This is a genomic window from Pseudomonas sp. FSL L8-0168, assembly GCF_037976155.1.
GTDB lineage: Bacteria > Pseudomonadota > Gammaproteobacteria > Pseudomonadales > Pseudomonadaceae > Aquipseudomonas > Aquipseudomonas paracarnis.
On the sequence record NZ_CP150262.1, the window covers coordinates 1,379,816 to 1,435,509 of the forward strand.

Annotated in this window: 58 protein-coding genes (2 of these 58 running past the window's edge); 35 read left to right on the forward strand and 23 right to left on the reverse strand. The window is 59.4% G+C overall.

Going from position 1 to position 55,694, the window contains the following annotated elements; translation table 11 throughout:
• The 8 genes from MHH62_RS05695 to MHH62_RS05730 form a co-directional block, all read left to right on the forward strand.
• Window positions 1-689 carry the 3' portion of a FecR domain-containing protein gene (locus MHH62_RS05695; RefSeq protein ID WP_014718050.1) on the forward strand. It extends 280 nt beyond the left edge of the window, so the window shows 689 of its 969 coding nt (coding positions 281-969); its start codon lies beyond the left edge, outside the window; it ends in the stop codon at window positions 687-689.
• Window positions 690-789: 100 nt separating this feature from the next.
• A complete protein-coding gene (locus MHH62_RS05700) occupies window positions 790-3,153 on the forward strand; it encodes a TonB-dependent receptor (protein WP_019817275.1) in 2,364 nt (787 codons plus the stop codon).
• Window positions 3,154-3,173: 20 nt separating this feature from the next.
• Window positions 3,174-4,313: an ABC transporter substrate-binding protein gene (locus MHH62_RS05705; RefSeq protein ID WP_014718048.1), complete on the forward strand. Its 1,140-nt coding sequence runs from the start codon at window positions 3,174-3,176 to the stop codon at window positions 4,311-4,313.
• Complete coding sequence (locus MHH62_RS05710) at window positions 4,310-5,344, forward strand: iron ABC transporter permease (protein ID WP_003190501.1); 1,035 nt, start codon at window positions 4,310-4,312, stop codon at window positions 5,342-5,344. The genes MHH62_RS05705 and MHH62_RS05710 overlap by 4 nt, the downstream gene beginning before the upstream one ends.
• Window positions 5,338-6,093 (forward strand): ABC transporter ATP-binding protein, encoded by a 756-nt coding sequence (locus MHH62_RS05715; protein ID WP_014718047.1) that lies wholly within the window; start codon window positions 5,338-5,340, stop codon window positions 6,091-6,093. Before MHH62_RS05710 ends, MHH62_RS05715 begins: the two co-directional genes overlap by 7 nt.
• 771 nt (window positions 6,094-6,864) lie before the next feature.
• On the forward strand, window positions 6,865-7,323 hold the full coding sequence (locus MHH62_RS05720) for a (2Fe-2S)-binding protein (RefSeq protein ID WP_014718046.1): 459 nt from the start codon (window positions 6,865-6,867) through the stop codon (window positions 7,321-7,323).
• Complete coding sequence (locus tag MHH62_RS05725) at window positions 7,323-9,560, forward strand: molybdopterin cofactor-binding domain-containing protein (RefSeq protein ID WP_032903499.1); 2,238 nt, start codon at window positions 7,323-7,325, stop codon at window positions 9,558-9,560. Before MHH62_RS05720 ends, MHH62_RS05725 begins: the two co-directional genes overlap by 1 nt.
• A gap of 16 nt (window positions 9,561-9,576) precedes the next feature.
• The gene (locus MHH62_RS05730) at window positions 9,577-10,917 is read left to right on the forward strand and encodes a cytochrome c (protein ID WP_032905029.1); all 1,341 of its coding nucleotides are present in this window, start codon (window positions 9,577-9,579) and stop codon (window positions 10,915-10,917) included.
• 282 nt (window positions 10,918-11,199) lie between these two features.
• Here MHH62_RS05730 and MHH62_RS05735 read toward each other — a convergent pair whose 3' ends face one another.
• A complete protein-coding gene (locus tag MHH62_RS05735) occupies window positions 11,200-11,349 on the reverse strand; it encodes a hypothetical protein (RefSeq protein ID WP_019821498.1) in 150 nt (49 codons plus the stop codon).
• A 134-nt stretch (window positions 11,350-11,483) separates the two neighbouring features.
• Window positions 11,484-11,927, reverse strand: coding sequence for a YetF domain-containing protein (locus MHH62_RS05740; RefSeq protein ID WP_014718042.1), 444 nt, complete (start codon window positions 11,925-11,927; stop codon window positions 11,484-11,486).
• 235 nt (window positions 11,928-12,162) lie between these two features.
• On the opposite strand from MHH62_RS05740, the gene MHH62_RS05745 reads away from it, so the two are divergent.
• Window positions 12,163-12,381 carry a hypothetical protein gene (locus MHH62_RS05745; RefSeq protein WP_014718041.1) on the forward strand — a complete coding sequence of 73 codons (219 nt, stop codon included), beginning with the start codon at window positions 12,163-12,165 and terminating at the stop codon, window positions 12,379-12,381.
• A 3-nt stretch (window positions 12,382-12,384) separates the two neighbouring features.
• On the opposite strand, the gene MHH62_RS05750 is transcribed toward MHH62_RS05745, so the two are convergent.
• The gene (locus tag MHH62_RS05750; RefSeq protein WP_073454006.1) at window positions 12,385-13,224 is read right to left on the reverse strand and encodes a DNA/RNA non-specific endonuclease; all 840 of its coding nucleotides are present in this window, start codon (window positions 13,222-13,224) and stop codon (window positions 12,385-12,387) included.
• A 250-nt stretch (window positions 13,225-13,474) separates the two neighbouring features.
• Here MHH62_RS05750 and MHH62_RS05755 point away from each other — a divergent pair, with 250 nt between their 5' ends.
• Complete coding sequence (locus tag MHH62_RS05755) at window positions 13,475-13,930, forward strand: GNAT family N-acetyltransferase (RefSeq protein WP_003190483.1); 456 nt, start codon at window positions 13,475-13,477, stop codon at window positions 13,928-13,930.
• A gap of 90 nt (window positions 13,931-14,020) precedes the next feature.
• Window positions 14,021-14,170, forward strand: coding sequence for a hypothetical protein (locus tag MHH62_RS05760; RefSeq protein WP_019821496.1), 150 nt, complete (start codon window positions 14,021-14,023; stop codon window positions 14,168-14,170).
• Between the two features lie 27 nt (window positions 14,171-14,197).
• Here MHH62_RS05760 and MHH62_RS05765 read toward each other — a convergent pair whose 3' ends face one another.
• Window positions 14,198-15,721 (reverse strand): sensor domain-containing diguanylate cyclase, encoded by a 1,524-nt coding sequence (locus tag MHH62_RS05765; protein WP_014718038.1) that lies wholly within the window; start codon window positions 15,719-15,721, stop codon window positions 14,198-14,200.
• Window positions 15,722-16,139: 418 nt separating this feature from the next.
• On the opposite strand from MHH62_RS05765, the gene MHH62_RS05770 reads away from it, so the two are divergent.
• The 4 genes from MHH62_RS05770 (at window position 16,140) to MHH62_RS05785 (ending at window position 17,863) form a co-directional block, all read left to right on the forward strand.
• Window positions 16,140-16,316 carry a general stress protein gene (locus tag MHH62_RS05770; protein WP_014718037.1) on the forward strand — a complete coding sequence of 59 codons (177 nt, stop codon included), beginning with the start codon at window positions 16,140-16,142 and terminating at the stop codon, window positions 16,314-16,316.
• 328 nt (window positions 16,317-16,644) lie between these two features.
• A complete protein-coding gene (locus MHH62_RS05775) occupies window positions 16,645-16,995 on the forward strand; it encodes a general stress protein (RefSeq protein WP_014718036.1) in 351 nt (116 codons plus the stop codon).
• A gap of 53 nt (window positions 16,996-17,048) precedes the next feature.
• The gene (locus MHH62_RS05780; RefSeq protein ID WP_014718035.1) at window positions 17,049-17,600 is read left to right on the forward strand and encodes an ATP-dependent Clp protease proteolytic subunit; all 552 of its coding nucleotides are present in this window, start codon (window positions 17,049-17,051) and stop codon (window positions 17,598-17,600) included.
• Window positions 17,601-17,629: 29 nt separating this feature from the next.
• Complete coding sequence (locus MHH62_RS05785) at window positions 17,630-17,863, forward strand: DUF2934 domain-containing protein (RefSeq protein ID WP_032903496.1); 234 nt, start codon at window positions 17,630-17,632, stop codon at window positions 17,861-17,863.
• 476 nt (window positions 17,864-18,339) lie between these two features.
• Here MHH62_RS05785 and MHH62_RS05790 read toward each other — a convergent pair whose 3' ends face one another.
• Window positions 18,340-18,609, reverse strand: a complete 270-nt coding sequence (locus MHH62_RS05790; RefSeq protein WP_003190473.1) for a DUF6555 family protein — start codon at window positions 18,607-18,609, stop codon at window positions 18,340-18,342.
• A gap of 474 nt (window positions 18,610-19,083) precedes the next feature.
• Window positions 19,084-19,398: a hypothetical protein gene (locus MHH62_RS05795; protein ID WP_020303217.1), complete on the reverse strand. Its 315-nt coding sequence runs from the start codon at window positions 19,396-19,398 to the stop codon at window positions 19,084-19,086.
• 409 nt (window positions 19,399-19,807) lie between these two features.
• Here MHH62_RS05795 and cyoA point away from each other — a divergent pair, with 409 nt between their 5' ends.
• Genes cyoA through cyoE form a run of 5 tightly spaced genes read left to right on the forward strand, consistent with a single transcriptional unit; the run spans window position 19,808 to window position 24,507 of the window.
• A complete protein-coding gene (gene cyoA / locus MHH62_RS05800) occupies window positions 19,808-20,719 on the forward strand; it encodes a ubiquinol oxidase subunit II (RefSeq protein ID WP_229999504.1) in 912 nt (303 codons plus the stop codon).
• 2 nt (window positions 20,720-20,721) lie between these two features.
• Complete coding sequence (cyoB, locus tag MHH62_RS05805) at window positions 20,722-22,695, forward strand: cytochrome o ubiquinol oxidase subunit I (protein WP_014718030.1); 1,974 nt, start codon at window positions 20,722-20,724, stop codon at window positions 22,693-22,695.
• Window positions 22,696-22,698: 3 nt separating this feature from the next.
• On the forward strand, window positions 22,699-23,313 hold the full coding sequence (locus MHH62_RS05810; protein WP_038449753.1) for a cytochrome o ubiquinol oxidase subunit III: 615 nt from the start codon (window positions 22,699-22,701) through the stop codon (window positions 23,311-23,313).
• Between the two features lies 1 nt (window position 23,314).
• Window positions 23,315-23,653 (forward strand): cytochrome o ubiquinol oxidase subunit IV, encoded by a 339-nt coding sequence (gene cyoD, locus MHH62_RS05815; protein ID WP_014718029.1) that lies wholly within the window; start codon window positions 23,315-23,317, stop codon window positions 23,651-23,653.
• Window positions 23,611-24,507 (forward strand): heme o synthase, encoded by an 897-nt coding sequence (gene cyoE / locus MHH62_RS05820; protein WP_339232647.1) that lies wholly within the window; start codon window positions 23,611-23,613, stop codon window positions 24,505-24,507. Before cyoD ends, cyoE begins: the two co-directional genes overlap by 43 nt.
• 165 nt (window positions 24,508-24,672) lie before the next feature.
• Here the strand turns inward: cyoE and MHH62_RS05825 are convergent, their stop codons facing one another.
• The 4 genes from MHH62_RS05825 to MHH62_RS05840 all read right to left on the reverse strand — a co-directional run bounded on the left by MHH62_RS05825 (window position 24,673) and on the right by MHH62_RS05840 (window position 28,212).
• Complete coding sequence (locus MHH62_RS05825) at window positions 24,673-26,250, reverse strand: histidine kinase famiy protein (RefSeq protein WP_198833484.1); 1,578 nt, start codon at window positions 26,248-26,250, stop codon at window positions 24,673-24,675.
• Window positions 26,251-26,358: 108 nt separating this feature from the next.
• Window positions 26,359-26,868: a DUF892 family protein gene (locus MHH62_RS05830; RefSeq protein ID WP_133634799.1), complete on the reverse strand. Its 510-nt coding sequence runs from the start codon at window positions 26,866-26,868 to the stop codon at window positions 26,359-26,361.
• A gap of 63 nt (window positions 26,869-26,931) precedes the next feature.
• On the reverse strand, window positions 26,932-27,816 hold the full coding sequence (locus MHH62_RS05835) for a manganese catalase family protein (protein WP_014718025.1): 885 nt from the start codon (window positions 27,814-27,816) through the stop codon (window positions 26,932-26,934).
• Window positions 27,817-27,981: 165 nt separating this feature from the next.
• Entirely contained in the window at window positions 27,982-28,212 is a 231-nt protein-coding gene (locus MHH62_RS05840) for a hypothetical protein (RefSeq protein ID WP_014718024.1), read from the reverse strand.
• A 321-nt stretch (window positions 28,213-28,533) separates the two neighbouring features.
• Between MHH62_RS05840 and MHH62_RS05845 the strand changes: the two genes are divergently transcribed.
• The 3 genes from MHH62_RS05845 to MHH62_RS05855 all read left to right on the forward strand — a co-directional run bounded on the left by MHH62_RS05845 (window position 28,534) and on the right by MHH62_RS05855 (window position 29,503).
• Window positions 28,534-28,716: a general stress protein gene (locus MHH62_RS05845; protein ID WP_003190457.1), complete on the forward strand. Its 183-nt coding sequence runs from the start codon at window positions 28,534-28,536 to the stop codon at window positions 28,714-28,716.
• Window positions 28,717-28,964: 248 nt separating this feature from the next.
• Entirely contained in the window at window positions 28,965-29,219 is a 255-nt protein-coding gene (locus tag MHH62_RS05850; protein WP_003190434.1) for a hypothetical protein, read from the forward strand.
• Between the two features lie 5 nt (window positions 29,220-29,224).
• A complete protein-coding gene (locus MHH62_RS05855) occupies window positions 29,225-29,503 on the forward strand; it encodes a hypothetical protein (RefSeq protein WP_020303212.1) in 279 nt (92 codons plus the stop codon).
• Window positions 29,504-29,522: 19 nt separating this feature from the next.
• Here MHH62_RS05855 and MHH62_RS05860 read toward each other — a convergent pair whose 3' ends face one another.
• Window positions 29,523-30,023 (reverse strand): CinA family protein, encoded by a 501-nt coding sequence (locus MHH62_RS05860; RefSeq protein ID WP_019821476.1) that lies wholly within the window; start codon window positions 30,021-30,023, stop codon window positions 29,523-29,525.
• 122 nt (window positions 30,024-30,145) lie between these two features.
• On the opposite strand from MHH62_RS05860, the gene MHH62_RS05865 reads away from it, so the two are divergent.
• Entirely contained in the window at window positions 30,146-30,544 is a 399-nt protein-coding gene (locus MHH62_RS05865; RefSeq protein ID WP_014718020.1) for a low affinity iron permease family protein, read from the forward strand.
• A 32-nt stretch (window positions 30,545-30,576) separates the two neighbouring features.
• Here the strand turns inward: MHH62_RS05865 and MHH62_RS05870 are convergent, their stop codons facing one another.
• Window positions 30,577-31,638 (reverse strand): M28 family peptidase, encoded by a 1,062-nt coding sequence (locus MHH62_RS05870; RefSeq protein WP_020303210.1) that lies wholly within the window; start codon window positions 31,636-31,638, stop codon window positions 30,577-30,579.
• Window positions 31,639-31,830: 192 nt separating this feature from the next.
• Here MHH62_RS05870 and MHH62_RS05875 point away from each other — a divergent pair, with 192 nt between their 5' ends.
• From MHH62_RS05875 to MHH62_RS05895, 5 genes are all read left to right on the forward strand, one after another.
• The gene (locus tag MHH62_RS05875; RefSeq protein ID WP_014718018.1) at window positions 31,831-32,595 is read left to right on the forward strand and encodes an OBAP family protein; all 765 of its coding nucleotides are present in this window, start codon (window positions 31,831-31,833) and stop codon (window positions 32,593-32,595) included.
• An 81-nt stretch (window positions 32,596-32,676) separates the two neighbouring features.
• Window positions 32,677-33,966, forward strand: a complete 1,290-nt coding sequence (locus tag MHH62_RS05880) for an SDR family oxidoreductase (RefSeq protein ID WP_032903514.1) — start codon at window positions 32,677-32,679, stop codon at window positions 33,964-33,966.
• Window positions 33,967-34,139: 173 nt separating this feature from the next.
• A complete protein-coding gene (locus MHH62_RS05885; protein ID WP_020303208.1) occupies window positions 34,140-34,421 on the forward strand; it encodes a hypothetical protein in 282 nt (93 codons plus the stop codon).
• Window positions 34,422-34,523: 102 nt separating this feature from the next.
• The gene (locus tag MHH62_RS05890; protein ID WP_003190423.1) at window positions 34,524-34,781 is read left to right on the forward strand and encodes a DUF6555 family protein; all 258 of its coding nucleotides are present in this window, start codon (window positions 34,524-34,526) and stop codon (window positions 34,779-34,781) included.
• On the forward strand, window positions 34,778-35,017 hold the full coding sequence (locus MHH62_RS05895; RefSeq protein WP_019821471.1) for a hypothetical protein: 240 nt from the start codon (window positions 34,778-34,780) through the stop codon (window positions 35,015-35,017). Before MHH62_RS05890 ends, MHH62_RS05895 begins: the two co-directional genes overlap by 4 nt.
• Window positions 35,018-35,275: 258 nt before the next feature.
• Here the strand turns inward: MHH62_RS05895 and MHH62_RS05900 are convergent, their stop codons facing one another.
• Complete coding sequence (locus tag MHH62_RS05900) at window positions 35,276-36,133, reverse strand: SDR family oxidoreductase (RefSeq protein WP_339232655.1); 858 nt, start codon at window positions 36,131-36,133, stop codon at window positions 35,276-35,278.
• 308 nt (window positions 36,134-36,441) lie between these two features.
• Between MHH62_RS05900 and MHH62_RS05905 the strand changes: the two genes are divergently transcribed.
• Window positions 36,442-40,587, forward strand: a complete 4,146-nt coding sequence (locus MHH62_RS05905; protein WP_339232658.1) for a CheR family methyltransferase — start codon at window positions 36,442-36,444, stop codon at window positions 40,585-40,587.
• 15 nt (window positions 40,588-40,602) lie between these two features.
• Here MHH62_RS05905 and MHH62_RS05910 read toward each other — a convergent pair whose 3' ends face one another.
• The 8 genes from MHH62_RS05910 to MHH62_RS05945 form a co-directional block, all read right to left on the reverse strand.
• A complete protein-coding gene (locus MHH62_RS05910; protein WP_019821467.1) occupies window positions 40,603-41,118 on the reverse strand; it encodes a hypothetical protein in 516 nt (171 codons plus the stop codon).
• Between the two features lie 14 nt (window positions 41,119-41,132).
• Complete coding sequence (locus MHH62_RS05915; protein WP_003190416.1) at window positions 41,133-41,354, reverse strand: PLD nuclease N-terminal domain-containing protein; 222 nt, start codon at window positions 41,352-41,354, stop codon at window positions 41,133-41,135.
• A 313-nt stretch (window positions 41,355-41,667) separates the two neighbouring features.
• Window positions 41,668-42,054, reverse strand: coding sequence for a nuclear transport factor 2 family protein (locus MHH62_RS05920; protein WP_014718012.1), 387 nt, complete (start codon window positions 42,052-42,054; stop codon window positions 41,668-41,670).
• Window positions 42,055-42,146: 92 nt separating this feature from the next.
• Window positions 42,147-42,890: an SDR family oxidoreductase gene (locus MHH62_RS05925; RefSeq protein WP_032892370.1), complete on the reverse strand. Its 744-nt coding sequence runs from the start codon at window positions 42,888-42,890 to the stop codon at window positions 42,147-42,149.
• Between the two features lie 44 nt (window positions 42,891-42,934).
• Complete coding sequence (locus MHH62_RS05930) at window positions 42,935-44,062, reverse strand: alkene reductase (RefSeq protein ID WP_339232660.1); 1,128 nt, start codon at window positions 44,060-44,062, stop codon at window positions 42,935-42,937.
• Between the two features lie 56 nt (window positions 44,063-44,118).
• Window positions 44,119-44,700, reverse strand: coding sequence for a TetR/AcrR family transcriptional regulator (locus MHH62_RS05935; RefSeq protein ID WP_020303201.1), 582 nt, complete (start codon window positions 44,698-44,700; stop codon window positions 44,119-44,121).
• 104 nt (window positions 44,701-44,804) lie between these two features.
• A complete protein-coding gene (locus MHH62_RS05940) occupies window positions 44,805-46,061 on the reverse strand; it encodes a cation:dicarboxylase symporter family transporter (RefSeq protein ID WP_339232662.1) in 1,257 nt (418 codons plus the stop codon).
• A 112-nt stretch (window positions 46,062-46,173) separates the two neighbouring features.
• A complete protein-coding gene (locus tag MHH62_RS05945; RefSeq protein ID WP_014718007.1) occupies window positions 46,174-46,599 on the reverse strand; it encodes a VOC family protein in 426 nt (141 codons plus the stop codon).
• 155 nt (window positions 46,600-46,754) lie between these two features.
• Between MHH62_RS05945 and MHH62_RS05950 the strand changes: the two genes are divergently transcribed.
• A complete protein-coding gene (locus MHH62_RS05950; RefSeq protein WP_014718006.1) occupies window positions 46,755-47,633 on the forward strand; it encodes a LysR family transcriptional regulator in 879 nt (292 codons plus the stop codon).
• Window positions 47,634-47,838: 205 nt separating this feature from the next.
• Window positions 47,839-49,113, forward strand: coding sequence for a glycoside hydrolase family 68 protein (locus MHH62_RS05955; protein ID WP_339232664.1), 1,275 nt, complete (start codon window positions 47,839-47,841; stop codon window positions 49,111-49,113).
• Between the two features lie 207 nt (window positions 49,114-49,320).
• Here the strand turns inward: MHH62_RS05955 and MHH62_RS05960 are convergent, their stop codons facing one another.
• Together MHH62_RS05960 and MHH62_RS05965 are read right to left on the reverse strand one after the other, a co-directional pair.
• Window positions 49,321-51,030: a polyurethanase gene (locus tag MHH62_RS05960; RefSeq protein WP_339232666.1), complete on the reverse strand. Its 1,710-nt coding sequence runs from the start codon at window positions 51,028-51,030 to the stop codon at window positions 49,321-49,323.
• 118 nt (window positions 51,031-51,148) lie between these two features.
• Window positions 51,149-52,396 carry an MFS transporter gene (locus tag MHH62_RS05965; protein WP_032903484.1) on the reverse strand — a complete coding sequence of 416 codons (1,248 nt, stop codon included), beginning with the start codon at window positions 52,394-52,396 and terminating at the stop codon, window positions 51,149-51,151.
• A 102-nt stretch (window positions 52,397-52,498) separates the two neighbouring features.
• Between MHH62_RS05965 and MHH62_RS05970 the strand changes: the two genes are divergently transcribed.
• The 3 genes from MHH62_RS05970 to MHH62_RS05980 all read left to right on the forward strand — a co-directional run.
• The gene (locus MHH62_RS05970; RefSeq protein WP_339232670.1) at window positions 52,499-53,467 is read left to right on the forward strand and encodes an AraC family transcriptional regulator; all 969 of its coding nucleotides are present in this window, start codon (window positions 52,499-52,501) and stop codon (window positions 53,465-53,467) included.
• Window positions 53,468-54,377: 910 nt separating this feature from the next.
• The gene (locus tag MHH62_RS05975; RefSeq protein ID WP_339232673.1) at window positions 54,378-54,677 is read left to right on the forward strand and encodes a hypothetical protein; all 300 of its coding nucleotides are present in this window, start codon (window positions 54,378-54,380) and stop codon (window positions 54,675-54,677) included.
• A gap of 431 nt (window positions 54,678-55,108) precedes the next feature.
• Window positions 55,109-55,694: the 5' portion of a hypothetical protein gene (locus MHH62_RS05980; RefSeq protein WP_014718000.1), read on the forward strand. The gene runs 23 nt beyond the window's last position; the window shows 586 of its 609 coding nt (coding positions 1-586); it begins with the start codon at window positions 55,109-55,111; its stop codon lies beyond the right edge, outside the window.

A 55,694-nucleotide genomic window follows, 5' to 3' on the forward strand; every position in this document is an offset into this window, starting at 1 on the left:
CGGTAATGCCGGTGGGCTGGGGCAGCTGGAAACTGGCGCAGTCCCAGCAATGGAGCGCCGACTACCGCACCCGCATCGGCGAACGTCGCGAACTGACCCTGGCCGACGGCTCGCGCCTGACCCTCAACACCGAGACCGCCATCGACGTGCGGTTCGACACCCAGCAACGCCTGGTGAGCCTGCGCGAAGGTGAAATACTGGTGCAGACCGCACAGGATGCATCCCGCCCGTTCCTGGTCAGCACCCGCCAGGGCCATATGCACGCCCTGGGCACGCGTTTTACCGTACGCGAACGGGGCGCACGCACGCATCTGGCGGTGCTTGAGGGCGCGGTCAAAGTGAAGCTGGCCGACAATAGCCAGAGCGCGCCACTGATCGTCAGCGCCGGGCAACGCACGGATTTTTCCGCGCAACAGTTCGGCGCGCTCACCCCCGCCGACCGCAATATCAGCGCCTGGACCCAAGGCATGCTGATGGCCGACAACATGCGCCTGGCAGACTTTGTCGCGGAACTGACCCGCTATCGGCGTGGCTTCGTGCGCTACGACCCGGCCATTGCAAACCTGCGTATTTCCGGGGCCTTCCCCATCGCCGATACCCAGCGCACCTTGAACATGCTGGTGCAGACCTACCCGGTGCGCGCCAGCGGCCATTTGAACGGTTATTGGGTCAGCCTGTCGCCGGCTTGAGGCGGCGCCAAAATAAAACGCGCCGCGGGTGATACTTTTTTCGCGCTCGGCTGGCAAACACTCATACCCCTTTTCCCTTTCGTCCATAGGGCTGCCCTCCATGCTTGTGATTCGCAGCGCGCTGCTCAGCCTGGCCCTGGCCGGTGCCGCCCTGGCGGACGTGCCGGCGCAATGGGACAGCGTGACGGTGCGCACCTACCACATCGACCCCGGCCCGCTCGGCGCCACGTTGTCGAGCTTTGCCGTGGACGCCGGTATTGCCCTGTCATTTCTCCCGGCACTCACCGAGGGCCTGACCAGCCCAGGCTTATCCGGCCGTTACTCGCCCCAGGAAGCGGTCACGCGGCTGTTGGCCGGCAGTGGCCTGGACATGGTGCAGCGCAGCGACGGCAGCTACACCCTGGTGCCGGGTCAAGTCACGCTTTCGGACATCACCGTCAGCGCCCCCGAGCCACGCGCCAGCGACCTGCCGCCGCTGTATGCCGGCGGCCAGGCAGCCACCGGCGCGCGCCTGGGCATGCTGGGCAATACCGACGTGATAGATGCGCCGTTCAGTGTCAGCGCCTACACCGCCGCGCTGATCCAGGACCAGCAGGCAACCACGGTCGGCAATGTGCTGGAGCGTGATTCCTCGGTGCGCTCCACCGGGCAGACGGGCGGGATTGTCGACTCGTTCTTCATCCGCGGTTTCCCGGTGGGTGAAGGCAACCTGGGAGAACTGGCGTTCGACGGCGTGTACGGCGTGGCCTCCAACTACCGGGTGTTTACCGACTACGCCGAGCGCATCGAAGTGGTCAAAGGCCCCGGTGCGCTGCTGTACGGCATGTCACCCAACAGCGCGGTAGGCGGCGTGATCAACGTGGTGCCCAAGCGCTCCCTGGATGAAGACCTGACCCGCTACACCGCCAGCTACACCCAGGACGCGCAGGTCGGCAGCCACCTCGATATCAGCCGGCGCTTTGGCGACGAGCGCCGCTTCGGCGTACGCCTCAACGGTAGCCTGCAGAACGGTGACACGGTGATCGACCAGCAGTCGCGCGATATAGGCATTGGCGCGCTGTCCCTGGACTACCAGGGCGAACGCCTGCGCACCAGCCTTGATCTGATTTCCCAGCAGGAGAAACTCGACGCCGCCTCGCGCCCCTTCCTGATTGCTGCCGGCGTCGACGTCCCCTCCGCCGCCAACGGCCGCACCAACGTCAGCCAGGACTGGGGCTGGTCGCGCACGCGAGATAAATCCGCGCTGCTGAACGGTGAATACGACCTCACCGACGCGCTCACACTGTTTGCCCATGCCGGTGGCGGCAAATCGGCAGTAGCGCGGATGTCCGACCAGACGCCGACCCTCATCAACGCTGCCGGCGACACGTCTTCGATCCCCGGTTATTACCGTTTCGATGTGCAGCGCTACACGGTCGACGCCGGTGCGCGGCTGCGCTTCGAAACCGGACCGATCAGCCACAGCGCCACCGTGCAGGCCAGCCGTTATCGCGACGAGCTGTCGCGGGGGATTATTTCCGGGGCCCCGGTGCTGTCCAATCTCTACCATCCGGTGGACCGGCCCAAGCCTGCGATCGCCAAGCCCGCCACGCCGAAAGTATCAGCCAGCGAACTGTCTGGCGTAGCCATCGCCGATACGTTGTCGGTGCTCGACCAACGCGTGCAAGTCACCGTCGGCCTGCGCCAGCAGCGTATCCAGTCCAGCAACTACAACAGCGCCGGCGTGGCCACCAGCACCTACGACGACAGCAAGGTCACGCCGCTGTTCGGCGCAGTGCTCAAGCCCTGGGAGCATGTGGCGTTCTACTACAACTACCTTGAAGGGTTGAGCAAGGGTGACGTGGCGCCTTCCAACGCCGCCAACGCCGGCGAGGTGTTTGCGCCTTACGTGTCCAAACAGCATGAGATCGGGGTCAAGGTCGACTACGGCACCTTCATGGCGACCCTGGCGCTGTTCCAGATCCACAAGCCCAGCGGCGAACTGGCCGCCGGGCGCTTCTCGGTACAGGGCGAACAGCGCAACCGTGGCCTGGAGTTCAATGTGTTGGGCGAAGTCGCCCACGGCACGCGCCTGCTCGGTGGCGTGACCCTGCTGGATGCCCAACTGACCAAAACCGCGATTGCCGCCAACACCGGCAACACACCGGTGGGCGTGCCCGACGTGCAAGCCAACCTGTGGGCCGAATGGGACACCTCATGGGTCGAGGGCCTGACGCTCACCACAGGCGCCATCTACACCGGCAGCCAGTACGTCAACCAGGCCAACACCCAACAGCTCGATGCGTGGACCCGCTTCGACATCGGCGCACGCTACAGCACGCGTATCGCCGAGCACCCGACCACCCTGCGCGCCACGGTGCAGAACCTGTTCGACCGCGAGTATTGGTCAGGCGTCGCCTCCTACGGTGCGTTTTCCCAAGGCTCGCCGCGCACCCTCCTCCTCTCGGCCACGGTCGATTTCTGACACCTGCAAGGGCTTGATTCATGATCTGCATTGTTCGACGTTGCCACCTTCTAGCGGCGCTGCTGTTCACCGGGTTGTTGGGGGCTAGCCTGCCGAGCATGGCGGCGCTGACCACCGTCACCGATCTGCTTGGGCGCCAGGTCAAGGTCAAGCTGCCGGTGCAGCGGGTGATTCTTGGCGAGGGCCGCCAGCTGTACCTGGTGGCGGCGCTGGACACGCAAAACCCGATTGAACGGATCGTTGGCTGGCGCAAGGACCTGATCCAGTCCGACCCGGACACCTACAACGCCTACCTGCGCGCGTTTCCCGCCATCGCCAAGATCCCCACCTTCGGCGGCTTTGAAGACGGCACCTTTGATATCGAGCAGGCCATCTCCCAACGCCCCGACGTAATCATCCTCAATATCGAGGCGCAGCATGCCACCGAGGATGCGCGCTATATCGAGAAGCTCGATGCCTTGGGCATCCCGGTGGTGTACGTGGATTTTCGCAACCAACCGATGACCAACACCGAGCCGACCATGCGCCTGTTCGGCCAGTTGTTCGGCAAAGAGCAACGGGCCGAGGATTTCATTGCGTTTCGCAACCAGCAGATCCGCCGCGTGACCGACGTGATTGCGGCGCAGCAACCGGCGCGCCCGTCAGTGTTTATCGAGCGTATCGGTGGCTACACCGACGACTGCTGCCTGAGTTTTGGCAATGAAAACTTCGGCCTGTTCGTGCAGATGGCCGGCGGCGACAACATCGCCAAAGGCATTATTCCCACCACCTTTGGCCAGTTGAACCCCGAACAGGTGATCGTGGCCAACCCCGACCAGGTCGTTGTCACCAGCGCCAATTGGGAGGCGTTTGCCCCCGGCGGGCATTGGGTTGGCGTGGGGCCGGGCGCCGACATGGCCCAGGCCCGAGCCAAGCTGGCGTGGTACACCCAGCGCCCCGCCTATGCCGGTATCAAGGCCCAGGGCCCGCAAGCCTTCCACGCCATCTGGCATCAGTTCTACAACAGCCCGTATCAGTTCGTGGCGATCCAGCAACTGGCCAAGTGGTTTCATCCCGACCTGTTTGCCGACCTGGACCCGGACGCTGCGTTTCGAGAACTGCACGAACGCTTCCTGCCCGTCCCTTATGAGTCGGGTTACTTCGTGAGCCTCAAGCCATGAGCGCCCCGACCTACCGCAACCTGGTGATACGCAAACGCCTGATCCTCCTTGCCCTGGCATTGCTGTTGTTGTGCAGCGTGCTGCTCGACCTGGCCCTGGGCCCGGCCAGCTACAGCCTCAGCGAAGTGCTCGGCGCCCTGTTCTCGCCCGACAGTGCCGCGCCGCAAGTGCGTGTGGTGATGTGGGACATCCGCCTGCCCGTCGCCCTGATGGCGGTCGCCGTTGGCGCGGCGTTGTCCCTGGCCGGGGCGCAGATGCAGACCATCCTCAACAACCCGCTGGCCAGCCCCTTTACCCTGGGCATTTCTGCCGCCGCCAGTTTCGGTGCGGCCATGGGCCTGGCGTTTGGAGTGGCGTTGTTTCCGCTGGCGGCGCAGTACATGGTGCCGGTCAACGCGTTCATCATGGCGATGCTCTCGGCGCTGCTGATCCACTTCCTGAGCCTGCGCCGTGGGGTGACGGCCGAAACCATTGTGCTGCTGGGCATTGCCCTGGTCTTTACCTTCAACGCGCTGCTGGCCCTGGTACAGTTTTTCGCCACCGAACAAGCCGTGGCAGCCGTGGTGTTCTGGACCATGGGCAGCCTGACCAAAGCCACCTGGCCCAAGCTGGGGGTGATCTGCCTGATCATCCTGGTCACCCTGCCGATTTTCGCCAAGCGCGCCTGGGCCCTCACCGCACTGCGCATGGGTGACGACAAGGCCGCCAGCTTCGGCATCAACGTGCGCAGCCTGCGCTTTCAAACGTTGATCATGGTCAGCCTGCTCGCCTCGTTCCCGGTCGCCTTTGTCGGCACCATCGGCTTTATCGGCCTGGTGGGCCCGCACATCGCACGCATGTTGATTGGCGAGGACCAGCGCTTCTTCCTGCCCGCCTCGCTGCTCACCGGCGCGTTGATTCTGTCAGCCAGCTCGGTGGTCAGCAAAACCCTGATTCCGGGGGCGATTTTCCCAATAGGCGTGGTTACGTCACTGATCGGCGTGCCGTTCTTTATATCCCTGATCCTGGGCGGCAAGAAAAACTCATGGTAAGTCTCCAGTTGAAAGACCTCGGCGCCCGCTACGGCCAGCGCACCATCATCCGCGAAGTGAACACCGCAGCCTTTGTCGGCGGCCAGGTGGTGGCGGTGGTCGGGCCCAACGCTGCCGGTAAATCCACCCTGTTCAAGCGCATGGCCGGGCTGATCGACGGGCCAGGCGAGGTGCTGCTGCAGGGCTCGCAAAAAGGTGCACAAGCCATCAGCTACATGCCCCAAGGACTGAACGCCAGCGCCCGGTTGACGGTGTACGAATCGGTACTGCTGGCGCGTAAACAACTGACGCCGGGGTGGGTGGTACAAGACGACGAGTTGAACTTGGTCGACGAAATGCTCAGCGCCCTGGGCATCACCGGCCTGGCCTTTCGCAACCTCGGTGAACTCAGCGGCGGCCAACAACAGCTGGTGTCCATCGCCCAGACGCTGGTGCGCGAACCCGACGTACTGCTGATGGACGAACCCACCAGCGCCCTCGATATGCATCGCCAGGTACAAGTACTGGATTTCATGCGCACCCTGGCGCGCAAACGCGAGGTGATTGTGTTCATCGCACTGCATGACCTGAACCAGGCACTGCGCTTTGCCGACCAGGTGCTGGTCATCGCCGACGGCACAGCCCAGGGCAGCGGGCCGAGCCACGCGGTGATCAACGAAGCGATGCTGCGCGAGGTTTACCAGGTGCAGGCACGCATCGAGCGCTGCAGCCGCGGGCAGGCGCATATTTTGATTGATGGGGTTGTGTGAAAGCAGAGATATTTACTCAATTGTGTAGCGATCAACGGTAACCACGATGCGAAGCGAGCCGCTGTTGATCTTGATCTGCTTTTGATCTTAGGCGCCCCGTTAAACCACGCTGGCCGAACGCAGGCTTGAATTCGTGGGTAACCCGGCAGGACGCCGGGTTAGCCGCCCCGCGCCATGGATGGCGCGTGGCGGCGGCCCACGAATTCAAGCCTGCGTTCGGGCACACCGAGCCCAAGCGAGGTGCCGAGTGGTGGGGCAAGAGCCCTTTGGTTACTTTGGGCTGGGCCGGCATTCCGGCTCTTTTCCAAAGTGACCCGCCGTCAGGGCGGAACCCTAAGTGGCCGTTACCGCAGCAATGGATATGTACCCAATCCAACTGTGTTGCCTGCCAGGCCGCCTTCGCGCGCAAGCCCGCTCCCACAGTAGGATCGCGGGGTGTCAGGTAGAGAAGCATCGCCTGTCAGGCCGTCATCGCAGGCAAGCCAGCTCCCACAGAAGATCACGGCACATCAGCCAAAATCTCGGATCAGCCACTGCTTCTATCGCTCAATCCTCGCGAATACTTGCCTGATCCTCCGACTTATCGCCTGCCGGGATAGATACCCCTTGCGCCGTGGTCTAGAGTCCAACCATGCGCGCGTGGCCAAGATGAAACAGGTTCTCAACCCCGCCGCCATAACCCGTCGCCCATGAGCGACACCAGGGTATGCCACCGAGCACGTCCCTGATAAGAAAAAGCACCACCAACCGATGATCAGCAGGTGAGCCCGCATGGAATTACGTATCAACCAAAAGGCCTATCAGGTCGATGCCGAAGCCGACACCCCGTTGTTGTGGGTGATCCGCGATAACCTGGGCATGACCGGCACCAAATACGGCTGCGGCCTGGCCCAGTGCGGCGCCTGTTCGGTGCTGGTGGACGGCAATGTGGTGCGCGCCTGCGTGACGCCCGTGGCCGGCGTGGTCGGTCGCGAGATCACCACCATCGAGGCCGTCGAGGCCGATGACGTGGGCAAGCGTGTGGTGGCGGCCTGGGTCGAACATCAAGTAGCGCAATGCGGTTACTGCCAGTCCGGGCAGGTGATGGCGGCCACGGCGCTGCTCAAGCACACCCCCGCGCCGACCAAGGCGCAGATCGACGCGGCGATGGTCAACCTCTGCCGTTGCGGCACCTACAACGCCATCCATGCCGCCATGGATGCCTTGGCCGCCGGGAAGGAGACCGCCTGATGAACACCAACGAGATCATTCCCGGCGTGACCCTGGGCGAACCGATCAACCTGTCCCGTCGCCGCTTCCTGGCCAGCACCGCGGTGGGCGCGTTGGTGATCGGTTTCGGCTTGCCACTGGGCACCTCCCGCGTGCAAGCCGCGACCGGCGCCGCCGCTGAACGCGGCACTCAAGTACCCGCCTTCCTGGAAATTCGCCCCGACGGCAGCGTGCGCCTGCTCAGCCCCTTCATGGAAGGCGGCCAAGGCACTCACACCGCCATGGCGCAGATCGTCGGTGAAGAATTGGATGCCGACCCGGCCACGTTCATTGTCGAAGCGGCCCCGCCCGGCGAAGCCTATGTGGTGATGGAAAATGGCCTGCGCATCACCGGCGGCAGTATGTCGGTGCGCATGAGCTACCCGACCATGCGCCGCCTCGGCGCCCTCGCCCGCGCGATGCTGATGCAAGCCGGCGCCGAGCAACTGCGCGTACCACTCAGCGAGCTGACCACCCAGCCCGGTCGCGTGGTGCACGCCGCTTCCGGCCGCTCCCTGGGCTACGGCGAACTGGCAGGTGCCGCCCTGGATATGCCGGTGCCCGACCCGGCCAGCATCACCCTGCGCGACCCGAGCCAGTTCCGCTGGATCGGCAAGCCGGTCAAGCGCCTGGATGCCTATGACAAATCCACCGGCAAGGCGCAGTACACCATCGACCTGAAAATCGACGGCATGCTCCACGCTGCCGTCCAGCATGCGCCACGCCTGGGCATGACCGTGGGCAGCCTGCGCAACCAGGCGCAGGTGCAAGCCATGAAAGGCGTGCATTCGGTTCACACCCTGCCCGGCGCCGTGGCCGTGGTAGCCGAGCGTTGGTGGCATGCCAAGCGGGCCGTCGAAGCCATCCAGGTCGAATGGCTTGAAGCCGCCGCCGACTCCACCGTGCGGGCGATGCCGGCGGATTTTTCCAGCGACAAGTACCGCGACTTCCTCGCCGCCCAGCAAGGCCCGGCCCGCGATGACGAAAACGAAGGCGATGTGGCCGGCGCACTGGCCAGCGCCAAAACCCGCGTCGAAGCCACCTACCACAACCAGTACCTCAACCATGCCCAGCTGGAACCGCCTTCAGCCCTGGCACGCTTTAACCCCGACGGCACGCTGGAGGTGTGGCTGCCTAACCAGGCGCCGGATATGTTCCGTGCCGACATCGCCAAGCGCACCGGCCTGAGCACTGAGCAAATCACCCTGCACTCACCGCTGCTGGGCGGCTTTTTCGGCCGGCATTTCCTGTATGACTCGGCAAACCCTTACCCGCAAGCCATTGCGTTGGCCAAGGCGGTGGGCCGGCCGATCAAGCTGATCTGGAGCCGTGAAGAAGAATTCGTGCGCGATGTATTGCGCCCCGTCGCAGTGGTCAAGTTCCGCGCCGCACTGGATGACAAAGGCCTGCCCGTAGCCATCGAAGCGGTCAGCGCCACCGAAGGCCCCACCGAAGCCATCGCCGGCAAACAGGGCGACGCTATCGACCCTACTGCCCTGGAAGGCTTGTCGGGCAAGAGCTATGCGATCCCCAACAAACGCATTGCGCAGATCTACGTCAAAGGTCCGGCTATGCTCGGTTACTGGCGCTCGGTGGGTAACTCGCTCAATGACTTTTTCTACGAAGCCTTCCTGGACGAACTGGCCGACAAAGGCGGCCATGATCCCTATGAACTGCGCCTGCACCTGCTGCGCGACAACCCGCGCCTGACCACCCTGCTGCAAGCGGCCGCCGAGCTGTCTGGCGGTTGGAAGCGTGGGCCCTACACCGCCGAAGACGGCACCCGCCGTGCACGCGGCGTGGCCATGGCCTCGCCGTTTGGCTCCCATGCAGCGGTGGTGGCCGAGGTGTCGATCGAGAACGGCCAGGTCAAGGTTCATCACATCTGGGAAGCGATTGACCCGGGCAGCATCGTCAACCCGGCGATTGTAGAGGCGCAGGTCAACGGTGCCGTGGCCTTGGGCCTGTCGCAAACCTTGTTGGAGGAAGCGGTGTACGTGGATGGCAAGCCACGGGCGCGCAACTACGACCTTTATCCGGTGCTGCCGCCTTCCCGTATGGCGCAGGTCCACGTGAAGATCGTGGAGAGCGGAGAAAAAATGGGCGGTATCGGCGAACCGCCGTTGCCGGCTGTGGCCCCGGCCGTGGCGAATGCCGTGGCGCAGCTGACCGGCCAACGCATCCGCAGTCTGCCTTTGAGCCGTTACACCTTCAGCTAACCGACAGGGAATGCCCATGAATAACCGCCGATTCGCAAGAACCGCAGGGTGGCTGGTGCTGCCCTGCGTGGTCGCCGCCGGCCTGCTGGCCTGGTATGTCACCCGCGAGCCTGCCTCGCCTTTTGAACAGCAACAGGCCACGAGCTTCGACCCCGCGTTGGTCAGTCGCGGCGAATACGTCGCGCGAGTGAGTGACTGCGTGGCCTGCCACAGCCTGCCAGGCAAGACGCCCTTCGCCGGGGGCCTGGAAATGGCCACGCCGCTGGGGGCGATCCACGCCACGAACGTCACCCCCGACCGCGAGCATGGCATCGGTGCCTATAGCCTGGCCGACTTCGACCGCGCCGTACGCCACGGCGTAGCACCGGGCGGGCGACGGCTCTACCCGGCCATGCCCTACCCGTCTTATGTGAAGCTCAGCGACGATGACATCCAGGCGCTGTACGCATTTTTCATGAAAGGCGTGCAACCGGCCAACCAGCCTAATATCCCCAGCGACATTCCCTGGCCGCTCAACCTGCGTTGGCCCATCGCCCTGTGGAACGGTGTGTTTGCACCGACCGCGACCTATGCCGCCAAGCCCGGCCAGGACGCACTGTGGAACCGGGGCGCCTATATCGTCCAAGGTCCCGGCCACTGCGGCAGTTGCCACACGCCTCGGGGGCTGGCGTTCAACGAAAAGGCCCTGGACGAATCCGGCGCGCCGTTCCTGGCCGGTGCTCTGCTCGACGGCTGGTACGCCCCCAGCTTGCGCCAGGACCACAACACCGGCCTGGGGCGCTGGAGTGAGGAACAGATCGTGCAGTTCCTCAAGACCGGTCGCAACCAGCATGCCGTGGTCTACGGGTCGATGACCGAGGCCTTCAACAACTCCACGCAGTTCATGCAGGACGATGACCTGGCCGCGATCGCTCGCTACCTCAAGTCACTGCCCGGCGACCCGCAGCGTGACGGCAGCCCTTGGCAATATCAGCCGGTAACGGCGCGCTCGGATGTCCCCGGTGCCCACACGTACGCCACCCGCTGCGCCTCCTGCCATGGGCTCGACGGCAAAGGCCAGCCCGACTGGATGCCGCCCCTGGCCGGCGCCACCTCGGCCCTAGCCACGGAAAACGCCTCCGCGATCAACATCACCCTCAACGGCTCACAACGCGTGGTCACCGCCGGGATGCCAGACGCCTACCGCATGCCCGCGTTTCGTGAGCAATTGTCCGACCAGGAAATCGCCGACGTGCTGAGCTACGTGCGCGGTACCTGGGGCAACCACGGCGGCGCGGTCGATGCAAAGGCCGTGGGCAAGTTGCGTGGGCATACCGACCCGGCGAGCAGTAGCCCTATCATCCTGCATATGCGCTGATCGGTCGCGATCAACTGTGGGAGCTGGCTTGCCTGCGATGCAAACACCTCGGTTCCTCAGGTAAACCGAGTCGATCCATTCGCAGGCCAGCCAGCTCCCACGCTGGCCATGCATTGCCCACAAAATCAGCGCCTGGCACAGGTCCCCTGTGGGAGCGGGCTTGCCCGCGAAGGCGGACTGTCAGTCACTGCATCGTTAACTGAACCACCGCTATCGCAGGCAAGCCAGCTCCCACATTCGGCAATGAGCATCAATGATATAAGCGGCGGCTGGCAGGCCTCTCTATTTGCTCTCGTCCGCCTTGCCTTCCTGCATCTGCACCGACGACTGGGTGCCACTGTTGTTGTCTTTAGTGGCGTTGTCGGCGTTGTCAAAACAGCCGTGCAGCAGGAACGCGCTGCACAGGCCCACGCACATATAAAGCTTCTTCATAATCGTTCACCTGTTGGCAAGTGTGTGTTATCGGCGTGACGAAAGCAGAATTCGTCCGCCCATGATCTATCTGTCTGGAACAGAAGCGCTGGCGTTCAAAAAATAGCCCCTTGGCTGACGAATGGGGCCGCGTGTTATTCAAACGGGATCACCGAAATCTTGCCGTTGCGCTCAAGAATCGCGAAGCGGATCTGCTTGAGTTCGACAAGCCCTTGGGTAGACCGGGCCGCCTCAAGAATGTCGCCCTCGTCCAGGCGCGCATGCTTGAGCCTTTTATGCAGCACCTGGCCTTGCTCGACCAGCACCGTCGGCCCGCCATCGAGCACCCGTGCGAACCAGGCTGAACGCTGCTTGGCCAGCGAGAAGCCAATGTCGATGGCAATGAGGGTGGCGATGACCAGCACGGCGTTGGTCATCGAGAAATCTTCGCCCAGCAACGCCTGTTGGGTGGCTTCGCCGATGACCATCAACAACACCAGGTCAAAGGTGGTGAGCTCCGCCAGCGTGCGCCTGCCGGCAACTTTGAACAGCACCAGCAGCACCAGGTAAATCGCCACAGCCCGCAGTACAGAGTCCATGGTTGCCCCCTCGGATCATTGAATGGGAAACGACCGATTCATACGGATTAGGTGACCACCGCGCCGCGGTGGTTCATTCTTTCGACACGTCTCGACCACCATCTAAAAAGATGATGGTTTCAGCGCAACTGAATCGTTGAAATGATCGAAATTTCGGCAGTAACGCAGTTGATACCGGGGCGTTGGCAGCGGGTCACAGCTCTATATCGATCACGCTGAAGAAGGAACCCCTGTCATGAACGACTCACAACGCGCCTGGGAACTGGCTATGGTGCTGATTGCCAATGGCCGGATCCCCTTCGACCCCGCCAACCCGAGTGGGTCGGTGAAAATCCTTTCCAAGCATCTGCAAGCGCTCGAAGAAGCACTGCGTGAACAGGCCACACACGTCGCCACGCATGAGCGCCTGGGCAAGAACAACAGCCGCAGGCCCTCGTTGGTGTGTGCCGACTAGGCGTCAGGCTTTGGTTCGGTTACAGCCGATCCGACTCGGCAACTGGCCCTGCCTGGCCTTCAGCGTGGCTTGCAGCGCTTGCGGCAAGGTGCTCCAGAACGTCAGCCCGGAGCGCTCTTCGATGTGATCCACGGTGACCTGGTAATCACAGAAGTCTGCGCCCTTGGGGGTTTCCTGGTTCATCACGAATGAGGCGTACAGGCCCGTTTCCGGCGAACTGCCGACCACGATGATTTTCCAATAGCCACTGGGGATGGTGTGCACTTTGTTCGTGCCCGGCAACGAGCCGACAAAATGTTCATACAACGGGCCGGTAGCCACATACACCTGATCGACGCCTGGTTCCTTGCTGAGGTTGCGCTCCTGGTCTTCCAGGCGCGCCCAGGGCCCCTGGTTGAGCTCGGCCTTTTGCGGGGTGATGTTCGACAAGTAGTTGAGCGTTTGCCAATCGGCCACCCCGGCCATCGAAGCCAGGTTGGCCTGATGCCCACGGTCGATTTTGAGCGCGACGTTGGCGCCGTTGTAATCCACCGGGTCCAGGGTTTCCCCGGCTGGAATATCCGGGTCGGTGCGCCAGTCACGGGAGCGCCCGCTGGCGGCAGTGGTCTTAGTGATCTTGTAGGAGACCCAGTTGGCAAACTTGGTCGAGCCGTTGTTGTTCAACGTGTAGGCCTGGCGGTTCAACGTCACTGGGCTGCCGCCGGTGGGGCAGCCAACCGCGCAGTTATCGAACGGCAAGGCTGGCGCAGGGAGGACGGCGGATTGGCGTGTGGGCGTGGTACAGGCGGCCATCAACGGGATCAACGAAAACGCCAGGTACTTGAACGATGTGCTTCCTTGCATGGTGTTACTCCTTGGGATGTATCTGTTAAAAGACTGAATGGCCTCGGCCGATGCGCTTCCTGCGCAAGTCGAGATAACCATTGGAACACATAAACATTTCTAAACAACGACCGCAACCAGGCCAACAAACGTAACCCCTTCGCACCCTGTAACTGTGCTATAGCGGGCGATAGCATCGCCTCATCAATGCACAAGGGACTGTCATCAAGCACGTGGGGGCAAATGTTCAAACAGAGGATGCTCCACGACCATGGCTGAATACCTTCTTCCTCCCGCTGCCCCACACTGGCTGATCCGCCAAGCCACCCCCGACGATGTGCATGCCTTGGTCGCACTGGATGCCTACGCAACCGAGCATGCCAGCCGTCGTGTGTTTATCTATGACGCCGTGGTTCGCCAGCAATGCTTGGTAGCCGCCGACGCTAACGTGTGCGCCGGCTACCTGGTGCTCACCCACGACTTTTTCAACCATGGGTTTATTGCGCTGGTGGTGGTTTCACCGCTGTACCAGCGCCAAGGCGTCGCCCTTCGTCTGCTGTCAGCGGCCGAAGCAGCCTGCAAGACGCCCAAGCTGTTCGCATCGACCAATGCCTCCAACGGCGCGTCCCAGGCCCTGCTGACGAAAGCCGGCTTTATTCCCAGCGGGCAGATCGAGAATCTGGACGATAACGACCCTGAACGTGTGTACGTCAGGTTCATTCGCTGAGCTCCATAAGGTGCCTTCTGCGCGGGCGGGAACCTTTTCTCGAATGCACAATCTGTGGTTCACCCTTTTGAACCGATTGAGACCCTGCGCATGCTTGTGAAAAAAGCCGTCCTCTGCCTGGCACTGCTAAGTGCCGGCTTCATCGCAGGCTATGCGGCCAAACCCACCCCGCAGTTGCAAGTCACCGCTGGCCAACTGATGGAGTGCGGCGAACTCATGATCCCGACGCTTGGGATGTGAGCCGCGCATACCCAGGTAAAAGCCGTTTCAGCCGCTCGACGTCACGTGCGCAGGATGCACGTTGAACCCATTGCGCCCCGCCGCCTTCGCACCGTAAAGCGCTGCATCGGCCGCCTCGACCAAACCCAACACCGGCTCCAGCCGTGAGCCCATGCCCGTCGCAACGCCGATACTCACGCTCACGCGCCCGAAGGGGCTGCCTGGGTGTGTGATGTTCTCCTGCTGTAGGCGCGAAAGAATGCGTTGCGCGACCACCGCAGCGCCTGTGCTGTCAGTCGCGGGCAGAATGATCGCCATTTCTTCTCCGCCATAGCGCGCCACCAGGTCCGACGGGCGCCGCACGCACGTTTCCAATAACGTGCTGACTGCCTGCAAGCACGCATCTCCCGCGACGTGACCAAAGGCATCGTTAAAGCGTTTGAAATGGTCGATATCGAGCATCAGCAATGCCAGCGACGTACCTTCGCGCTGCGCCCGACGCGCTTCCACGGCCAGCGTTTCGTCAAAACAGCGGCGGTTGGCCAGGCCGGTCAGCGCGTCCTTTTTCGCTAATAGCGCCAACTGCCGATTGGAGTCGAGCAACTGTTGCTGGGCGACACGCAACGCCTCTTCCGCCGCCGTACGCCTGCGGATATCCAGGATCAGAAACCAGCCGATCAGTCCCGTCAGCCCCAGCAGCCCCGCCACCACGACCGCTGACAGTGCCGCCTCGATGCGCCACGCCGCGAGGGCTTCGTGCTTGCCCAACGCGACCGTGGTGATCAGCGGCAGGGTTTCGCTTTTGCGAAAGGCATAGAGTCGCTCTACCCCGTCCAGGCTGGAGGTATAGGCCGCAGTGCCCACAGGCTGGTCGACGAGGTACTTGGAATAAATAGGCGAGGTGGAAAAGTTGCGGCCCATGTCCTGCTCGCGGAAGGGGTAACGCACCAGCAACGTGCCGTCGGCGTAGGACAGGCCGATGGCGCCCTCCTGGCCTACATCGAGCTTGCCGAATACCCGCAGAAAGTTTTCCACCCCCAGGGTCACAGCGACCACGCCAGCGAAGTTGCCGGCCGCGTCGTTGAAACGGCGGCTGATGGTCACCACCCATTCATGGTTGGCGCGGCTTTGAATCGGCGGGCCAATAAAAGGTTCAGCGCTCGGATCGTCGCGATGGTGGATGAAATAGGCCCGATCACTGCTATTGGCGCCCTCCGGAATCGCACGATTGGAAGACAGCAGCCACCGGCCCTGATGATCATAAATGGTGATGCCGCTGAGCTGCGGCATCAGCGGCTGCTGTCGGTTGATCAGCGTACTGATGCGCTGGATTTGCACCGGGCCACTGCCTTCGGTTTCCAGGCGCTCCACCAACCCCAGCAACAGCAACGAGCTTTGCCGCACGATGCCTTCGGTATAGGTGTTAAGGGCCTGGGTCAGGTTCAAGCCATGCACGTCCACTTCCGCCAGCGCACGGTCGCGGGAAGACAGGACTTTCCAAATCGTCAGCGAAGTCAGGGAACAGCCGATCACCAACAGCAACAGCATCACAAGACGGGTATCACGCTTCACGTCAGCACCTTAAGGAAGTCCGGTTTCCATCCAGCCATCATTCGAACGTCGGTACTCACAGGGGCAACCGGTTCCAGAGTGCCAGCATACAAGCAGTCTGTGCGAGCTGCAGCTACAGAGTGTGCGGCTGAGCGCCGGCCAGAGGAGCCAGCGCCTTTAATGACCACTATCAAAACAGGGTATTGAATGCTAAACCAACCGTTAAGGTCGCTATTAATTCAATATCAATCGACGCAGAAAAACTTATACGAAGCGGCACTTTCTGAGCCCACTTGTACAAGTTTCATCTGCCACTCTACCGTTCATCGCCCTTTTTAAAAAATTTCAAAACATCTGCGCACTTTCCCTTATCAGAAAAGATGTCCGTTGCATAAACGGGCAACTAGCGAAACGACATTTCAAAACTGGGAGTATTGTTATGACGACGAGCAATAAAAACCCTGGAAACTTTGCCAACGATCGCGAAAAAGCATCAGAGGCGGGAAAGAAAGGTGGACAGGCCTCTGGCGGCAATTTCGCCAACGACCGCGAGAAAGCCGCGGAAGCCGGGCGTAAAGGCGGCCAGAACAGTCATGGTGGGGGGCGTAAGTCCTGACCACACGGGCAGTACCGCTGTTCCGTTTGTTAACAAAGGGCATTGATCATGCGTGCGTCCATTGATAATCAGCGCGGCGAGCCAGCTCGCAGGCCGATTGTAGAAGTGCAAACTAAAGCAAGGACTGGCCTGCGTTCTAATACGTCTGCGTGTTACGAACATCAGCAACTTGTTGAACAAGCCGAAGCCACGATAAGTGCATCTAAAACGCCACCCTTGTGTGAAAGGCACTTATAACTGTGCAGCTTGATGCACGCGACCAAGTGCACGTTTCCAGCACAATCGAAGTGAACGTTACATTACCGACATAACGACGAGGTAACTGAACATGACTACTCAAGACAAGCAAGGCCAAATGAGCGTCAGCGAAGCCGGGAAAAAAGGCGGCGAAGCCACTTCTGCGTCCCATGACAAAGAGTTCTACCAGGAGATCGGCAGCAAAGGTGGCCAAAACAGTGGCGGGAACTTCAAGAATGATCCCGAGCGCGCCGCTGAAGCCGGCAGCAAAGGCGGCCAGAACAGCGGGGGCAATTTCAAGAATGACCCCGAACGCGCCGCCGAGGCGGGCAGCAAAGGCGGCCAGAACAGTGGCGGCAATTTTGCCAACGACCGTGAAAAAGCTTCCGAAGCCGGGCGTAAAGGTGGCGAACACAGCCACGGCGGCGGACGCAAAAGCTGATGTGCTTGATGCAGGGGAGCCGTGCTCCCCTGCTTTCATTGATGAGGGACACCATGCCTTTACACATTATCAACTTCACCGCACCGGTCACCGCTTCTACGTGCAGCCAACTGATTGAAAAAGCCTCGTTGGCCGTACAACAAGATGCCCAGGGCCTGGTACTGAATATCGCCACCATGGGTGGTGAATGCAGCTACGGCTTTACGATGTACAACTTTTTATTGTCCCTGCCGATTCCGGTGCATACCCATAACCTCGGCACCGTGGAATCCATGGGCAATATCATCTTTCTGGCTGGTGAGCGCAGGACCGCCTGCAAGCACAGCAAATTCCTGTTCCACCCCTTCCACTGGCATGTGCAAGGCGCGGTTGACCATTCGCGCATGTCCGAATACGCGATGAGCCTCGATTACGACTTGCAGTTGTACGCACGCATCGTGGCCGAGCGCACCGCCGATGCTGTCGAAAAACTGGAGACCGAAAAGTACCTGATCGCCGCGCCACGCATTCTCGACCCGCAACAAGCGCTGACCGCCGGCTTGATCCATGGGATCGAACTTCCCGTGGTCAAGGCGGACTTCGTGAGCAGCTTCATTCACTCCTAGCACCTTTTATTCAATAGGGGAGCCTCACAATGGACGAAGAAACGATCCGACTCACCGCGTACCGCATTTGGGAACAGCAAGGGAAGCCTGACGGTCAGGATTTCGTGCACTGGTTACAAGCCAGGGAGGAGCTGACAACCCCGCCGACTGACGGCCTGGCAGGCTCGATAGCAAGTAGCGTCACCCCGCCCAACCCGGACCGATCAAAGCGCCAGGCGACCGCCGCCGGGCAAAAAACCCGCAGCAGAAAACCCAACTGCTGAACCCACAGAGCAGAGAGTGAGGACGCGCCTGTCGATAAACCTGCCAGGGTTCTAAAACATCGACAGCCGTCCAAGCGCCATCCCCTCCCCGCCGCCTCTCGATACTGGCATTAAAACATCAACTAATCGCTCGTTTGAATTCTTCCTCTTTAGCAGTTGAAAACGCCCACTTCTTAATCGAGAGTGGCCGTTCATTCAGGGAGGAATCGATGTGACCCATCTACAAGCGAACCGAAGTTGCCTGCAATGTAAACAACCCTACGAATCGACGCTGGATGACCCCGACTTTCTAGTGTCGTCGGCCTCTGACATGCTCTGCCCGGCCTGCAAGCAACACTATGCAGCCGACCTGATGAAAGAGGCACTTCAACGCAGCGTGCAAAAGTTGTGCATGTTGCAGGAGCGACGCAAAAAACAGTAAACACGCGCCTCGCCCCTACCGCCACCCGCATGGACACCGTCCATTAAAAATACATTCATTCGGGTGGCGGCGGCACATAAGGCTTTGCAATAAACGGGATACTCCCAGACGGGCGCCATCTTACATTCTCAAGACCGTAGCGCTCGGCCAGCGGTTTACTGATGCGTTTGATCTTTTCATTACGCGACCTGGGAATAATGCCAATGCCTGCATCGCAACAGGCCCAATGCCACGCCTCTGCGTTATTCATCACCTCCGCTCTTATAATGAAAGACTTAGGCTCGTGGTGGTATTCGTATTCGATGACATATAAAGAATTTTTCATAACCTCTCCTTCTGATTTTTTTGTTATTTGCTCAGAACGAAGGTTCAGAAATTTTAATGTTTTAATGACGACGATCACGCACTTGCTGTTGCACTACCGTTCGTCGGCCTCGCATTAAAAAAATAAAACTGCTTATGCTTCTTTTGTTTCTTAATACTGAGTCTGTTCACTCCAGGCTCTTGGTAAAAACTCCTGTCTTGCCCGCACTCTGTGCGGGCTTTTTTATTTTGCCGCACGCTACACCCTATGGCGAGGGAGCTTGCTCCCGTGACGGCCGGGCAGCCGACGCTTGTCCAACCGACGCACCGAGGTCCAAGCTTGCCTGTCGGACCAAAATCCTCGTCGGCTGTCAGGCTGCCTTCGCGAGCAAGCCCGCTCCCACATTTGGATCGTTTGGGATCAGGAAGATAGGCGCCGGCTGTCAGGCCGTCATCGCAGGCAAGCCAGCTCCCACATTCAAGATCGCGGAGCCACTCAATCGTCGTCGTGCACGTGAGCGTCAGCACAGGGCAGTCGGCCGGACTCACCTCCGGCAATCCGTTCCGCCTGATCAATACCGCGTTTGAGCGCGTCATTCACCGTCCATTCGGCACCCGGCAACTGCTTGATGCGTTCAACCACGCATTGCCCCGTCGCGGTATAAACGCAGAGCAGCACTTCAATATCAGCGTCCTCCCGCTCTCGGGCCCTGACTTCGATATGGCAGCCGTTTTCGACTTCCCGGGTGAAGCATTTTTCTTTCAGTGCTTTTGAGACCCAGGCTTTATAGGTGTTGCCACGTATAAACATAGCGCTTCTCCAAAACCGTTAGTGGGGTTGGCCATCAACTAACGACTGAAATCCCTAACCAGAATTCAGACTTTCTTCAAGGCCAGCTCCATCATGCACCGATAAAAACCTTTTACCGTTTCGCCTGTTAAACCGTTCGTCAGGCGAGGAAACAAATTGTTAAACCAACCCACCGGGCTCTATTCAAAATGTTCGGGAGCGCGGCGAAATGCGCCCTGCAGAGCGGCAGCAAAAGCCAATAAAACCGAGCAGTAGAAGCACTTTTCCTACTGACGGCACCTTATTGCCGAGTGTTTAACACCTGACGGCTCCTGAGGTTAACAAGCGCTTCGCTTAGTTAACGCTTGAGCACTGATTCGGCACAGCAAAACGCAAGTTTCCAATACAGGAGCAAGGCATGAAACGAGCGATGGGTTATTGCCTGGTCACTATCACCAGCCTCTTCTTACTCACCAGTTGCAACCTGGTGGTATTCAACCCCAAGGGGCAAGTAGCAACCGATGAGCGCGACCTGATTATTCTCGCTACGGGCCTGATGCTGCTGGTGGTCGTTCCGGTGATTGTGATGATGTTTGTCTTCGCCTACCGCTACCGCGCCACCAATAAAAAAGCGCGTTACTCCCCCCGCTGGGCCAGTTCGCACAAAATCGAAGCGGTGGTATGGGGCGTTCCCCTGCTGATCATCATCGTCCTGGGGTGGGTGACGTGGGAGACCACCCACGCACTCGACCCCTATCGCCCGCTGGAGTCAGACACCCCGCCGATCAATGTGCAGGTGGTGGCCACCGACTGGAAATGGCTGTTTATCTACCCTGACCTGGGCATCGCCAGCGTCAACGAACTGGCCCTGCCGGTACACACGCCGGTGAGTTTCACCGTCACCTCCGACGCGGCCATGACCTCGTTCTTTATTCCCGCACTCGGCGGGCAGATCTACGCCATGGCCGGCATGCAGACCAAGTTGCACCTGATCGCCAACGAAACCGGTGAGTTCAGAGGGATTGCCGCCAACTACAACGGCCCCGGTTTTTCCGACATGCATTTCACCACGCTGTCCCTGAGCACTGCCGACTTTCAAACCTGGGTGACAAAGGTCAAGGGCGCGGCCACCTCTCTGGACCACAGCACTTACGCGCAATTGGCCAAGCCGACCCTCAAGCACCCGGTGACCTATTACTCGGCGGTACAGGAGCGCTTGTTCCTGGACATCGTCGATAAATACGAAGGCATGAACAAGGCCAATAAACCCCGGCGCTCGCCATTGAGCGACGCTGCACAACGCACCGATCAACACCCAAGTCTGCTGGCTGAGGAGCGGTAACCATGTTCGGAAAACTGTCGTGGGACGCGATCCCAACCACTGAACCCATTGTGATGTACACCCTGGCCATCGTCGGCCTGATCGGGGTGGCGTTGGTGGGCTCGATTACCTGGAAACGCAAGTGGGGCTATTTGTGGCGCGAATGGTTCACCTCGGTGGACCACAAGAAGATCGGTTGCATGTACATCATCGTCGCCCTGGTGATGCTGCTGCGTGGGTTTTCTGATGCGATCATGATGCGCACCCAACAAGCCATGGCCGCCAGCGGCGGGCCGGGTTACCTGCCGCCGGAACATTACGACCAGATCTTCACCGCCCACGGCGTGATCATGATCTTCTTCATGGCCATGCCCTTCGTGGTCGGCTTGATGAACATCGTCGTGCCGTTGCAGATCGGCGCTCGGGATGTGGCCTATCCGTTTCTCAACGCCCTGAGTTTCTGGCTGTTCGTGGTGGGTGCGGCGCTGGTGAACATTTCGCTGGGGGTCGGTGAGTTCGCGCGCACCGGCTGGGTCGCGTATCCGCCGTTATCCGAGCTGGGCTACAGCCCCGGCGTCGGCGTGGATTACTACATCTGGTCATTGCAGATATCCGGCATCGGCACGCTGCTCACGGGGGTGAATTTCTTCGTCACCATCCTGAAGATGCGCACCGAAGGCATGACGCTGTTCAAGATGCCGGTGTTCACCTGGAATGCGCTGTGCACGTCGGTGCTGATCCTGGCGGCATTCCCGATCCTCACCGCCACCCTGTTGATGCTGACCCTGGACCGTTACCTGGGTATGCATTTTTTCACCAACGAGGCCGGCGGCAACCCGATGATGTACGTGAACCTCATCTGGGCCTGGGGGCATCCGGAGGTGTACATCCTGATCCTGCCCGCGTTCGGGGTGTTTTCCGAGATTGCCGCCACCTTCAGCAGCAAGCGGCTGTTCGGCTACGTGTCGCTGGTATGGGCGACCATCGCGATCACCGTGTTGTCGTTCATCGTGTGGCTGCATCACTTTTTCACCATGGGCGCGGGGGGCAACGTCAACGCGTTCTTCGGCATCATGACGATGATCATCGCGGTGCCGACCGGGGTGAAAATCTTCACCTGGTTGTTCACCATGTACCGCGGCCGCGTGCGCTTCGAAACGCCCATGCTGTGGACCCTGGGCTTTATCGTGACCTTCAGCATCGGCGGCATGACCGGGGTGCTGCTGGCGGTGCCGGGGGCCGATTTCCTGCTGCACAACAGCCTGTTCCTGATCGCGCACTTTCACAACGTGATCATCGGCGGCGCGGTGTTCGGCTATATGGCCGGCCTGACGTATTGGTTCCCCAAAGCGTTCGGTTTCCGCTTGAACGACAAGCTGGGGCGCATCGCTTTCTGGTGCTGGCTGGTGGGCTTTTACTTCGCGTTCATGCCCTCCTACGTGCTGGGTTTCATGGGCATGACGCGCCGACTCAATCATTTCGACAACCCCGAATGGCGGCCCTGGCTGCTGCTGGAGTTGGTGGGGGTGGCAATCATCCTCTGCGGCGTGGCGGCGCAAGCCTTGCAATTGTTTGTCAGCATCCGCAACCGTCATCAATACCGCGACCTCACCGGCGACCCGTGGGACGGGCGCACCCTGGAATGGGCCACCGCGTCCCCGCCGCCGCTGTACAACTTCGCCGAGCAGCCCAAGGTCAATGACCTGGACGCGTACTGGGGCATGAAGGAGCGCGGCGTCAGCACCCTCAGCCACACCGACTATCGCAGCATCCACATGCCGCGCAATACCGCGTCGGGCCTGGTGATCAGCCTGTTTGCGCTGGTCTGCAGCTTTGCGTTGGTGTGGCACATCTGGTGGATGGCGGCGTTCGGCCTGGTGGCCTCGGTGGTGGCGTTCGTGGTGCGCAGCTACGACGAAGACACCGATTACTTCGTGCCCGCGCAGGAAGTCGCGCGCATCGAAACGGCACGTCTCAAAGACCTGGCAGAGGCTTGACCCATGTCCAATATCGTTATGGAAAAAGACATCGCCCACACCCACGAACAAGGGCATGAAGACGCCGGTTCCCTGAGCCTGTTCGGGTTCTGGATCTACCTGATGACCGACTGCATCCTGTTCGCGACCTTGTTCGCCGGCTACGCCGTGTTGCGCGACAGCGTGGCGGGCGGGCCGTCGAGCATGGATATTTTCGAACTGCCCTATGTGCTCGCCGAAACCATGCTGCTGCTGTTGAGCAGTATCACCTACGGCTACGCCATGCTCGCCATGAACCACGGCAAGCAACGCGATGTGCTGCGCTGGCTGGGGCTCACGTTCGTGTTGGGCGCGGGCTTCATCGCCATGGAGATCAACGAATTCCACCACTTGATCGCAGAAGGCTACGGGCCGGACCGCAGCGGCTTCCTGACGGCCTTCTTCACCCTCGTCGGCACCCACGGCGCGCACGTGTTCACCGGGTTGATCTGGATGGCGGTGCTGATGGTCCAGGTCAAGCAACGCGGCCTGACCAGCACCAACGCCACCCGGCTCAGTTGCCTGAGCCTGTTCTGGCACTTTTTGGACGTGGTGTGGATCTGCGTCTTTACCGTGGTCTATCTGTTGGGGGTGGTGTGACATGTACAAGCAAAGCTCGCTTCACAGCAGTGCCGGTACCAGCCATGGCAGCAGTCGCTCCTATCTGGTCGGGTTCCTGGTGTCAGTACTGCTCACCCTGATTCCGTTCGGCCTGGTGATGTTCCCGTCACTGCCGCGCACCGTCACCGCCTGGTTGGTAGTGGCGCTGGGCGCGATACAAATCGTGGTCCACCTCAAGTTCTTCCTGCATCTGGACACGGCCGAAGAACAACGCTGGAACCTGATTGCGCTGATTTTCTCGGCGATCATCATTCTTCTGTTGGTGGGGCTTTCGCTATGGATCATGGACAGTATTCATCACAACATGCTGGCGCACTGAAACACTGGCGGGGGCTGTTCAATACCGCCATCGAGCTCACCAAGCCGGGCATTATTGTCGGTAACCTGGCCTCGGTGCTGGGCGGTTACCTGCTTGCCGCCAGCGGGCATGTGGCCTCGGTGACGCACGGGCTGGCCACCCTGCTCGGCACCGCCCTGGTGATCGGGTGCGGTTGTGTCATCAACAACTGCATTGACCGCGACATCGACCGGCGCATGGTGCGCACCTGTCATCGGCCATTGGCATTGCGCACCATCAGGGTGTCCACTGCCGCAGGCTATGGGATCGTCCTGGGCGCCTGCGGTTTTGGCTTGCTGTGGGCCGGCAGCAATGCGCTGGCGTGTGGGCTGGCAATGGTCGGGCTGGTGATCTATGCGGGGGTCTACACCTACTGGCTCAAGCGGCGTTCCTACTGGGCCACCTTGATCGGCAGCGTCTCCGGGGCGATGCCGCCGGTGATCGGCTATTGCGCGGTCACCGGGCGGTTTGACCTCACGGCCATGCTGCTGATCGCGGTGTTCTGTTGTTGGCAGATGCCGCATTCACACGCCATCACCGTGATGCGCCGCGAGGATTTCCGCGCCGCAGGCTTGCCGCTGTTGAGCCTGGCCCAAGCCCATCGGCAGATCCAGGCGTACATGCTGGCCTTTCTCGCCAGCGCCCTGATGCTGGGCGCGGTGGCGCAGATGGCGGCGTTGTATTTTGTGGTGATGCTCGGGCTTGGGGGGTATTGGCTCAACCTGGCGGCCAGCAGTACACGGCTGACTGATCCGACCGGCTGGGCGCGCAGGATATTCGGGTTTTCAATTGTGCTGGTGCTGGCCCTTAACCTGGCGTTGGCGGTGCTGAGGTAGCTCTGCGGGCGGGCACCCGTGGAATGCAATGCTCAAAGCAACGAAGATCAACTGTGGGAGCTGGCTTGCCTGCGAAAGCGGTCGTGTTGTAACAGATGCAGTGACGGACACACCGCCTTCGCGGGCAAGCCAGCTCCCACATTTTGAGCGCATTGGCCTGCTCGATCAGGCATCGAGCACCGCCCGGATTTTGCGCGGCAAATCAGCAGGCTGATACGGCTTGGGAATCAACTCGAACTCATGCACCTCTATCTCCGCGCGGGCCAACGCGTCTTTCGCATAGCCGGTAGTCAGCAAGATCCTGATGTGCGGATACAAGCGCGACACCTCCCGCGCCAACGCCGCGCCATTCATCGCGCCGGGCATGATCAAGTCACTGAACACCAAGTCATACGTCGCCTGTTTGAGCATGCCCAATGCCTCGGCGGCATTGAGGGCGATGTCCGTGTGGTAACCGTAGTCAGACAGGATCACCTGCGCCAACTCGGCCACCTCGGGCCGGTCCTCTACAATCAGGATGCGTTCGTTACCTTGCGGTGAGATGGCTGTGGGTGTCTGCTCGACCCACAGCTGGCTGTCATCTGCAGGAAAGTACAAGCGAATCGTCGTACCGATGCCCGGGTCTGAATGAATCCGCGCCGTGCCGCCCGATTGCTTGACGAAGCCATACACCATCGACAACCCCAGGCCTGAGCCCTGGCCTTCTTCCTTGGTGGTGAAGAACGGCTGCATGACTTTGTCCTGAATACCTGCGTCGATGCCGTTGCCGTTATCCGAGACCGAAATGCTCACGTAACAGCCCTCGGTCAACCCATCACGCTCGGCACCGACATCGCCCGGTACCTGGACGTTGCAGGTCTGGACGGTTACCGCTGGGTCCGCACGCCCGCGCAAAGCATCCTGGGCATTCGATAACAGGTGCTGCACTGCCAGCTCCGCCTGGACAGGGTCGATGCGGCAGTTCCACAAATCGTCGGCAAGTTCTACATGCAACTCGACGCCCTGCAGCGCACGTGCCATGAATTCGGGGCGGCTGAGCAAGCTGTTCAAGTTGATCACCCGACTGTCGAGCCGTTGCTTGCGCGAAAACGCCAGCAACTGCTGGGTCAGGGTCTGAGCTTTTTCCGCCGCTGCCCTGGCACGGCTGGCACTGTTGACGATGCGCTGCGGATCGCTACCGGGGCGCTTGGCGCTCTGCTGGATCAAGTCCAGATAACCCATCATCACTTGCAGCAGGTTATTGAAGTCATGGGCAATGCCACCGGTCAGTTGCCCCAGCGCTTCCAGGTCTTGCGCGCGACGCACGCGCTGTTCTGCGTCGTGGCGCCGGCTCACGTCCAGCTGCGATGCGAAAAAATACACCAGTTGCCCACGTTCGTTGAACAACGGCGAAATGAACAGCTCGTTCCAGAAGGTCGAGCCATCCTTGCGGTAATTGAGCACCTCGACACAGGCCTCATGGTGCTGCTCAACCGCGCGCTGCACTTGGTGCAGCGCGTTTTTGTCGGTTTGAGGCCCCTGCAGGAACCTGCAATTACGTCCGATCACTTCGTCCAGTTCAAAGCCTGTCAGGGTCAGGAACGCCTGGTTGGCAAAGATGATCGGGTTATCAGGCCCCGCGGGGTCGGTCACGATCATTGCACTGTGGCTGGCTTGCATGGCCGCAAAGAACAGGTCTTTGCGGCTGGCAGACAGCATTGCCAATTCCATACCGTCGACCACAGGCTTCTTCTTTGTCGCCAAGGTTCACCTCCAGATACGTGGTACGTGTTCCATGGACCGTGAAAACGCTGCGCAGTGCCATCTTGTGCCGAGCGGACGCGGCGCCCCCCAAGGGCACCGCACGTGTCTTTAACGCTTGGCTTGTGTGTCAGGCGCCTCAGAGCGTTGCAAAAACGCTTGCGTAAGCTCTGGCAAGTGCGCGAGCAACCACTGAGCCATGGCGACTTCCTGGGGTAGAATCTTTTCGCACGCCGCTTGTGTCTCGGCATCACCCGCTGCCTTCGCGGCCGCGATGAGCACCGTGTAGCTGGCCACTTCCATATTTTCAAACACGTAGCCGGCCATCGCGCCCTTGATCACCTCGTCACTCATCAGCGAGCCACCGACCGCCTGACCGAAAGCCATCAGCTTGCCGCCCACGTCTTTAAGGGTCGAGGCACTGCCTCCCAAACGCGTCAGGCATTCGTCAATCAGTTGCTGCTGCCCAAGGGTTTCCTCAATGTGCTCGTCGATTCGCGCCTTTAGTTGGGGGTAATTCTCCAGGCGCTCGGACTGTGCCTTGAGCATTTTCTCGGCCTGTTGCTCCATCGCATGGGCATCACGTAGCCAGTCGAGCAGGTTTTCCTGTGGGGTTGCCATGTCGTTGTCCTCGTCAAGAAAGTCGAAAGCACCGCACGCCCTTCAGCGTGCGGCTGTTCTCAATCAAAGGTCGGGCTTGGGCTTGAGGCCCGCCCCCAGGTCAGCGCCGGTGGTGGGGTCGCTGGTGGGGTCCGAGAGCGTGCGGATTTTCATCGCGCTCAGCACCGCTTCATCGTCGGCGTCCAACTGCACGCTGGCGGTGCCGTCACCGCCATCGACCGCCGGTTGTGGGTTTTCCACAAACTCCCAACCGTCACCCTGGTTCCAGGGCCCGCGCAGGTTCTCCGCGCCTTGGGACATGTTGAAGTACACCTGGGTGAACTCCGGTTTGCCCGGCAACTTGCCCTGGGGAAAATTCGGCTGGATCGCATGCAGCGCTTTTTCGAAGGATATCTGGTGAGCGATTTCCCGCGTCATCAAAAACCCCAGCGCATCTTTTACACCCGGGTCATCGGTGACGTTCATCAACCGCTCATAGACAATTTTGGCCCGGGCTTCGGCGGCGATATTCGAGCGCATGTCTGCGGTGGGTTCACCAATAGTGTCGATGTAGGCGGCGGTCCACGGCACGCCGGCAGAGTTGGTCAAAGGCGAACCCGCCCCGTACAGCAGGCTGGTGATATGCGAGTCATTGCCGGCGCCATTGAGGGCACGATACAACTCGCCCTCCTCTTCCACGCCTTCGGCCATTCGCCCCTTGGCGCCCTTGTTGAGCATGACAATGATGGAGCCGACGATCTCCAGATGGCTGAGTTCTTCGGTGGCGATGTCCATCAGCAAATCTTTGCGCCCCGGGTCGTCTTCCGCCAAGGCTTGGGTGAAGTAACGGGACGCGGCGGCCAACTCACCTTGAGCGCCGCCAAACTGTTCGAGCAAAAGGTTAGCCAGGCCCGGGTTGGGCTCGGCGACACGCACGGTGTATTGAAGTCGCTTGTTATGTAGAAACATGAACAAATCTCCTCAGGCTTACGGAAAAAGGCGCCCTGCTGGAATGCGCGCCTACCTTGCATGGGAAGTGGCCTGCGCGTGGAAAATTTCAAAATAAACCGGCGCCTCACGACCAGCGGTAATGCGCTGCAGGCCAAGCGAAACGGCACTTGTAGCGCAGTTCTCTCAATTGGCGCCGTGGTTTTCCGACTCGGGCACGGCGTCGATGCCGGGCGTACCGCTGGCGGGTTTGATGGTGGCGTCAGCGGGTGTTGCGGCGCTGTCGGGATGGTCCCAATCGGTAGTCGCGTTGGGGTCTTCGTCGCGCCCGGCAGTGCCGATGACGCAACCGTCTTCATTGGGTGCGTCTGGATGCTCGAGCGGCCGGTACTGTGGGTTGGATGGGTTGTGTTTCATGGCTGAAAAGCTCCCGTTCACAGGTTAGGAACCTCGTTGGAACCACACCCTTTTTTAGAGTGCGACGAAAAAGACGAATGGCAGGACCGCTAACTAAACCAGCCGTTTCGATCTGATTAATATCAAAGCGCTGGCCGGCAATAAAAGTTATACGAAGCGGCGCATCAACCGCATCTTTGTATAACTTTTTTCAACCAAATTACCGTTCGTCGCCGGTTAGAAAAATCGGTAAAACATTTTTCAAAAAGCCAATATCGGAATAAGTGTCCGTTGCGAAACGGCCAACTAACGAAACGCAAACTTAGCGACTGGAGAACTATCATGACTACAGGTAATAAAAACCCGGGCAACTTTGCCAATGATCGCGAAAAAGCCTCCGAAGCCGGTAAAAAAGGCGGCCAGGCGTCGGGCGGCAACTTCGCCAACGACCGTGAAAAAGCCTCGGAAGCCGGCCGTAAAGGTGGGCAGCACAGCCATGGCGGCGGTCGGAAGTCGGGTTCTTGAGTAACGGTGGGAGGGGCAGCCTGGCTGCCCCTTCAAACCCAATAGTTTGAACAGGCTACACCTTATAATCCCCCCTCATCCTGCCCGCTTGATTTAACAACGAGCGAACCTTCAGCCCAAGTTTCAAGTAGAGGCTTTCGACGCAAAGTTGTGGACGACCCTTCTTACAAAGCTATCACCTTGCCAGTATTTACGCCCCGTCATTATGAGCTAGCCTTACCGCGCTGAGTCCTTTATGCGGTGAACTCATGGATACGTTAACGAAAGCCGAAATCGAAACGGCCCTGTCCGCTCGCCTTCCCAAGTGCGCGGTCAAGTGCGCGCTCAACCCGGACGGCAGCCTTTCAGTCACTGTAACGGCGCACGGTATGGACCAATTCACCATCGCCAACATCAACCGCGCCCACTACCACGGTGTTTCGGGGATCAACCGGCTTGTGCGGGAAATACGTGAAGAAATGGTCATCGCCAGACAGTCTTTCTGGCTGTCATCGGTGGGGTAACAGATATGCCAGACGCTACTGACGCAACGCTGCAACCGGTCAACATTCAATACCTGCATGACACGCTGTTCGGTGTGAACACGCTCGCCAGCGAATGCATGGGGCAACTTGTGCGCACTGCGCCCGGCGTGCAGTTGCGGCTTGCACCGCCATGGCCAAAGCTATTGCCGAAGGCCCACTGGATTAGCTTTGAATGGAATGGTCAGGCCTATCGTGGCGTGGTGCAGGAGGCTGAATCCTTGACCAACGGCGACTTGCTGATGGACATCGAACCGCAGCCGTAAACGCGCGCACTTGGCAGCATTAGGCGCGTTCACCGGCCATCGCCCGTTGGTGAAAATGCGGCAGCCATTTCAATGCATGAAGAGACGCGGCCAACTGCACCTGCTCACGAGAACCCATAAAGCGTTCCTTGCGACTGAACACACTCAGTGCCCCGCCGTTTCGATAGGCCCAGGCAAAACAGACAGTGCCTGGGGGAATGCCATCAATTCCATCCGGCCCCAGCAGGCCAGTGGTGGCGACCGCCACATCAGCGGGGCTGTCGCGCAGCGCGCCTTGGGCCATTTCCTGGGCGACCTCACAGCTGGTGAGATTGAAGGTATCGATGGTATAGCGACGCACGTTCAACAGCCGCTGTTTCGCTTCTGGCGAATACACCACGTACCCGCTTTCGATCCACGAACCGCTGCCGTCGACCTGCGAAAGCAAGGTGATGATCTTGCCTGCGGTACACGACTCCGCCGTCGTGATGACCAACTGATGGTGCTTGAGGTATTCAACGATAGAAGCAGCGACCGACATGCTGAGTGCTCCTGTGCAAGAGGGATTTGCTCATTGATTTTTGTCAAAAAAAACGATTTGTAAAAAAGAATTTCGAAATTCTGCTGGGGTCTACAGAGGAACATCCCCCAGGAGACAGCACCATGAAGTTCGCGAAATTCTGCCAAAAACTCTCCAACCAGGCGGGCAGCTCAAAAACCTTTCTGACAGCCGTCAGCTTGATTGCTGTTTGGGCGCTCACCGGGCCTTACTTTCATTACAACGACACCTGGCAGTTAATCATCAACACCTCCACTACCATCATCACCTTCCTGATGGTGTTCCTGATCCAGAATACCCAGAACCGTGACAACGATATTCTTCATCTGAAACTGGACGAGCTGATTCGTGCCACCAAAGAAGCTCACAATGCGGCGTTAAGCCTGGATAAGCTTGGGTCGCGTGAGTTGCAAAAATTGCGCGAGCAATACAGCAAGCTGGGGCAACCCAATGCGGCCGATGAAATCAGGCAGGAGACAGATTCTCCAAGCGGCCCAATCTGAGCCCCACCGGTCAGCGTACCTTGCACCGTCTATCAGGCTGCAAGGTACTCGGCCAATGTCGCGGCACAGGCCTGCACCGCCCCATCCAGAATCAATTCATAACCATGGGTATTTTCCGTTGGAATGGCCAGGCAGCCGGCGCGGGCGCAGGTCCCGTTACTCATGACCGCACTGGCATCCGAAGCGAAATCCACCAACAGCGCATATTGGGGGCTGTAGCCGCAGCGCTCTGCGGCAGCCGCCAGGTCGTTGACCACCGCCCGGGTGTAATAGCCTTTCTGGTCCCCCGTATTGATGATCGGGTCGACGGCCAGGCGCGTGCCGTATTCCTGCATGACCGGCCCCACCTCCACCGCGATGGTGGTGTCGCCGGGTAGCGTCGACGCGGCATACATTGCCCCGGCATTGCACTCCTCTTCGAGCGTGGTGAATACCAGATAGACATCCCTGGCCAACGCCTCCCGGCGCGAAGCCAGCAGCTGGGCTGTATGCAGAACGGCAGCAATCGGGGCGCGGTCATCCAGAAAATGCGCGGCAATGGCATCGCCCACTTGGAAGGGCTCACGCCAATGACGGCTCAGCACCACACGGCTTCCGGGCCGAATGCCGTACCCGCACAATGCCTGGGCAGTGCATCGCGTGATCACATGAACGTCGTTCCAGTGCACATCGCCCGAGAGCACATCAGCCCCTTGTGCCGTATTACTGGTGGCGTGCATCGAGCCAAAGGACAGCACGCCAGGAAGGATGCGTGCGTCCCCCAGGATATCCACCGGGCACACGCCAAAGTTGACCGGGTTGGCCCCACCCAGCGCCGTCACCCGCAACGTGCCATCCGCCTCGACGCGTTTAACCACCATGGCGATTTCATCCATATGTGCCATGACTTTAACCGCACCGGCAGGCTCGGCATCGTTGTGCTTGCCCTTGATCAAACCCACCACATTACCCGCCCGATCGACCCAGGCCTCATCGCACAACGGCGTCAGGCTTTCCAGGCAAATGGCGCGCACCTCGTCTTCCTGACCGCCCGGCCCGCGTGCCCGGAGCAATTGGGTAAGCAGCGTCGACGCTCGATTTTCAGTCTTGTGCATGGGATGAACACCTCACTGGCAGGTAAGCAATTGCGCTGTCAGCGCCTCTATAAAAAACGACCTGATGAATGAGTGAGTGTTCAACTCAAAGCATTTTGAACGCCCCGTACGCGCGTCTTTCCAACGAGAACAGGATCAGCCCTGAAGCAGATCATCGAATGTGACCACACCGGCAACAGGAGGCAGCCGACCATGACTGACACCCCAACCCATCGAGTGACAAAATCCCTATCCGCCGCAGTTGCGCTGTCCCTGCTCAGCGCCTGCGCTGGCAACAACTCACCTTCGAATGTCGAGGCACCTGGGAAGCCGACAACGCCTTCGACCCGAACGCTGGAAGCCGGCGCCGCCCTGCTGCAATCACGCCCACCGATTGATGCCCTGAACGCCTACCTGGACGGTTTTCACTTCTACAACGGCCATCCCGATGTGCAAATGGAAGCCCATCACTACTGCGCAATCCTCAACGAGGAGGTCATCCAGTGTGTGATCTACGACGGCAACCGCAAGGATGCCAAGTTGATGGGCGTGGAGTACATCATCAGCGAGGCGCAGTTCAACACGCTGCCCGCGCCTGAAAAGGCGTTGTGGCATAGCCATGTGCATGAAGTGAAGTCAGGGCAACTGGTCGCGCCGGGCATTCCTGAGGCGGCGGAACATGCGCTGATGGAGAAGCTGGTGCACACCTACGGCAAGACCTGGCACACCTGGCATACCGATCTGGATAAACGCCTGCCGTTAGGCGTGCCTCAGTTGATGATGGGGTTTACCGCAGACGGCCAGGCTGACCCGCGTATGGTCGCCGAACGAGATAAACGACTGGGCATCGACAGTGCCGACAAGAAAAAGACGCGTGCCGATATCCCCGCGCCGCCCATCGCGCCCGGCGCGGACGCGTGGCGCCAGGGCACGGTTATCCAGATCGCCGACCCGACCCTGAAGGCCCATCAACATTGACACCGCCATTCAGTCATTTGGATTGAACGATCATTTGCGGGCCCTTCTCTACCCCAAGACCAGCCAAAGGAGGATGTCATGATGATTGATACCGCAACCGGAATGAGGCCTGGCGAGCGATACGCCGTGGAAAACCTGGAGCGCACACCGAACTTCAGCGGGTTTTTCCTGGACGGAAAGTACTACCTGGGCCCTGAACTGATGACAGCAGTCGGATGGCTTGAGGGCCAGACGTTTATCTATGATGAGCTCGACGCCACAGGCGAACCGGTATTTCCCGACCGCGTCGCTGGCACCCTCGAGAACCTGACCCTGGTACTGACTGACGGTACCCGCTTGCAACTGCACCCGGTGCCCGTCCACGTGCCCGAGGATTCGCCTGGCGTCATGCAGGCCAAGGGGAAACTGCACGGCAAGACCGTGGTGATCACCGGCGCCTCCAGTGGCATTGGTCGCGCGGCTGCTCACGCCTTTGCCGAGCAAAGTACCCGCTTGGTATTGGCGGCCCGAGATGAAAAGGCCTTGGGAGAGGTCGTCGAGGAATGCGCTGCGCGTGGCGCCGAGGCCATCGCCGTTAAAACCGATGTAACCCAGGGCGACCAGATGCGCGCCCTTGCCGAACAAGCGGCGGCCTTCGGCAATGGCCGCATCGATATCTGGATCAACAATGCCGGAGTAGGCGCCGTCGGCAGTTTCGAGGACACGCCCCTGGAAGCCCACGAACAGGTGCTGCAAACCGACCTGCTCGGGTACCTGCGCGGCGCCCACGTGGCGTGGCCCTATTTCAAAGCCCAGCACCGCGGCACTCTGATCAACACCTTGTCGCTGGGCAGTTGGGTAGCCCAGCCCTATGCCGTCGCCTACTCCGCCAGTAAATACGGCCTGCGCGGCCTGACTGAGGCACTGCGCGGCGAGCTGACTGACTACCCGGATATTCATGTGTGCGACATCTATCCCGCCGTGATGGACACACCGGGCTTTCGCGATGGCGGCAATTTTACCGGCCACGAGTTGACGCCACCGCCACCGGTCTACGACCCACATAAAGTCGCGCAAGCGATGGTGGCCTGTGCGCTGCAACCGAGGGACAGCACCACGGTAGGCAGCGCTGCCACCGTGGCCCGCGTCGCGCATTTTTTGCTGCCCGGCTTTGCCCGGTTATCCGGTTGGCTCACCCGCCTCGGCCTGGAGCGCAGCCAGCGCGCCGCGACCTCTACGGGCAACCTCTACACCCCGGCAAGCGGCGAACGTCGTGTCGAAGGCGGCTGGCGGCAAACCCGCCGTACGCCCTATGGGATGGTTGCAATAGGCGCAGCGCTGCTAGTGGGCGGCGTTGTCGTTGCGCGCAAATATTCGGCTCGTCACAAATGAAAACGGGGCAAACCCCGAATAGCAGCCAGTCAAGCACAACTCCTCTGTGGGAGCGGGCTTGCTCGCGAAGGCGTCGGTCCATTAAACATTGATGTGACTGATCCACCGCTTTCGCGAGCAAGCCCGCTCCCACATTTGATCTTCGTTGTTCCCTTTACATGAGGTAACCCAGCATGTCTTACGACTACCAAGGTATTGCCAGTGTCATCACTGCCTCGCGCCATCTTGGAACACCCTCAGATGAACGCCTTAACGAATCAAAAAACATTCAAATGACCAGTAGCGGTAAACCGACCATCGCGCGCCTGGACTTTGACACGCCAATGGATTGGCCTGGCAATCCCAACTTTATCACCGTCAATTTGCCCGACGGATCCTCCGTCAGCGGTGTCATCGCCGAACTGCAACGCCCGGCCGATGGGCCTGGATGGGTCACCTTTACGGTAGATGATTAGGCTTCATCCATGCCCTGCGCCCAGTCATCGAATTGTCGGACAACTTATTTGAATTATTTTTGACGTCAAATATCTGTAGTTCATGAGTATCAAGGAGGCCTCATGAAACACAACGACCTATTCACTATCGAGTACCAGCTGCATGGCGAGCCCAAGTCCTTCATCGTGCGCGCGCCGCGCATGGACAATGCCGAGGCTTGGCATTGGGCCAGTTGTGACGCTGGTGTGGCGGTGATCCCCAAATTCGGGCAACACACGTTCAAGCGTGTGTCCAAACCGATGGCGGAGAAATACGGCATTACCCAGGTGCGCTGGAGTGGCGCGGCACAGATTCAATGGGCGGAGGGCCTCAGAGGATGAACAGTCAGACTCTTGGTTACACAACTACAAACAGGCGGGACGACGAGGTCACGCGAAACGCCGAGATGTTCTTCGAAGCGGATCGATTGGACGCGTTGGCGTACGAGATTATTGAGTCCTACAGCGGCGATGCGCAGACGTGGGCACGGTTTACCGAGGCGAAGAAACGTGCGGATGCGCAGCGCACAGTGGCCTATCGGGAGTGGATGCGAATTCATCGTTCCAAGCGCAAATAACGTCAGCCTGCGATAGCGGCCTGACAACCCATCAGGATGTCAGGCCGAGTGTATATCCCCTCGCGTTCACGCCCCTGACTCAGGGTCTGTCGAAGGCCCTCCGGGAGCAACACCGCCTTGCTCCTTTGCCTGTTGTCCGCCTGCCGGTGCCTGCGATTTATCGTTTCGCTTAGCCGCCGGCGGGCGCACCTTGCGCTCAGAAGGATTCGGTTCGTGGTGCTTCGAGGCTTCGCTCATACCGCCCTCCTCAATCACTGATCAAAGTATCGGCTTGCCACCCGTCACGCCGTAGCGTTCGCCGGAGATGTAGCTGCCTTCATCCGACGCCAGCAGCACATAGATCGGCGCCACTTCCACTGGCTGGCCTGGGCGTCCCAATGGGGTGTTGCCGCCAAAGTGTTTCACCATGTCCGGCGTCATCGTCGAGACGATCAACGGCGTCCAGATAGGCCCGGGTGCCACGCTGTTGACGCGAATCCCCCGCTCGCCGAGCATCTGCGCCAGGCCGGCGGTGAAGTTGGCAATCGCGCCCTTGGTGGCCGCATAGGGCAACAGGCTGGGGTTGGGCATATCGGAGTTGACCGAGCTGGTGTTGATGATCGAACTGCCCTCGGCCATATGCGGCAGCGCGGCCTTGCAGATGCGAAACATCGCGGTGATGTTGACGTTGAAGGTTTTCACCCAGTCCTCGTCGGGGATGTCTTCCAGCGATTGATAGGTCATCTGGAACGCTGCGTTGTTGACCAGCACATCGATGCGGCCGAACTTCTCCACGGTGTCGTTGACGATGGCCGTGCACTGCGCCGCATCGCCCAGGTCGCCGGGCAGTAACAGGCATTGACGACCCGCCGCCTCGACCCAGCGTGCGGTCTCCTTGGCGTCTTCATGTTCATCCAGATACGACACCGCCACGTCCGCGCCTTCACGTGCGAAGGCAATGGCCACGGCCCGTCCGATGCCGCTGTCGGCCCCGGTGACCAAGGCGATTTTATTGGCGAGCCGGCCCGAGCCTTGGTATGACTGCTCACCGCAATCGGGCATCGGGTCCATCTTGCGCTGCTCACCGGGTACGGGCTGTTGCTGGGCGTTGAAGGGTGGTTTTGGGTAGCTGTTCATCAGAACGTCTCCTGGGTGGGTTTCTCTTTGCGAGGGTTCGCCAGGAAGCGAAGTTCAGACGGATTTTCAGAAAATCGGATAACCGTGCAACCGCGATGGCCACTCGTCAGTTTGATTAAACCTTCCGCAGGTTGCGCGCCTCAACCGGCAGTAAGTGGTCCGTCGAATGACCGGGTGGCTTCAAGGCTTTTTTTGTTGGCAGCAGGTTTTCAGCTATATTTCACTGTCGGTTCAGCCCTCGCCCACGTTGTTCAAGTTCTTCCCCCTACACCCGTCTTCCTGTGCGCCGTTATCCAAGGTTGGTATTTATGAAGTCTGCCCCCCCGCGGTCCCCCAACGTTCCGCAACGCAAAGATCTGACCCCCAGTAACTTGAATTTCCCGGTGGTGGGTATCGGTGCCTCGGCGGGCGGGCTGCAAGCCGTGAAAGCGTTCTTCGAGCACATGCCCAAAGACTGCGGCATGGCCTTCGTGGTGGTCCTGCATCTTTCGCCCGACCATCAAAGCGTGGCAGACAAGATCATCCAGGAAACGACCCGCATACCGGTGTCGCAGGTCAATGACGCCACGCCCATCGAAAAGAATCACGTGTACGTCATCTCCCCGGCGCAGCTCTTGAAGATGAACGATGGTTACCTGGCGGTCTCGCCTGCCGTGCGCGAAGGTGGATCGCACATTGCCATCGACCTGTTTTTTCGCGACCTGGCAGACACCCATAAAGAACGCGCGTTTTGCCTGATCCTGTCTGGTACCGGCTCAGACGGTGCGGTGGGGCTGTCGCGGATCAAAGAACAAGGCGGTATCACCCTGGTACAGGCGCCGGAAGACGCCGAGTACGATGGCATGCCGCTGGCGGCCATCGAAACCCAGATGGTCGATCTGGTGCTGCCGGTGGTGGAAATGCCGCAAAAGCTGCTGGAACTGTGGCGCAATGCCCAGTCGATTGTGCTGCCCACCGCCAACGATCCTGAGATCAAGACCATCCCACCCAGCTCCGAACGCGATGCCGCCGTGGCCGAGCAGCTGTTGCTGGATATTCTGATCCAGTTGCGCGCCAGTACCGGGCATGACTTCAAGCATTACAAACGCGCCACGGTGTTACGTCGTATCGAGCGGCGCTTGCAGGTCACCGCTCAACCCGACCTGGCCACCTATTACAACTTCCTCCAGGCCAACCCGGACGAAACCAAGGCGTTGCTGGGCGACATGCTGATTGGCGTGACCAACTTCTTTCGCGACCGCGAGGCCTTCGAAGCGCTTGAGCGAGACGTAATCCCCAACCTGGTGAAGTCACTGGAAGACAGCGTGCCGCACCGTGAGGAAGTGCGTATCTGGTCGGCAGGATGCTCCACCGGCGAAGAGGCCTACAGCCTGGCGATGCTGGTGGCCGAGCAACTGGCGCTGGACGCCAGCGGTGCAAAGATGCAGGTGTTTGCCACTGATATTGATGAGCGGGCCATTACCCATGGCCGCAACGGCGTGTACCCCGAAGCGATCATCACCGACGTACCGCCTCAACGGTTGCGCCAGTACTTTGCCAAGGAGAAGAACCAGCACTACCGGGTGCGCAAGGAAATTCGCGAAAAGGTACTGTTCGCCAAACACAGCCTGTTGGCCGACCCACCGTTCTCGCAGATCGACCTGATCGTGTGCCGCAACCTGTTGATCTACCTGGATCGCGAAGTGCAACGTGACATCCTGCAAATGTTCCACTTCGCGTTGCGTCCCGGTGGCTACCTGTTCCTCGGCTCCTCGGAGTCGGCCGACGGCTGCCTGGACCTGTTTGTACCGGTGGACAAGCGCAACCGCATTTTCAGAGTGCGTGCCGGCTCGTCCGCCGTGCGTCGCGCCCCGACCATGCCGCGAGGCGGCTACCTGCGCCCGAGCGCCACGACGCTGGCGATTGAAACCAAGGCGCCCAGCAAGGTCTCGTTCGCGGACATCCATCTGCGCGCTCTGGAAAAAGCCGCGCCGCCCAGCGTTATCGTGAATATGCAGGCCGATATCCTGCACATGAGCGAAGGCGCAGGTCGATTCCTGCGCTACGTGGCCGGCGAGGTGACGCACAACCTGCTGACGTTGGTGCATCCCGATTTACGCCTCGATATCCGCACCACCTTGTTTCAGGTCCAGCAATCGAATAGCCCGGTGTCTTCGCGCAAGATCCGCATCCAACGCGAGCAAGGCCCCTTCCTGGTGGACATCAGCGCCCGCCCCTACCGAGATGAAGCGACCGAAAACGACTACGTGCTGGTGATCTTCCAGGAAACCGCCGTCGACCCGTTGCTGCCCGACATCGACACCGTCACCCAGGCCGAAAACGCGATCATGAGCAACCTGGAGCGCGAGCTGCAACGCACCAAGTTGCACCTGCAGGACACCATCGAACAGGCGGAAGTCTCCAGCGAGGAACTCAAGGCCTCCAACGAAGAAATGCAGGCCGTCAACGAAGAACTGCGCTCGGCCACCGAGGAGTTGGAAACCAGCAAAGAAGAACTGCAGTCGATCAACGAAGAATTGCTGACCGTCAATTTTGAGCTCAAGACCAAGGTGGAAGAGACGGATAAGGTCAACGATTACCTGACCAACCTGATCGCGTCCACCGATATCGCCACGGTCTTCGTCGACCGCAACATGCGCATCCGTTGGTTCACGCCACGGGCCACGGATATTTTCAGCATGCTGCCGGTAGACACCGGGCGCTCGTTGCTGGACATCACCCACCGCCTCAATTACCCGCAAATGACCGAAGACGCCACCACCGTGTTTGAGTCCCTGAGCATGATCGAGCGGGAGATCAGCAGCAACGACGACCGCTGGTACATTGCGCGGTTACTGCCTTACCGCTCCAGCGAAGACCACATTGATGGCACCGTGCTGACTTTCATTGATATCACCAAGCGGCGCCAGGCCGAAGAGGAACTGCGCCTGGGTGAGGAGCGCATGCGCCTGGTTGCCGAGAGCACCCATGACTTTGCCATCATCATCCTCGATGACCATGGCGCCATCACCGACTGGAACACCGGTGCCGAACTGATCTTCGGCTACACCAAGGACGAGGTGCTGGGCGCTTACTACGACCTGATTTTCTCCCCGGAAGACCGCTCCGCTGGCGTGCCGGAGAGCGAACTGCGCACCGCCCGGGAACATGGGCGTGGCGAAGATGAACGCTGGCATGTGCGCAAGGACGGCAGCCGCTTCTATTGCAGCGGCGAGGTCACCCAGCTCAAGAGCAATAGTTTGCGCGGCTACGTCAAGATTGCCCGCGACCTTACCGGCCACAAACGCACCCAGGACGAACAGAATCAGCGCTTGAAGGAAACCCAGACCAAAAGCCATCTCAAGGATGAGTTCTTCGCGGTGATGTCCCACGAACTCAAGCATCCGTTGAACCTGATCCAGCTGAACGCCGAACTGTTGCGGCGCTTGCCAGCCACCAAGGTCGCGGGCCCGGCCATCAAGGCGGTCAATACCATCTGCGAAGCGGTGTCCAGCCAGGCGCGGATCATTGACGACCTGCTGGATGTCGCCCGGGTTCGCACGGGCAAACTGAAGCTGAAAAAGCAACCGATCGACCTGATTCGCACCCTCAAGGACATTCACAGCGTGGTCCTTGCCGACGGTCATCGTCGCCAGGTCAGCCTTCAGACACCTTCGGTGCCGGGCCCGTTGATCGTTGACGTAGACCCCACGCGCATCGAGCAAGTGATCTGGAACCTGGTCAACAACGCCCTGAAATTCACCCCCGAAGACGGCCAGGTGCAGTTGGTGGTCAGCCGCTCGGACGGGCGCGCGCAACTGGACGTCATCGACAGCGGCGCGGGCCTGGCCCAAGAAAGCCTGGAAGAAATCTTCGACCTGTTCGGGCAAGCGGAAAACCAGCACCAGACTCACCATCGCGAAGGCCTGGGGATTGGCTTGTCGTTGGTGCGGCAGCTGGTGGAGGCCCACGGCGGTTCGGTGAGCGTGCATTCGCGAGGGTTGGGCTTCGGTTGCACCTTTTCGATCTGGTTGCCGCTGTGCGAACAGCAGGATCATCTGCTGGATAGCGGCGCTACCCAGAACGAAGATCAGCGCCTCAATGGCCTCAAGGTGTTACTGGTCGATGATTCAGCCGAAGTCCTTGAGGTGCTGAACATGCTGCTGGAAATGGAAGGCGCCCAAGTGAGCGCCTTCAGCGACCCGTTAAGCGCACTTGAAACAGCCCGGGATGCCCAGTACGACGTGATTATTTCGGACATCGGCATGCCTAAAATGAATGGCCATGAGCTGATGCATAAGCTGCGTAAAGTAGGCCACCTTCGACAGGCTCCCGCCATTGCATTGACCGGCTACGGCGCAGGCAATGACCAGAAAAAGGCGACTGAATCAGGCTTTAATGCGCATGTCAGCAAGCCCGTGGGCCATGATTCGTTGATCTCCTTGATCGAAAAACTGTGCCGCTCACGCCGTTAGGGTTTGGGCTGACGGTCAAGGGTAGATGAACTGAGAGAAGCGCACGGACGCCCCTGTTGGTCGCGACACCTGGGTATCCACGCTGCCCACCGTGTCGCTGCGCAAGGTCAGGTACAACACGGCCTGGCCGGCGCTGTCACTCAGCATCCAGACGCTTACACCCTCCCCGGCCGCCCTGGCCTTGAGCGGCTGCGGCTGGAGCGTCTCGATATTGAAACCGCGCAGCAGCTCACCGCTCAGCTCGACCTCCAGGGGTTGTTGCGCCTTGCCTTGCACATGAATCACCAGCCCATCGGAGGCGCCATTGCGTAAAAAGCGTTGGTACTCCACGCGCAACTGCCCATCGGCACTGCGCACTTCGCGAGTGCTCAGCGGCCCGCTGGAAAACAGGCCCGCCAGGCTCAGCCCCATCAGCACCAGCAGCGCGTACCAACCCACCCGCTCAAAGCGCCAGACCTTGCGCTGCAAGGCCATATCTTCCGGTACCGGGTAGTTGCGGCTCTGTAAGTCGTCGGGGCCTGGGTTGTTCATAGCGCGGCCCGGACTCAGCCCTTGCTGTGCTCGGGAGAAGACGGCCCCTTGGTGACACCCCTTGGGCCGGCAATCGCCCATATTGCGGCGCCCAGGAACGGCAGGACCACGACTACCGCACTCCAGCCTGCCTTGCTCGCCGAGGCGTTATCGCTGCGCCAGATGCTGTTGATGATCCACGCATCAAGCAGTACGAGGATCACTGCCAGGCCTATCCAGAAGTAAGTGGTTTGCATGATGCACCTCCAGGTTATGTAACTTTGGGTGCACAGGCGCAGGCAGGGTTCATTATTTTTAAGGGCCTACCGTTGGACTCATCGACACTGAGCAAGCAGACACCCAACAGCCCCATCGGACTCGCCGTCTTCGAGGCTGCTTTTGACAATCGCAGGGTGCCATTGCTGGGTCTCACCAAACTTCTTCATCACGCTTCAGGCGCGTTGTGCACGGCGTTCAAAACAGCGGAGAATTCAACCATTGGCATCGTATGACCCTTTGAATAGACAGCCCGGCGATCCCGACATCAGGGGTGCCGGGATCGGTTGATGCTTACGCGTCGAACTGGTGATACACCTTGGCAATCACCTTCCAGACACCCTCAATTTTGATCAGTGTCAGGTAGTCGTTGTAATCGGCGCCAATCGCATCGTTTTCCATATCGACACGTACTACTGCGGTGCTCGGCGTAATTGCCAATACGTCAAGGCGAGTGGTGATTTGGGGTGCGCCGCCGTTCTTCGCAACGAAATCAAACAGCTTGTTGATCGGGCCGCCGAGCAACTCGCCATTGGTGAACCCATACATCACTGCGTCTTGATGGAAGGCTTGTGCAACGCTTTGAGCATTACCGGTACGCAGACCTTCCACGTACTGATTGGCTGTGGCGATGACAGCGTCGTACTCGTGGGTGGGTACTGCCTTGATATTCTTCGACATGCTTGTTTTTCCTTTCATGGGGGATGAGATGCCACACCGCTCGCCTGACATAGCCGAGGGGTCTTGCTGAATGAGTCAATGACCGCCGCCCGCTACCAATCCTGGCGCGTCGGCGAGATGATCAAGTCATTGACGGTGACGTTTTCCGGCTGGTTGAGCGCGTAAATCACTGCACGGGCGACATCGTCAGGCCCAATAGCAATCCGGTTCAGCGCCTGGGCAGCCTTGCGCCCCTGCGGATCACTGACCTTGTCCGCCCACCCTGTATTGATGACGCCAGGGCTGATCGTGTTAACGCGAATACCGTGCTGCACGCCAAGTTCTTTGCGCATGGACTCGGTCATGGCCTGGACGAAAAACTTGGTCGCACTGTAGACACCCGCAGACGGCCCTACCTGATGCCCTGCAACAGAGTCCATATTGAGAATCTGCCCGGACTTCTGTTCCAACATGAACGGCAATACTGCAGCCGTCATGTTGAGGTAACCCTTGATGTTCACATCGATCATCTTTTCCCAATCCTGCACGGCCAGATCAACCCAACGGGAAAAAAGCATCAGGCCAGCGTTGTTCACCAGAATGTCGATGGCGCCGTATGTTTCACGGGCAAACCTGGCAAGTGCCTGGGTTTGATCCGGTTGAGTCACATCAGTAGTAAACGCGACCACCTCACTTGCGGCCTCGCGCAGGTCAGCGACGAAAGACTCCAACGCCTCTTCATCAAGGGCGGCGGCAACCACACGCGCACCTTGCGCTACCAGCGCCCGGGTGGTTGCCGCGCCGATGCCTGAGGATGCGCCCGTGACGATGACTACCTTGTTTTGCAGGTAATTCATGTTCAATACCTTTTTGCAATGACTGCTATTGCGACGCCTGCGCCTTAATTAGCGCGGGACCTTGCTAGTGAGGCGTCAGCGGTTGGCCAATCGATGTAACCTTTTGCACCCCCGCCGTAGTAACTCTCGCGTGGAGCGATGGTCAGCTCAATACCGCGACGCAGACGCTCGACGAGGTCGGGGTTGGAAATGAACAAGCGACCAAATGCAACCGCATCGATCCGGCCCTGCGCCCGGCGTTCGATTGCCATCGCCAGGTCATAGTTGTTATTGCCTATGAATGGCCCTTCAAACTGGGTACTCAGTGCATCCAGGTCCACGCCTTCGGGCACGGTGCGGGAGGTCGCCGTGGCGCCCTCAACAAAATGCAGGTACGCCAGGTTCAATTGATTGAGCTGCTGGATCAGGTAGCCATAAGTCGCCATGACATTGCTGTCAGGAGGCGTATTACCGGCATCAGGGGTCACCGGTGAAAGGCGAATACCGACACGGTCGTTACCCCATATCGAAACCACGGCTTCGGTGACTTCCAAGGTCAGTCGCACCCGGTTCTCAATGGAGCCACCGTATTGATCGGTGCGTTTGTTAGTGGAATCACGCAGGAATTGATCGAGCAGATAGCTGTTGGCCGAATGCACTTCTACGCCATCAAAACCGGCTCGCTTGGCGTTCTCGGCGGCCCGCTTGTATTGCTCGATGATCCCTGGGATCTCCGAGGTTTGCAGCGCACGAGGCGTCGACACCTCGACAAAGCCATTTTCGGTGTAGGTGCTACCTTCAGCCTTGATCGCCGAAGGCGCTACCGGCGCTTCGCCGTTGGGTTGCAACTCGACACTGGAAAAACGTCCCACGTGCCACAACTGACTGACAATTTTGCCGCCCGCCGCGTGCACTGCGTCGGTGACCTTTTTCCAGCCGGCCACCTGTTCTTGCGACCAGATTCCCGGAGTCATGGCATAGCCACGTCCTTGGGCAGAAATGTTCGTCGCTTCGGCAATGATCAAGCCGGCACTGGCACGTTGAGCGTAGTAAGTGGCGTGCATTTCATTTGGCACACCGTCGTCGGCCATCCGGCTACGTGTGACGGGCGCCATGACTATCCGGTTAGCCAATTGCAGCGCCCCCAGATGCATGGGAGAAAAAAGGTCGGTATCCGTGGTGATATCGGTCATAAAGCCTCTCGATAAATTAGACCGGTCGTCTAGTAAAGTGGTAAAAAAAAACGCCCCTATGCCAGCAGGCGCTTACTCGTGTTCAGCGCTGTTTCGAAAGCAGCCGTTGTGTTTCGCACCTTCACTAACAGTGAAGCCCCAAGCCACAGTTGATACAACGATTCAGCCAATGTCTCGGCGTTCTGGGTCGACGTGATGGAGCCATCGGCCATCCCCTGTTCAACACACCGGGTGATCCTCTGGATAATCAGTGCGGTGCCCTCTTCAAGTACGCTGCGCATGTCCTCCGAGAGGTCACACACTTCTGCGCCGAGTTTCACCACCAGGCATTTCTCCTCGGGATGATCGAACGCCTGTGTCTTCGCCCAGTAACTCAGGTAGCCAATCAGCCGCTCGGCGCCAGTCCCTTGCGCTGCCATGACGATGTCTACCCGACCGATATACTCTTGGAAATACTCTTCCAGTAGTGCCTGGCCGAACTCCTCCTTGGAGCGGAAGTAGTGATAAAACGAGCCCTTGGGCACGCCCGCCGTCGTCAATACTTCCATAAGACCGACAGCGGTATAGCCCTTGTGGGTCATCAGTGTCTTCGCTACATCGATGATATGCTGTCGCATGTCCAGATTAGATTTTTTCATAATGACGAGAGCCTATCCAAAACTAGACCGGTCGTCTACAAAACATTAGCAATACCTGACGAATGACCTCCTGCGTTCTCGCCTATCGTTGCTCCTGCAAACGACTAGACCCGTGCGGCTGGATAATCCGTTGAAGGTCTGAGCTCGACCTTTTCCCACTTGGCGATGACTAACGGCGCAATGGCATTGCCCAACACGTTCAACGTAGTGGTACCACTGTCGATGATCCTGAAAATGCCAGCGATCAACGCGACGCCTTCCAGTGGAAGACCTGCTGAGGCCAATGTCGCTGACAAGATGATGATGGCGAAACCTGGCACCCCTGCTGCGCCCTTGGAAGTCAGCACCATGGTCACCACCAACAGGATCTGCTGGGATAACGACAGGTCGATGCCATGGAGTTGCGCGACAAAGATCGTCGCCACCCCAAGAAAAATCGACGCACCATCGAGGTTGAACGCATACCCCACCGGCACCACGAAGCTGACGATCCGACGCGGCACGCCGTAACTTTCCATCTTTGTCATCAACTGCGGCATCACTGCGGCTGAGGCGGCACTTGAGAAGGCGAGCATCAACTCATCGCGCAAGTACCCGATCAACTTGAAAATGTTTTCGCCTATCAAGTAACAAATACCGCCAAGTACCACCAACGCAAAAACAATCAGCGCCAGGTACACGACACCAATCAACTTGAGCAATGGCAACAAGGAAGCGAAACCAAACGTCGCCACGGTCGCGCCGATCATGCCGAACACACCCACAGGCGCATAAGCCATAACCATGGAGACAACCTTGAACATCGCATCGCAAACACTTTGAAGCAGTGCGATGACCGGTGCGTTTTTCTCTTTCGGCAAGGCGTTCAATGCCAGGCCGAACAGCACGGCAAAAAACAACACCGACAGCAACTTCCCCTCCGACATCGCAGCCAATACGTTATCGGGGACGATGTTCTGCACTATTACCAGCGCTCCTTTGGGCGGCTCCAGCGTGATGGATGCGGCACCGTGCGAAACACCGGAAATATCGGTACCTGTTCCCGGTTCGAAGAGATTTGCGAAACACAAGCCTATGACGACGGCCAGCGCGGTAATCGCAAAGAAATAACCGAGCGAGCGCACACCCATGCGGCCAAATGACTTGCTGTCTGGGCCACCGGCAATGCCCAGAATCATGCAGCAGAACACGATTGGCACAACGACCATCTTCATCATCTTGATAAAGATGTCACCAAGCGGTTTCAGAACCTGCACGCTGACCCATGCCTGATAGAGCGGATGGGTATTGAAGTACCAACCGACAAGCACGCCAAGCAACAGCCCGGCAACGATTTGCCACACCAAGGGAATACGTTTCATGTCTAGCCTTCTTGTTGGTATGAAAGGTCTGCGTTATCAGCAGTTGCTAGAGTCATGAGCTTGCAGCTCACGTGAGCCCCCATGGCACAGCTCAGCTGTGCCATGGGTGTTCTTATTTCGCGAAGAGCTGGCCCATATCCTTGAACGCCTTGAATTCAAGAGCATTGCCGCAAGGATCAAACAGGAACATGGTGGCTTGCTCGCCAACCTGACCTTTGAAACGAATGTACGGTTCGATCACAAATTCGGTACCAAACGACTTCAGTCGCTCGGCCAGCGCTTCCCATTGCTCCCAACCCAGAATGATGCCGAAGTGCGGAACAGGAACATCATGACCATCGACCGGATTGCTATGAACACTTTCTTGAGAGGCGGTTTTGGGATGCTCGTGAATCACCAGTTGATGACCATAGAAATTGAAATCGACCCATTGAGTGCTGGACCGCCCTTCTTCTAAACCAAAAACCTCACCGTAGAAGGTCCGTGTTGAAGCCAGGTCGTAAACAGGTATTGCGAGGTGGAATGGCGAGAGGCTCATCAGATCTCCAGTGCTTTTTTTGTGGGTTTGGCGAACATTCCCCCGTCATTGCCTCGCTTGGCTCAGCCGTTGCCGGGAATGGAAAACATCGTAGGACGGAAAACCCAACATAAAAATCAATATATATTTCTTAGAAACACAATTAATATTTATGAATGATCAAAGAACTCAAGACACTCATCGCTGTTGCGCGGGAAGGCACTTTTGCCGCTGCCGGCAACAGAATCGGCCTGACCCAGGCCGCTGTGAGCGCGCAAATCCAGCGCCTCGAAGCTGAACTGGGCGTTGAAATTTTCGACAGAAAAGGACGCTCTGCGCATCTCAATAGAATGGGCCACCAGGTACTCTTGCAAGCTCAGGAATTGCTCAATCTTTACGACAACCTGGGCTCCTCGACAATGGGACAACCCACCCACGAGCGGGTGACTATCGGCGCTATCGCGTCGGTGCAGCGCTCATATTTGCCCGAATCGCTGGCCAGGTTTCACCAGCAATGCCCGCAATGTCGCACGCGAGTCATTCCAGGGCTGTCGATGGAATTGGTCAACCTCGTCGACGCTGGCGAGATCGACATGGCCACCATCATTCGCCCGCCCTTCTCGCTCCAGAGTGACCTGCACTGGACGACGCTGGCGCAGGAGCCCTACCGGCTGATCGTCCCATGCGAAGTGCCCGGTGAAGACTGGTCGGCGCTGCTGTCCAGCCATCCTTTCATTCGCTATGACCGCTCATCGTTCGGCGGCAGGCAGGTTGATCGTTTTGTGCGACAGATGCATTTCACGCTGCATGAGGTGTGCGAACTGGATGAGCTGGAGGCCATCCTTCAATTAGTCAAAAAGGGCGTAGGCGTCGCATTGGTGCCGCAAACGTGCAGAGATCCGGAGTGGCCTATGGGTGTTCGAGCACTCGATCTGGGCATACACACCTTTCACCGGGATATCGGACTCATACACCGTTCTCGCCAAAGCCTTACCGAACCCGTGCGGATGCTGGCTGACCTGATCAGTGACCAGTTCATGCGTGGCTTGAACTAACCACCCTCTCGCTCATGGCCATCACTGCGCCACGCCAATGGAATAACTTCTGTAAACGGGACAAGGTGAAACGTATCAGCTGAATGAAAAACTCAAAAAATGCATAAATGCATTTTTATCCTTGACCCACAGATCCGAGTCTTTTAAATTCGAATCACTGTATATAAATACAGTGACTTGAATCCCTACATGGACGAGGCTTCCTATGAAAAACACCCCTTCGAAATTTGGAAAAACACCCCATCAACCCAGCCTGTGGACCCGAGCCGATGCGCTTAAAGTGCGTGCGGACGACCCCACCACCACCCAGCCACTGGTCAGTGCGAACTTCCCGGTATTGAGTGACGAGGTTTTTATCTGGGACACCATGCCGCTGCGTGATATCGACGGCAGCATCACCTCCGTTGACGGCTGGTCGGTGATCTTCACCCTCACTGCGGATCGCCACCCGAACGACCCGCAATACCTCGATCAGAATGGCAACTACGACGTCATCCGCGACTGGAACGATCGCCATGGCCGGGCAAAGATGTACTACTGGTTTTCTCGCACTGGCAAAGACTGGAAGCTCGGCGGCCGAGTGATGGCTGAAGGGGTTTCACCCACCGTGCGCGAATGGGCTGGCACACCGATCCTGCTGAACGAACAAGGCGAAGTGGACCTGTACTACACCGCCGTCACGCCCGGCGCGACCATCGTCAAGGTGCGTGGCCGCGTGGTGACCACCGAGCATGGCGTCAGCCTGGTGGGCTTCGAAAAGGTCAAGCCGCTGTTCGAGGCGGACGGCAAGATGTACCAGACCGAAGCGCAAAACGCCTTCTGGGGCTTTCGCGATCCATGGCCGTTTCGCGACCCGAAAGACGGCAAGCTGTACATGCTGTTCGAAGGCAACGTGGCCGGCGAACGCGGCTCGCACAAGGTCGGTAACGCCGAAATCGGCGACGTGCCACCCGGCTATGAAGAGGTCGGCAACTCGCGCTTCCAGACCGCCTGCGTCGGGATCGCCGTGGCCCGCGACGAAGACGGTGACGACTGGGAAATGCTGCCACCGCTGCTGACCGCGGTCGGCGTCAACGACCAGACCGAACGCCCTCACTTCGTGTTCCAGGACGGCAAGTACTACCTGTTCACCATCAGCCACACCTTCACCTACGCCGACGGCGTAACCGGCCCGGACGGGGTATACGGCTTCGTCGCCGATTCGCTGTTCGGCCCGTATGTGCCGTTGAACGGCTCTGGCCTGGTACTGGGCAACCCGTCCTCCCAACCGTTTCAGACCTACTCGCACTGCGTCATGCCCAACGGCCTGGTGACCTCCTTCATCGACAGCGTACCGACCGACGACACCGGCACGCAGATCCGTATCGGCGGCACCGAAGCACCGACGGTGGGCATCAAGATCAAAGGGCAGCAAACGTTCGTGGTCGCCGAGTATGACTACGGTTACATCCCGCCGATGCTCGACGTTACGCTCAAGTAACGGAGGCTATGAGGTAGCGGGTTTGAGCTCGATGACAAACCCGCGGTAGATATCCGCTGCTCCCGTGGCGGTCTGACAGCCGCCATCGCAGGCAAGCCAGCTCCCACATTTTGGTCCGTGGGGCGTCAGGTAGGTATGTGTCGGCTGAGGGGCCGTCACGGGAGCAAGCTCACTCGCCACAGGTTCAACAGCCCATTGTGTGGGTATTCAGGAAATATAAATGCCTGCACCATTGAGTTGAGTCATGTTCACGCCAACCAACGTCACCGAGTTGTCGCCAAAGGACAACAGCGCATTGTCCTCGAACATCGAGACATGGGAACGGTAATCGTATTGCTGGCCCAGGTCAGGAATCCCCATGAACACCAGCTTATCGCTGGCCTGGTAGCCCTCGACCCGATCATTGCCAAAGAGGCCGTTGAACAGGAAAGTGTTGCTGCCCCCGCCCGACACCATCAGGTCATTGCCTGCCCCGCCGACGAAAACATTACTACCCTGCCCACCGATCAAATGATCGTCGCCGCCCAGACCGAACAACCATTCCCCCGCAGCATGAGCGGTGAGGACATTGTCCTGCGCATCGCCGTTGGCAGAGGCCGTGTAAGGCGTCAAGGCTGTGCCGGCCAGCAGGCCTTGGCCGGTTACGTTATAGGTGACGTCGTGGGTGCCCCAGGGGATTGAATTCCACATGATGTAGGACTGCTCTTGGCTCACCAATGCGCCGATATCGCGGGTCATACTGATGCCGCCATAGGCGTCGTTGATGTAGAGCGTGCCATCGCCATCGTTGGCAAAGCCGAAGCTGGCCAGTGGCTTGTGCAGTTCGAAGACGTTATCGCCCTGCCCGCCCAGCAGGATGTTGTAGCCGCCATCATCGCGAAAACGATCATGGCCGGCGCCGCCTTCCAGGAAGTCGTTGCCGACACCGCCCTTGAGCAGGTCGTTGCCCTCGGTGCCGAGGATGAAGGTATTGCCAGTGTGTTTTTCAGCGTAACGATTCAGGTCTTGTACCCAGGTTGTTTCACGCGCAGCCTCGGTCAGGCTGGAGACCACGATGGTCGAATCCTTGCTGGTCAGGTCGTAGAACTCGGAGGACGCGATACGTCCCAAACCTTGGATGTAACCGTCCAGGGAGTGAGCCTTGGCCACGCCCCAATTCAGACTATTAGGTAAATGTGCCGAGAACGACGCGTAATTATCGGTAAAACTGACGAGGTTGTTGGCGGCCGCATCCCAGCCCCGGTCGTTGCCCCAGAAGAGTGCCGAGGTATTGATGCCTTTGCCATCAATGGCTTTGAACACCGGGTCATTTTCATAGCCAATATTCAACACCGGGGTATCACCCGAGCGTTGAGCGGGTGAGGCAAAGGTTACGTAGTTGGCATCCCGATAAAAGCCGCCCCAGTGATCGTGGCTCAAGGTCGCCAGGCTGTTGGCGCCCAGTGCGCCGAGGCTATGGCCGGTGACCAGGATATCCTTACCGCTCAAGCCCTGGCTCGCGGCGTAACGAGCGACGTTTTCGAGCAAGGCGCTGAAGGCGAACTTGGCGTAATTGGCGGCGTATCCAGGCAGTGCTGCGGCCGCCAGGTCGCTGGCCACGTCGCCCGCGCCATCCCAGGTCAAGCCAAAGGACGTGCCACGAAAGGCAATCCCCATGGCGATCAGCCTGCCAAGCCCATCGTACTGCCCCAGAATCTCGACGTTGGCCGAAGGGGCCAAGGCTGTCTCGCCCCAGAAGGTGCCATGCTTGTCCACATGCTGCGTCACGCCCAGGGCCTGCGCACCGATAGGCGCCCAGCCACCGGTTGCCAGGGGTTGGCCGGTGGAGTCATACGCGTACTCGGATAAAGCCAAGGCGTTGCTCAGCAGCGCCTTGGCGGGGTCGCCCTTCATGCCCTTGTAATCGAAAACGCCCATGCCCTTGGTCCCTTTTCAGATGACGTGCCAGATGGCCTCGATTCGGATGGCCGGGGTCGATTGAGTGCGGGTCACGGGGGCCTGTCAAGGGTTACCTAGAAATTCAATAGTGCTCATTTTATTGAGCGCTAGCCCTCCCAGCATTGACGACATGGACAGAAGGCACCCGTACACGCAGCGCAATCAGCAACGCAGCCAGCAACATCAGCACCGCCGCCGCTATAAATACGCCCGCGCTGCCACCGAGGCTGAACACTGCACCGCCAGCGGCGGCGCCCATGGCGATGGCGGACTGCACAGAGGCCACCACCATACCCCCGGCGCTTTCCGCCTGGTCAGGTACCGCGCTGGCGACCCAGTTCGACCACGCCACCGGCACACCGCCAAAGGCCAAGCCCCAGATTGCCAGCAGTACCGCCTGCCCCGGCAACGAGGGTGGCAACAGCACCAACGCCAGTGCTGCAACCCCGACCAGCGCAGGCATTAACACCAGAGTGGCCAGCGGGCGGTGCTCCAGCAGCCTGCCAGCCAACAGCGTGCCGAAGAAGTTCGCCACACCGAACCCCAGCAACATCAGCGACAGCCCTTGCGGGCCGATGCCGGTAGTGCCTTCAAGGAATGGCCGAACATAGGTGAACATCGCGAAGTGGCCGCTATGCACCAGCACACAACCGAACATCCCCATGGCGATGCCCGGGCGCTGCAACACGTCGAAAACCGTGCGCAGACGTGCCGGCCGGCGCGGCGCAAGGCGTGGCAAAGTCAATGACTGAAACGCCAGGGTCACCATGCCGACCGCCGCCGCTGCAAAGAACGCACTGCGCCAGCCGTACAGCCCGCCCAGATAGCTGCCCAGCGGCACTGCAACGACCGTCCCGACGGCAATCCCACTGAAAATAATCGAAAGCGCCCGAGGCAACAGCGCACTCGGCACCAAGCGCATCGCCACCGCCGCAGCCATGCTCCAGAACCCGCCAAGGGCAATCCCCAGCAAGATGCGCATCAACAACAGCACCGCGAAGCTGGAGGAAACGGCGACCAACAGATTGGAGGCAACCATCAACGTGGAAAACCCCAACAACACCCAACGTCGGTCGATGCCGCGGGTCAGGCCTGGCACCAACAAACCGGCGAACAACGCTACCACTGCTGTCACCGTTACCGCCTGGCCAGCCAGCGCTTCGGACACGCCCAAATCAGTCGCCATCAGTGTTAACAAACTGGCCGGAAGGTACTCCGCAGTCAGTAATCCGAACACCCCCATTGCCAGCGAGAAGACGGCCATCCACGCGGGGGCCGCAGGCTCTGCATCCGAGAAGGCGTCGGGATGGCGGTTGGATACGGCATTACACACACAGTCAGTCATTACAGGGATCTCCCAATCATCATTGCGACCCGCAGTCTAGGCGCGCGAATCTGGATGATCTATGATCCAAAATCTCTCATTTTTGACTAAAACACCTGAACAATGTCTGCAGAACAGTTTGCTCTTTCCTCGGATCTCATCAACGAACTGTTGCGCGGTATGCGCCTGCGTGGCGTCGAATACCGGCGTATACAAACGAGTCCGAGTTTCGGTTTGGGCTTCGCTGAAAAACCTGGGCATGCCTGGTTCCATTTCATGGCCGTCGGCAATGCGGTACTGCGAATGGAGGACGGCACCACCTACGCGCTGTCTGCCGGCAACGCCGTGTTCATCTCCCACGGCGCGGCCCATCAACTGTATTCCCATGCGGACGTACCCGTTCAGGACATCGACCGCCTAGACGGCGTCCCCCTCGGTGACACCGTGAGCGCGGTGCACACCGGAACTGATGCCAGCCCAACGCCGAGCACCATTTTGTTCAGTGGTTGTATGGAGTTTGAACTGGGCAGCATCCATGGCCTCGGCAAACTGATGCCGGGCCTGATGTTGATTGATGCCGACGGCCAGCGCTACCCTGGACTGGTGCCTATCCTGACCACCATGGAGCGCGAGGTCAGCGCCGCACGTGTGGGCTTCGCCGGTATCCTCGCGCGGTTGGCCGACGTGGTGGCCGCCATGGTCGTTCGCGGCTGGGTAGAGTGCGCTTGCGGTAATGCCTCTGGCCTGGTCGCCGCCTTGCGCGATCCACGCTTGGCCAGTGCACTGCTCGCGATCCATCAACAACCGGGCCGCGACTGGACCGTTGCGCAGTTGGCAGAGCAATGCAATACCTCGCGCTCAGCCTTCGCGGATCGCTTCCAGGTGACGATTGGCATGACGCCGCTGCGCTATGTCACCGAACTGCGAATGCGGCTCGCAAGCCAGTGGCTGACCCTCGAAAGGCTGCCGATCGAAGAGGTAGCACAACGCTTGGGCTATACATCCCAGGCCGCTTTCAGTCGCGCGTTCAAACGTGTTACGGGCAAGACACCGGGGTTAAGTCGCAAGGTGAGGCAGCCCATTGTTACTTGACGCTGAGCGCACGTACTCGACGGTCTGTGCCTCTGAATCATTTAATGAAACCGCTCGTGACTACCTGATCGAAAGCCAGCACTGGGACCTCTCAGGCACCGCATAGGACCCGATCCGCGGTAGCGTCCCCCTATCGCGTGTTTTCCACCGCCTTTGAAAGATCGCTCCTACACTTTCTCCAAACACTTCCGACGGCCCCATCTGAAATACCCAACAGTCACGAAAAACGACAAGCCCTTTTCTAAAATAAACGTTATGTATTCAGTTGTTCTGGGCAAGAAGCCCACGTCTCCATTCACCTCATGAAGAACTTGGATCATGCTAAATACCTCATTTTTTCCCTCATTGCGTACCGCCGTCAGTACAGCCCTGCGGTCCCGACAACTCAATCGAGAAGAAGAGCGCCTGGTCCACTACTACCGTTGCTTGTCGGAACAGGATCGTGAAGCGGTGCGCTGCCTAATGTTTACGGTCAGGGAAACCAGCGAGGCGAACACCCTCCCCCATAAAAAGTGATGCCGTCATGGGTCAGCGAACGATGGAAGTACCTGCGGGTTGGACATCTAGCCGGCAGCCTGTCACTAACACCCTCGCGATGGACTTTTCTACCCAGCTAGAGCATGCCTGCGAAAGCCCCATCGCCGTGGAGGATCTGCATATCCCCATGCCCACCTTCGTCACCCTTCAGCCTCGATTTTCCCTCGGTGGCCTGACCCTCTCCCGCTCGATTTCCGTCAGCTCCAACACGCTCCACCGTAGCCTCCGTCTCGATTTCCTCCAAGTGATTGTGGGGGTCTTTTACGCGCTCCTAGACTCCGCCGCCGTAGGGCAAATCCCTGTTCCCTCATGATTCCCACAGGCGGCACGCGCGCAATTTTTCTGCCGCCGCCACTCGCAAGGAGCCTCAACGATGACCAAGACCTCAACCGCCCTCCTCCTGCTTGCACTGGCCAGCCTGCTGGCGGGCTGCACCACCAACCCCAACGTACTGCAGATACACAAAGTCACCGCAGAGGCGATTGGCTTGGCCTCTACGGATGAGCTGACCATGGGCCCGGTCACCAAGAGCAAGGAGGACTTCCTGGGCGGCGCTGAACTGAACTTCAACGCCACGACCGCCAAGGGCCGCGTGTTCAACTGCTCGGCGGTCATGACTCCAGGCATCCTGCTTGAGCCGCCGAAGTACTCGCGCCTGACCTGCACGAAGTAACCCTGACAGCCGGTGCGGGCATCGCGCGCACCGGCCTATGGGAACGGCGTCGGCGTGCCGGGCGCGCCACATGGCGGCGTTGCCGGCAAAGATGGTGTTCATGCTCAGCACGCTAAACCTGCGTCAGCGCTCAGCATTCGATAGATGGCCGTTTGAGGCATAAGAGTGCGCGCAGTCGGCTGCCGAGGGTGAAGGGCGCCCCCAACACTTAGACACCCATTCAATTTCTGGGGCGTTTTCAATGCTTGGATAAGTCACGCACAACGCTATTGAAAGACACCTCCTACAGACCCAGCGCATGGGTTCGCAGGACGCGTCCTGATTGCGCCCACATTATTGAATGGCACGGGCGACGCTGCCTAGGATGTGCCCGCTCGCTCATTTCGTTGAGCTCTAGCCCTCCCCGCGTCCACGACAGGAGTCGATTGACCATGTACAACAACATCCCCCTCGGTTTGCGAAAGCGCCTGCTCGCAGGTTCGACCTTCGCCCTCTTATCGCTAAGCGCAGCCCCCGCAGTGGCCACCGACTGGTGGATGATCTTTGGCACCGGCGACACGCCCAACAGAGACCTGTTCTTCGCCGATGCACAGTCGGTAAAAGCCACACAACAACACCCGCAAAACACACAGCTGACGGTCGTGCAGGTATTCGAAAGCCCCAACAGCCCCAACTACGTGAGCTACGCGCTGGAGCTGCAATGCCCGGAGCGACAGCTCAGGGTGAACTCTGCCACCGCCTACCTGCGCGCCGGGGCGACCACGGTGCTGCCGGCGCCTAAACGTTGGGTGCCGGTGCCCAAGAGCTGGCTGGAGCGTGGCTATGACTTCGCCTGCGCACCGGGCAAACGCAAGTCCAACGCCATGATGCCGATGGGCGTCGGCTCCATCGATAACGCTCAACTGGTGGCGATCACGCAGCAAGGCCTCTTCAATCAGTTGCCGGGTAATCAGCCGATCCGCATTGAGTCCAAGAAGAGCAGCACCGAGGACGTGATGCGCGACCTCAACTTCCTCT

Bases quoted from the DNA above. Each gene is read 5' to 3' on its own strand.
- MHH62_RS05720 (WP_014718046.1), top strand. From the start codon at position 6,865: ATGGAATTACGTATCAACCAAAAGGCCTATCAGGTCGATGCCGAAGCC.
- MHH62_RS05890 (WP_003190423.1), top strand. From the start codon at position 34,524: ATGAAACACAACGACCTATTCACTATCGAGTACCAGCTGCATGGCGAG.
- MHH62_RS05920 (WP_014718012.1), bottom strand. From the start codon at position 42,054: ATGTCGAAGAATATCAAGGCAGTACCCACCCACGAGTACGACGCTGTC.
- MHH62_RS05965 (WP_032903484.1), bottom strand. From the start codon at position 52,396: ATGACTGACTGTGTGTGTAATGCCGTATCCAACCGCCATCCCGACGCC.
- MHH62_RS05750 (WP_073454006.1), bottom strand. From the start codon at position 13,224: ATGCAAGGAAGCACATCGTTCAAGTACCTGGCGTTTTCGTTGATCCCG.
- MHH62_RS05905 (WP_339232658.1), top strand. From the start codon at position 36,442: ATGAAGTCTGCCCCCCCGCGGTCCCCCAACGTTCCGCAACGCAAAGAT.
- MHH62_RS05710 (WP_003190501.1), top strand. From the start codon at position 4,310: ATGAGCGCCCCGACCTACCGCAACCTGGTGATACGCAAACGCCTGATC.
- MHH62_RS05795 (WP_020303217.1), bottom strand. From the start codon at position 19,398: ATGTTTATACGTGGCAACACCTATAAAGCCTGGGTCTCAAAAGCACTG.
- MHH62_RS05850 (WP_003190434.1), top strand. From the start codon at position 28,965: ATGGATACGTTAACGAAAGCCGAAATCGAAACGGCCCTGTCCGCTCGC.
- MHH62_RS05705 (WP_014718048.1), top strand. From the start codon at position 3,174: ATGATCTGCATTGTTCGACGTTGCCACCTTCTAGCGGCGCTGCTGTTC.
- MHH62_RS05900 (WP_339232655.1), bottom strand. From the start codon at position 36,133: ATGAACAGCTACCCAAAACCACCCTTCAACGCCCAGCAACAGCCCGTA.
- MHH62_RS05950 (WP_014718006.1), top strand. From the start codon at position 46,755: ATGATCAAAGAACTCAAGACACTCATCGCTGTTGCGCGGGAAGGCACT.
- MHH62_RS05790 (WP_003190473.1), bottom strand. From the start codon at position 18,609: ATGAAAAATTCTTTATATGTCATCGAATACGAATACCACCACGAGCCT.
- MHH62_RS05845 (WP_003190457.1), top strand. From the start codon at position 28,534: ATGACTACAGGTAATAAAAACCCGGGCAACTTTGCCAATGATCGCGAA.
- MHH62_RS05785 (WP_032903496.1), top strand. From the start codon at position 17,630: ATGGACGAAGAAACGATCCGACTCACCGCGTACCGCATTTGGGAACAG.
- MHH62_RS05910 (WP_019821467.1), bottom strand. From the start codon at position 41,118: ATGAACAACCCAGGCCCCGACGACTTACAGAGCCGCAACTACCCGGTA.
- MHH62_RS05755 (WP_003190483.1), top strand. From the start codon at position 13,475: ATGGCTGAATACCTTCTTCCTCCCGCTGCCCCACACTGGCTGATCCGC.
- MHH62_RS05780 (WP_014718035.1), top strand. From the start codon at position 17,049: ATGCCTTTACACATTATCAACTTCACCGCACCGGTCACCGCTTCTACG.
- MHH62_RS05835 (WP_014718025.1), bottom strand. From the start codon at position 27,816: ATGTTTCTACATAACAAGCGACTTCAATACACCGTGCGTGTCGCCGAG.
- cyoA (WP_229999504.1), top strand. From the start codon at position 19,808: ATGGGTTATTGCCTGGTCACTATCACCAGCCTCTTCTTACTCACCAGT.
- cyoB (WP_014718030.1), top strand. From the start codon at position 20,722: ATGTTCGGAAAACTGTCGTGGGACGCGATCCCAACCACTGAACCCATT.
- MHH62_RS05885 (WP_020303208.1), top strand. From the start codon at position 34,140: ATGTCTTACGACTACCAAGGTATTGCCAGTGTCATCACTGCCTCGCGC.
- MHH62_RS05930 (WP_339232660.1), bottom strand. From the start codon at position 44,062: ATGACCGATATCACCACGGATACCGACCTTTTTTCTCCCATGCATCTG.
- MHH62_RS05875 (WP_014718018.1), top strand. From the start codon at position 31,831: ATGACTGACACCCCAACCCATCGAGTGACAAAATCCCTATCCGCCGCA.
- MHH62_RS05915 (WP_003190416.1), bottom strand. From the start codon at position 41,354: ATGCAAACCACTTACTTCTGGATAGGCCTGGCAGTGATCCTCGTACTG.
- MHH62_RS05865 (WP_014718020.1), top strand. From the start codon at position 30,146: ATGAAGTTCGCGAAATTCTGCCAAAAACTCTCCAACCAGGCGGGCAGC.
- MHH62_RS05715 (WP_014718047.1), top strand. From the start codon at position 5,338: ATGGTAAGTCTCCAGTTGAAAGACCTCGGCGCCCGCTACGGCCAGCGC.
- MHH62_RS05770 (WP_014718037.1), top strand. From the start codon at position 16,140: ATGACGACGAGCAATAAAAACCCTGGAAACTTTGCCAACGATCGCGAA.
- MHH62_RS05730 (WP_032905029.1), top strand. From the start codon at position 9,577: ATGAATAACCGCCGATTCGCAAGAACCGCAGGGTGGCTGGTGCTGCCC.
- MHH62_RS05855 (WP_020303212.1), top strand. From the start codon at position 29,225: ATGCCAGACGCTACTGACGCAACGCTGCAACCGGTCAACATTCAATAC.
- MHH62_RS05955 (WP_339232664.1), top strand. From the start codon at position 47,839: ATGAAAAACACCCCTTCGAAATTTGGAAAAACACCCCATCAACCCAGC.
- MHH62_RS05775 (WP_014718036.1), top strand. From the start codon at position 16,645: ATGACTACTCAAGACAAGCAAGGCCAAATGAGCGTCAGCGAAGCCGGG.
- MHH62_RS05970 (WP_339232670.1), top strand. From the start codon at position 52,499: ATGTCTGCAGAACAGTTTGCTCTTTCCTCGGATCTCATCAACGAACTG.
- MHH62_RS05945 (WP_014718007.1), bottom strand. From the start codon at position 46,599: ATGAGCCTCTCGCCATTCCACCTCGCAATACCTGTTTACGACCTGGCT.
- MHH62_RS05940 (WP_339232662.1), bottom strand. From the start codon at position 46,061: ATGAAACGTATTCCCTTGGTGTGGCAAATCGTTGCCGGGCTGTTGCTT.
- MHH62_RS05895 (WP_019821471.1), top strand. From the start codon at position 34,778: ATGAACAGTCAGACTCTTGGTTACACAACTACAAACAGGCGGGACGAC.
- MHH62_RS05840 (WP_014718024.1), bottom strand. From the start codon at position 28,212: ATGAAACACAACCCATCCAACCCACAGTACCGGCCGCTCGAGCATCCA.
- MHH62_RS05860 (WP_019821476.1), bottom strand. From the start codon at position 30,023: ATGTCGGTCGCTGCTTCTATCGTTGAATACCTCAAGCACCATCAGTTG.
- MHH62_RS05745 (WP_014718041.1), top strand. From the start codon at position 12,163: ATGAACGACTCACAACGCGCCTGGGAACTGGCTATGGTGCTGATTGCC.
- MHH62_RS05870 (WP_020303210.1), bottom strand. From the start codon at position 31,638: ATGCACAAGACTGAAAATCGAGCGTCGACGCTGCTTACCCAATTGCTC.
- cyoE (WP_339232647.1), top strand. From the start codon at position 23,611: ATGGATCATGGACAGTATTCATCACAACATGCTGGCGCACTGAAACAC.
- MHH62_RS05810 (WP_038449753.1), top strand. From the start codon at position 22,699: ATGTCCAATATCGTTATGGAAAAAGACATCGCCCACACCCACGAACAA.
- MHH62_RS05725 (WP_032903499.1), top strand. From the start codon at position 7,323: ATGAACACCAACGAGATCATTCCCGGCGTGACCCTGGGCGAACCGATC.
- MHH62_RS05925 (WP_032892370.1), bottom strand. From the start codon at position 42,890: ATGAATTACCTGCAAAACAAGGTAGTCATCGTCACGGGCGCATCCTCA.
- MHH62_RS05975 (WP_339232673.1), top strand. From the start codon at position 54,378: ATGACCAAGACCTCAACCGCCCTCCTCCTGCTTGCACTGGCCAGCCTG.
- cyoD (WP_014718029.1), top strand. From the start codon at position 23,315: ATGTACAAGCAAAGCTCGCTTCACAGCAGTGCCGGTACCAGCCATGGC.
- MHH62_RS05830 (WP_133634799.1), bottom strand. From the start codon at position 26,868: ATGGCAACCCCACAGGAAAACCTGCTCGACTGGCTACGTGATGCCCAT.
- MHH62_RS05960 (WP_339232666.1), bottom strand. From the start codon at position 51,030: ATGGGCGTTTTCGATTACAAGGGCATGAAGGGCGACCCCGCCAAGGCG.
- MHH62_RS05735 (WP_019821498.1), bottom strand. From the start codon at position 11,349: ATGAAGAAGCTTTATATGTGCGTGGGCCTGTGCAGCGCGTTCCTGCTG.
- MHH62_RS05740 (WP_014718042.1), bottom strand. From the start codon at position 11,927: ATGGACTCTGTACTGCGGGCTGTGGCGATTTACCTGGTGCTGCTGGTG.
- MHH62_RS05935 (WP_020303201.1), bottom strand. From the start codon at position 44,700: ATGAAAAAATCTAATCTGGACATGCGACAGCATATCATCGATGTAGCG.
- MHH62_RS05700 (WP_019817275.1), top strand. From the start codon at position 790: ATGCTTGTGATTCGCAGCGCGCTGCTCAGCCTGGCCCTGGCCGGTGCC.
- MHH62_RS05880 (WP_032903514.1), top strand. From the start codon at position 32,677: ATGATTGATACCGCAACCGGAATGAGGCCTGGCGAGCGATACGCCGTG.
- MHH62_RS05760 (WP_019821496.1), top strand. From the start codon at position 14,021: ATGCTTGTGAAAAAAGCCGTCCTCTGCCTGGCACTGCTAAGTGCCGGC.